We start from the raw sequence: 54,999 nt of genomic DNA, 5'->3' as shown, positions 1-54,999 counted from the left end.
GCGGTGCGTACCCGATCGTCGGGAGCCATGCGGTGAGGGTAGCGGCGCCGGCTCGCCGGCACCGCCCCGTCAGTCCGCCCGGTCCAGCAGCGCCGCGTACAGGGTGAGGCCCGGTCCGAAGGCGAGCATCACGATCCGCTCCGGTGGGCGCGCGGCCCGGCGCAGCCGGTCGAGGATCAACAGCACCGTCGGCGACGAGCAGTTGCCCTGCTCGTCCAGGGTGGCCCGGGAGGCCGCGAGCGCCTCCGGCGGCAGGGCCAGCTCGCGTTCCACCACGTTGAGGATGCGCGGGCCGCCCGGGTGCACCGCCCAGCCGTCCACCTCGGCCACCGTCCGCCCGTGCCGGGCCAGCAGGTCGTCGACCAGGCCCCGGACGTGGCGCGAGAGCACCTGCGGCACCTTCGGCGACAGTCCCATCCGGAAGCCGGTGTCGGTGACGTCCCAGGTCATGTGGTCCGCGGTCGAGGTGTCGGTGACCGAGGTGACCTCGCGCAGCGCGTACCCCCGGCCGCCGGGGACCAGCACGGCGGCGACCGCGGCGTCCGAGAAGAGCGCGTGCGAGACGATCTGCTGGGTGTCCACCCGGGCGCTCGCCGGCTGGATGTGCAGGCTGGTCAGCTCGGCGCAGAGCAGCAGCGCCGGACGGCCCCGGGCGGTGACGAAGTCGCTCGCCGCGCCCAGCCCGGGCAGCGCCGCGTAGCAGCCCATGTGGCCGACGAACATGCGCTGGGTGTCCGGGGCCATGCCGAGGTCCCGGGCGAGCAGGATGTCCAGCCCCGGCGTGGCGTAGCCGGTGCACGAGCAGACGACGAAGAGGCCGATGTCACCGGCGTCCAGGCCGGCGGCGGTGAGGGCCCGGCTCACCGCCTCCTTGCCGAGCGGCAGCGCCTCGACCTGGTAGCGCCGCATCCGGCGTTCCGTCGGCCACTCCGAGACGTCCTCGAGCAGCGGGTTCACCGCCGCGGCGCGACGGGACACCCCGGAGTTGGCGAAGATCCGCTCGGCCAGCGCCCGGGTGGTCCCGGAGAAGTGCTTGGCGAAGAACCCCGTCCAGAGTTCGTCCTGCGCGGCGGCCGGCGGCTGCGCCGTACCCAGGCCCGCGATCACCGGCACGCCCATCTCCCCCACTCTCTCGGTCCCGTTCCCCACGCCTCACCAACGAGGAGTGGCCGTGTCGCGGTCCGGGTCGCCGCCCAGCACCGCGACGCCCAGCCAGTCCGCGCAGACGTCCGAGGTGGCCGGGTGCAGCGAGCCGCACCGGGCGTCCCGGTAGAGCCGTTCCAGCGGATGGCCCCGGCGGGTGGCCGAGGTGCCGGCCGCCTCCAGCATGGACGCCGCCACCTCGGCGGCGGTGGTGCCCGCCAGCAGCTTCGCCCGCCACACCCAGCGGTTGGTCTCCGCGCCCCCAGGTGCCTCGTCCACCCGGCGGGCCGCCTCGGCGACCACCAGCTCGGCCGCCGCCACCGCCGCGTCCGCCCGACCGAGCCGGGCCCGTACTGCCGGGAGCCCGCCCAGGTCGCGGGCGTTCAGGTGCTCGGCGGCGGCCTCGATTGCGGCCCGGGCCACCCCCACGTAGACGGCGGCGTAGCTGGCCACCAGCCAGTGCGGCATGAGCTGGGCGACCACCAGGGCCAGCCCCTCCACCCCGCCGAGCAGCCGGTCGGCCGGGACGGTGACGTCCAGGTGCAGGTCGTGCGAGGAGGTGGCGCGCATGCCGAGCGAGTCCCAGGTGGGCTCGACCGTGATCCCCTCCCCGGCCGGCACGAGGAACTGGGAGACCACCGACGGGTCGGTGGCGCTGCGGGCCGCCACCAGGTAGCCGTCCGGGTGCCCGGCGCCGGAGCAGAAGGTCTTCGCCCCCTTGATGTGCCAGCCGCCCTCGACCGGCTCGTACACCGTGCTGAGCCGGGACAACCGGGCACCGGCGCCGCGCTCGCTCATCGCCACCGCGTACCAGGCGCCCTCGGCCGCCGCGCGGAGCAGCCGGTCCCGGGCGGCCAGCGCCTCGTCCGGGATGCCGAGCGCCTCGGCCAGTTCCTCGGTGACCGCGCCGAGCGCCCCGGTGACCGAGGCGTGCATGTTGAACACCAGGGCGGTCGCCCCGTTGCCCCGCGCCAGCTCGGTGGCGACGGCGGCGTACTCGGCGAAGGTCGCCCCCGCCCCGCCCAGCTCGCGGGGCACCATCAGCCCGAAGAGCCCGGCCTCCCGCAGGTCGGCGAAGTCGTCGACCGGGAAGGAGCCGTCCCGGTCGTGGTCCGCCGCGCGGGCGGCCAGTCGCGGCGCCAACCGACGGGCCGCCTCCAGCGCGTGCACAGACATCGAACCCCCTTCTCGGCGTCCCCTCTACCCCGGCCCGCCCCGGCTATCCGCTGCGTACCCCGTGCCCCTGGTAGAGCACGGCGGTGGACCAGGTCGGCACGATCCGCGGCTCCGCGCCCGCCGTCCTCCCCGGACGGCCGGCCGCCGGGACCCCGGGCGCGGTCGGCGTAGCGCCGCGCAGCCGGCGCAGCAGCCAGGCCAGCGTGCCGCCGAACGCCGGACGGATCCCGCGCACGCGCAGCTCGACACCGTGCCGGGCGCACTCGGTGACCAGCGCGCGGGCGTCCACGAACAACCGTGGGTCGTGGATGCCCCGGGGCACGGTGGGCAGTCGCTCGCCGATCTCCACCGCGATCAGGCGGGCCAGCAGGGTGTCGTTCAGGGTGTCCAGCACCAGCAGGCCGCCGGGCCGCAGCAGCCGGCACGCCTCGGCGACCGTGCGCCGCCAGTCCGGTACGTGTTCCAGCAGCTCACCGGCGGACACCACGTCCGCGCAGCGGTCCGCGAGCGGTACCGCGGTCGCGTCGGCGTGGAGCACGGTCACCCCGTGCGGGACGGCCTGGTCGAGGGCGGACCGGGTCAGGTCCACCCCGACGTGCCGGTAGCCCTTGCCGGCCAGGTGCGGGGCGAGCAGCCCGGCGCCACAGCCGAGGTCGACCAGCAGGGCGTCCCTCCTGGACGCCGGCGGCACCAGCGCGGCGCGGGCCCGGGCCAGCCAGTGCAGCATCGCGAACGCGCCGTCCGGGCGCCACCACTCGTCGACCAGGTCGTCGTACTGCCGGGGATCGTTGGGCGGCAGCGCCCGGGGCGATGTGGACACCGGGGCCGCAGCACACATGCACCGAGCGTGGCACGACTCCCGGGTAACGACCAGACTTCCCTTATGTCGTCGTCGGTGTTAGGGCTGGTCAGGGCGAGCCATCCGGAGCCGACCGCCGCGGTCACCGTGGTGGCCGGGCTGCTGGCCACCGGCGTCGGGCACCGTCCCACCGGGATCGCCGTGGTGGTGCTCACCGTGCTGGCCAGCCAACTCGCGGTCGGTTGGAGCAACGACCTGATCGACGCCGACCGGGACGCCACGGTGGGGCGTACCGACAAACCGGCGGCCACGGGCGCGGTCCGCCGGCGGACCCTCGCCCGCGCCACCGTCGCGGCGGCCGTCGCCACCCCGCTGGTCGCGCTGGCCGGCGGCGGCCCGGCGGCGCTCTGCGCCGCGCTGGGGCTGCTCTCGGCACTGCTCTACAACTGGCCGCTGAAGTCGACGCCGGTCTCGGTGCTGCCGTACGCGGTCTCCTTCGGCGCGCTGCCGGCCTTCGTGGTGCTGGCCCTGCCCGGCGCCCCCGCCCCGCCGGTCTGGCTGGTGGCCGCCGCCGCCTGCCTCGGCGCCGGGGCGCACTTCGCCAACGTCCTGCCCGACCTGGCCGACGACGCCCGCACCGGGGTGCGCGGGCTGCCGCACCGGCTCGGGCCGGCGGGCAGCCGGGTGGCGGCCGCCGCGCTGCTGCTCGCGGCCACCGTCACCCTGGTCGCCGGCCCGCCCGGGCCGCCGTCCTGGGCGGGCCGCTCGGCGGTCGCCGCCGCCGCCGTGGTGCCGCTCCTCGGGTGGTACGCGGGCCGGGCCACCGCCCGCACCGGAGGTCGGCCGGTGGCCGCGTTCCGGGCCGTCATGCTGGTGGCGCTGATCGATGTGGTGCTGCTGGTGGCGAACGGTCGGGTGGGGTGACCGGTCACCGGGAAGGTGGCATTACCGGGTCGGCGTGCGGGCCTCGATCAGCCCCAACTACCCTGGAGCGCGGTCTGCGCGGGTATGGCCACCCCGGACCTGGCGTACGGCCGGGCGGGGATCGTGACGAGGAGGACCGACGTGACGCGCTCGATCAGGGGTTCCGGGCGGGCGGCCCTGCTGCTGGCCGGTACGGCGGCGGCGGCGAGCCTGCTGCTGTCCGGGTGTGGCGCCGGCCAGGTGGCCGAGACCGCCAACAAGATCCCGTCGGTGCAGGGCATCAACGTCCAGACCTCCGACAACCTCTACAAGGTGCGCGGCCTGTACGTGCAGTACCCGGGCGGCGAGGGCTACCAGGCCGGCGCCAACGCGCAGCTCAACGTCGTGCTCTACAACGACAGCAAGTCCCCGGTGACGGTGACCGTCACCACCGACAGCGCGCGGGAGATCGTGCTCACCGGCGCGGGCGAGAGCGGCGGGCCGTCGGCCGCCCCGTCCGGCTCGCCCACCGAGCCGGCCTCCGCGTCGCCGACCGCGAGCGACCCGAGCGCCTCGCCGAGCCAGTCGGTCGGCACCTCCGAGTCGCCGTCGGCCAGCCCGTCGGCCTCGCCGAGCGAGTCGGCCCCGGCCGGCCGGCCGGCCCGGATCGAGATCCCGGCCAACGGCTACATCCAGCTGACCGGCGGCAAGGGGCAGTTCCTCCAGCTCGTCGGCCTGAACGAGAAGCTGCGCTCCGGCCAGCAGGTCAACCTGACCTTCGACTTCGGCAACGGCAAGGTCATCAAGACCGGCGCCCCGGTCGGCGTCCCGCTGACCCCGGCCCCGGCCCCGTCGCAGATCGTCCACCCGCGTGAGGAGGCGGGCGCGGAGAGCGGCGTCGAGGGTGGCGCTCACGGCTGATCCGCCGACCCTGCTTCGACGACACCGCCGGTGTGGCCAGCGCCACGCCGGCGGTGTCGCCGTTTCCGGGTGGGCTTTCGTCGTACCGCCCGGTTAGCGTCCTGGGGTGAGCACCTCCCGATCGACCTCCTCCCGCGCCTCCGCGGCCACCGGCCGGGGCCGGAGCGCCGGCCGCGAGCCGCGCCCGGCGTACGAGTGCGACGCCTGCGGCCACCAGCCCCCCAAGTGGGTCGGGCGCTGCCCGGAGTGCGGCGAGTGGGGTTCGGTGGTCGAGTGCACGCTCAGCGGCCCGCTGGTCTCCGGCCGGGTGGTCAGCTCGCGGATGCCCGCCGAGCCGGCCCGCCCGATCGCCACCATCAGCGCCGCGCCCGCCCGGGCCCGGCCCACCGGGGTCAGCGAGCTGGACCGGGTGCTCGGCGGCGGCCTGGTCCCCGGCGCGGTGGTGCTGCTCGCCGGCGAGCCGGGCGTCGGCAAGTCCACCCTGCTGCTCGACGTGGCCCAGCAGTGGGCGGCCAACGCGGGCAGCCCCTCCCTGGTGGTGAGCGGCGAGGAGTCGGTGAGCCAGGTGCGGCTGCGCGCCGAGCGGATGGGCACCCTGCACGACCAGCTCTACCTCGCCGCCGAGAGCGACCTGTCGGCGGTGCTCGGGCACCTCGACGCGGTCAAGCCGGGGCTGTTGGTGCTCGACTCGGTGCAGACCATCTCCACCACCGGCACCGAGGGCGTGCCCGGCGGGGTGACCCAGGTCCGGGCGGTCACCGCGGCGCTGGTCGCGGTCGCCAAGGAGCGCGGCGTCGCCACCGTGCTGGTCGGGCACGTGACGAAGGACGGCCAGGTCGCCGGCCCCCGGGTGCTGGAGCACCTGGTCGACGTGGTGCTGCACTTCGAGGGCGACAAGCACTCCTCGCTGCGGATGGTCCGGGGGGTGAAGAACCGGTTCGGCGCGGCCGACGAGGTGGGCTGCTTCGAGATGCACGAGGGGGGCATCAGCAGCCTGGCCGACCCGTCCGGGCTCTTCCTGACCCGCTACTCGGAGCCGGTGCCGGGCACCTGCGTCACGGTGGCCATGGAGGGGCGGCGGGCCCTGGTGACCGAGGTGCAGGCGCTGATCGGCGCCACGGTGGCCGGTTCGCCCCGGCGTACGGTCTCCGGGCTGGACGGGGCACGGCTGGCCATGGTGCTGGCGGTGCTCCAGCGGCGCACCGAGCGGCTGACCCTGCACGACCGGGAGGTCTTCGCCGCCACGGTGGGTGGCATCCGGGTGGTCGAGCCGGCCGCCGACCTGGCCGTCGCGCTGGCGGTCGCCTCCGGCGGCCTCAACCTGGCCCTCAATCCGCACCTGGTTGCGATCGGCGAGGTCGGCCTCACCGGTGAGGTACGCCGGGTCGGCGCGGTCCCGCGCCGGCTGGCCGAGGCTGCCCGCCTCGGCTTCCGGCTCGCCCTGGTGCCCCCCGGCTGCGGCCCGGGCAGCAGCGGCGTGGCGCCGGAGAACATGCGCGTGATCGAGGTCACTGACGTGCGCGGGGCACTCCAGGCCGCCGCCCGCGCGTCGGCGGAGTGACGGACGGTGAACGGCCGGCGGGATCGGCGGGGCGATTTCGGACAGCCGACGCAGCCGGTCGACGACCGGCGGAGCCGGACATCGTGACACATCACAGTAACCACGAGAGCACCCACCGCAGGGCAGTCCGTAGACTGTGCCCGTGCCGATCGACCGCGATGCCACCAAGCCCGCCGCGGCGACGCCGCATGCCCGCAGCGGCGCCGTGGGCTCCCCCGCCCGTCCGATCAGCGTGAGCGTCTCCGGGAGCGTGGGCGGGGCGGGTGGCGACCCGTTGCGGGCCAACCTCGCTCTGATGGCGCCGGGCACCGCGTTGCGCGACGGCCTGGAGCGCATCCTGCGCGGCCGCACCGGCGCGCTGATCGTCCTCGGCTACGACAAGGTGGTCGACTCGATCTGCACCGGCGGCTTCCCGATGGACGTGGAGTTCTCCGCGACCCGGGTCCGCGAGCTGTGCAAGATGGACGGCGCCGTGGTGCTCTCCAGCGACGGCACCCGGATCGTCCAGGCGGGCGTGCACCTGATGCCCGACCCGTCCATCCCCACCGAGGAGTCCGGCACCCGGCACCGCACCGCCGAGCGGGTGGCCCGGCAGACCGGCTACCCGGTCATCTCGGTCAGCCAGTCCATGCGGATCATCAGCCTCTACGTGAACGGCCAGCGGCACGTGCTGGACGACTCGGCGGCGATCCTGTCCCGGGCCAACCAGGCCCTGGCCACGCTGGAGCGCTACAAGCTCCGGCTGGACGAGGTCTCCGGCACCCTCTCCGCGCTGGAGATCGAGGACCTGGTCACCGTCCGCGACGCGGTCTCGGTGGTGCAGCGGCTGGAGATGGTCCGCCGGATCGCCGACGAGATCGCCGGGTACGTGGTGGAGCTGGGCACCGACGGCCGCCTGCTCGCCCTCCAACTCGACGAGCTGATGGCCGGCGTCGACGCCGACCGCACCCTGGTCATCCGGGACTACCTCCCGGTCGGCCGGAAGTCGCGCACCCTGGACGAGGCGCTGGTCGAGCTGGACCTGCTCAGCGCCACCGAGCTGATCGACCTGGTCGCGGTGGCCAAGGCGATCGGCTACCCGTCCGCCTCCGACGCGCTCGACGCGGCGGTCAGCCCCCGCGGCTTCCGCCTGCTGGCCAAGGTGCCCCGGCTTCCCACGGCCGTGGTCGACCGGCTGGTGGTGCACTTCGGCAGCCTCCAGCGGCTGCTCGGCGCGACCGTGGAGGACCTGCAGGCGGTCGAGGGGGTCGGCGACGCCCGGGCCCGGGGTGTCCGCGAGGGGCTCTCCCGGCTCGCCGAGGCGTCCATCCTGGAGCGCTACGTCTGACCCCGGGACGCCCGGCGCGTACCGGCCGGGCGCCGGTCAGTTGGTGATGGTCAGCTTCACCGGGTCACTGAGCTTGGTGCCCACCCGGGCGAAGACCTGGTACGTGCCGGCCGCCACGAACTCGCCGCTGGCCAGGCCGTTCGCGCACTTCGTGCTGTACCTGGTGTTCCAGCCCAGCTCGTAGGAGCGCTCGAAGTCCGGAGTGAACGACTGCACGTCCGAGCCCTTGCCGGTGCCGCAGGTGTCCGAGGACCAGACCTTCTCCGCGCCGGACTTCACGAACAGCTCCTGCAGGTCCGCCCCGACGTCCCGGCTGCAGGTACGGTCCGACACATTCTTGATCTTGAGGCGGAGGGTGACCACCGTGCCCCGCTGGGCGGTGGACGGCACGGCCACCGGGGTCACCTTGATCTCCGAGTCGGCGCAGGTCCCGTCGTCGGCCACCGGCGCGACCGGCGCGCCCCCGGTGTCGTTCGTCCCGGTGTCGCCGCCCGTCGCGCCACCGTCCGAGCCGCCGGAGTTCCCGCCGGAGTCATCCGCCCTGGCGGACGGGTTCCCGGACTGCGGGGTGAGCACCGACCCGGTCGGTTCCGGGGCCGCCGTGGCGGACGGCGTCGTGGCCGACCCAGCCCCGGACGTGCGGGTGTTCGGGTCCGCGCCGTTGCACGAGTAGAGCACGACAATCAGGAAGAGCAGCCCGGCTCCGAGTACGACGGCTCGACGCCGCCAGTACACGGCGGGGGGCAGGGGGCCGACCGTCATACGCATGATGCGTTCACCGTAGCCGCGTACCGCGCCGGCCGGGGCGCGACGCGCCGGTACGCCCCCATGACACCACCCAACTTCTCCACAGTGGACGGAACGCGCCCCCGGTCAGAGATAGACCTTGCGCTGGTAGACGGAGTGCGCCCCGGCGACCCGGTCGAGGAAGATCAGGCCAGCGCAGTGGTCGATCTCGTGCTGGAGCGCCCGCGCCTCGAAGCCGTCGGTGACCAGCCGGACCGGGTCCCCGGTGCCGGGCAGCACCCCCTCCACCACCAGGCGGCTGGCCCGCTTCACGTCACCGGTCAGGTCGGGCACCGACATGCAGCCCTCCCGACCGGCCTTCCAGCGGGTCGCCTCGACCACGTGCGCGTTGCAGAGCACGAACGTGCCGTGCACGGTCACCGCCTTCGGGTGGCCGGTCACGTCCACGGCAAAGACCTGGGCGCTCACCCCGACCTGCGGCGCCGCGAGGCCCACGCAGCCCGGCGACACGCGCATGGTGGCGACCAGGTCCGCCGCGAGCCGGACCACCTCGTCCGACTTCGGATCCACCTCCGGGCCGGGCCGGCTGAGCACCGGATCGGGGGCGGACACCACCGGGCGTACCTCGCCCGGCAGGCCCAGCGCCTCCGGGGTCCAGCCGCCGAGGCCCACGTACTCCGCCGTCACAGCAGATCCGTGTCCGCCGGCCGGAGGCTCACGCCCACGCCCAGCTCGGCAGCGGTACGGGCGAGCCGGCCGGCCACCTCGTCGGAGCTGCCCGGCGGGAGCTCCACCTCGGCGACCACCACGTAGAGCGAGCCGGTCAGCCGGGTGCTCAGGTCGGTGACGTTGCCGCCCGCGTCGGCCAGCACCCGGGTCATCGCGGCCACGATGCCCATCCGGTCCGCGCCGTGCACCGCCATCACGTACGGCTCGCCGGCCGGCTCGGTCCGCCCGTCCGGGGTGACCGCGCGTACGGTGGCCAGCAGCTGGCCGTCGGCGGCGAGCGGGGCCAGCGCGGCCTCGACGTCCGCGGCGGCCGGGCCCACGCAGATCAGGGTCATCGCGAAGTGTCCCCGCAACCGGGTCATCGTGGAGTCGGTGAGGTTCGCGCCCAGCCGGGCGAGGGCCTCGGCGACGTCGGCCACGATGCCCGGCCGGTCCCGGCCGATGACGGTGATCGCGAGCTCGTTCATCCGGACATTCTGCCCGGTCGCCGCCGGACGCCGGCGCGGGCCCGCCCGGCCCGCCCAACCTGCGGGAAAGCCGCCCGTGACATCATCGGCAGCGCCATGTCTGAGCCCACCTTCGCCACCCTGGTCAGCCGCTGGTACGAGCGGAACGCCCGCGACCTGCCGTGGCGCAAGCCGGGCGTCGGCGCCTGGGCGATCCTGGTCAGCGAGGTGATGCTCCAGCAGACCCCGGTGGTCCGGGTGCTGCCCGCCTGGGAGGCGTGGCTGGCCCGCTGGCCGGTGCCGCTCGCGCTCGCCGAGGACACCCCCGCCGAGGCGATCCGGATGTGGGGGCGGCTCGGCTACCCCCGCCGGGCCGTACGGCTGCGCGACTGCGCGGTGGCCATCGTGGAGCGGCACGGCGGCGAGGTGCCGGACCGGCTGGACCAGTTGCTGGCGCTGCCGGGGGTCGGCACGTACACGGCCCGGGCGGTGGCCGCCTTCGCGTACGGGCAGCGGCACCCGGTGGTGGACACCAACGTCCGCAGGGTGGTCTGCCGGGCGATCGCCGGCGAGCCGGACGCCGGCCCGGCCACCCGTCCCGCCGACCTGGCCGCCACCGAGGAGTTGCTGCCGGCGGAGCCGGCCGCCGCGGCCCTGGCCAGCGCCGCCTTCATGGAACTCGGCGCGGTGGTCTGCACCGCCCGCGCGCCGCGCTGCGCGGTGTGCCCGGTCGAATCCGTCTGCGCCTGGCGGGCCTCCGGCCAGGAGGCGCCGGCCGGCCCCACCCGCCGCCCCCAGCGGTACGCCGGCACCGATCGACAGGTGCGCGGCCTGCTGCTCGCGGTGCTCCGCGAGGCGACCGGCCCGGTGCCGCACCAGCGGCTGGACCAGGTGTGGCGCGACGACGTGCAGCGGGCCCGCGCCCTCGCCGGGCTGGTCACCGACGGCCTGGTCGAGCCCGTCAACGAGGAGTCGTTCCGCCTGGTCGGCGACGGCCCCCCGCAACCTCCCCTGGTGGGGCCTCTTTCGCCGAAATAGTGGCCATCCGGCGACGGATGGCCACTATTTCCGTGAATCTGCGCGGATCTTGATCCGGGGAGGTGCATGCGGCGCGGAGGCGGAAAGGCGACGGCCCCGACCGGCTTTCGCCGATCGGGGCCGTCGCCCTGTGTCAGTTTCGCCCGACGCTTACGCCGCGTCGTCCGCGCCCGTGGCGGCGGTGCCGCCGAGGTCGGCCGGGACCGCATCCGGCACGGCCACCGGCCGGTCGGCACCCCGGAAGACGAGCTTGGACTTGTCGATGTTGCTCGGGTCGCCCTCGCAGTCCACCACCACGATCTGACCCGGGGTCAGCTCGTTGAAGAGGATCCGCTCGGAGAGGTTGTCCTCGATGTCGCGCTGGATCGTGCGGCGCAGCGGCCGCGCGCCCAGCACCGGGTCGAAGCCCTTCTTCGCCAGGTACTTCTTGGCGTTGTCGGTCAGCTCCAGGCCCATGTCCTTGTTCCGCAGCTGGGTCTCGATGCGGGAGATCATGATGTCGACGATCGACAGGATCTCCTGCTCTCGCAGCTGGTGGAAGACGATGGTGTCGTCGATCCGGTTCAGGAACTCGGGCCGGAAGTGCTGCTTGAGCTCGTCGTTGACCTTCTGCTTCATCCGGTCGTAGTTCGACTCGGAGTCCTCAGAGGCCTGGAAGCCCAGCGACACCGCCTTGGCGACATCCCGCGTACCGAGGTTGGTGGTCAGGATGATGACCGTGTTCTTGAAGTCCACGATCCGACCCTGACCGTCGGTGAGCCGCCCGTCCTCCAGGATCTGGAGGAGCGTGTTGAACACGTCCGGGTGGGCCTTCTCGATCTCGTCGAAGAGGACCACCGAGAACGGCCGACGACGCACCTTCTCGGTCAGCTGCCCGCCCTCGTCGTAGCCGACGTAGCCGGGAGGGGCACCCACCAGGCGGGACACCGTGTACCGGTCGTGGAACTCGGACATGTCCAGCTGGATGAGGGCGTCCTCGCTGCCGAAAAGGAACTCGGCGAGCGCCTTGGACAGCTCGGTCTTACCGACACCGGACGGGCCGGCGAAGATGAACGAGCCGGACGGGCGCTTCGGGTCCTTCAGGCCGGCCCGGGTACGCCGGATCGCCTTCGAGACCGCCTTGACCGCGTCCTCCTGGCCGATGACGCGCTTGTGCAGCTCGTCCTCCATGCGCAGCAGGCGCGAGGTCTCCTCCTCGGTCAGCTTGTAGACCGGGATGCCGGTCCAGTTGCCGAGCACCTCGGCGATCTGCTCGTCGTCGACCTCGCTGACGACGTCCAGGTCACCGGCCTTCCACTCCTTCTCCCGCTGGGCCTTCTGGCCGAGCAGCTGCTTCTCCTTGTCACGGAGCTGGGCAGCCCGCTCGAAGTCCTGCGCGTCGATCGCGGACTCCTTGTCGCGGCGCACCTGGGCGATGCGCTCGTCGAAGTCACGCAGGTCTGGCGGCGCGGTCATCCGGCGAATCCGCATCCGGGCACCGGCCTCGTCGATCAGGTCGATCGCCTTGTCCGGCAGGAAGCGGTCGGAGATGTAGCGGTCGGCGAGCGTCGCGGCAGCCACCAGGGCGGCGTCCGTGATGCTCACGCGGTGGTGCGCCTCGTAGCGGTCCCGCAGGCCCTTGAGGATCTCGATGGTGTGGGCCAGCGAGGGCTCACCCACCTGGATCGGCTGGAAGCGGCGCTCGAGAGCGGCGTCCTTCTCCAGGTGCTTGCGGTATTCGTCCAGCGTGGTGGCGCCGATGGTCTGCAGCTCGCCACGGGCCAGCATCGGCTTGAGGATGCTGGCGGCGTCGATCGCGCCCTCGGCGGCACCCGCACCCACCAGGGTGTGGATCTCGTCGATGAACAGGATGATGTCGCCGCGGGTGCGGATCTCCTTGAGCACCTTCTTCAGGCGCTCCTCGAAGTCACCGCGGTAACGGGACCCGGCGACCAGGGCACCGAGGTCGAGCGTGTAGAGCTGCTTGTCCTTCAGCGTCTCGGGCACCTCGCCCTTGATGATCTTCTGGGACAGGCCCTCCACCACGGCGGTCTTACCGACGCCGGGCTCACCGATCAGGACCGGGTTGTTCTTGGTACGGCGGGAGAGCACCTGCATGACCCGCTCGATTTCCTTCTCGCGCCCGATGACCGGGTCGAGCTTGCCCTCGCGGGCGGCCTGGGTCAGGTTGCGGCCGAACTGGTCCAGCACCAGGCTGGTCGACGGCGCGGCCTCGCCCGGCGCGGCACCCGCCGCGGCCGGCTCCTTGCCCTGGTAGCCGGAGAGCAGCTGGATCACCTGCTGGCGGACCCGGTTGAGGTCGGCGCCGAGCTTCACCAGCACCTGGGCGGCGACGCCCTCACCCTCACGGATCAGACCGAGCAGGATGTGCTCCGTGCCGATGTAGTTGTGGCCGAGCTGCAGCGCCTCACGCAGCGACAGCTCCAGCACCTTCTTGGCCCGCGGCGTGAACGGGATGTGCCCGCTCGGCGCCTGCTGGCCCTGGCCGATGATCTCCTCGACCTGCTGACGGACGCCCTCGAGGGAGATGCCGAGGCTCTCCAGGGCCTTTGCCGCGACACCCTCACCCTCGTGGATCAGGCCCAGCAGGATGTGCTCCGTACCGATGTAGTTGTGGTTGAGCATCCGGGCCTCTTCCTGGGCCAGGACGACAACCCGTCGCGCTCGGTCGGTGAACCGCTCGAACATGCCCTCGTGCTCCTCACGTGCCGTGCGCCTTGATGGTCAAGATCTTGGCGGGGCCGGTGCGCGGACGTCCGGGACGGGCGTCCGTGCCTCCTTACTCTATCGCCGCGGACCGACTCCGCTGAGGTCGTGTGTCCCCGCGAATGGCCGTTCACGCGTCGTTTCTGACAACCGTCCGCGCTCAGGAGGTGTTCCGGTACCCCTGCCTGTACGCGCAGAGCGAAATTCGACCGTCGGTGGAAAAGGCCGGTCGTGGCCTCCCGGACGACTGCCGGGGCTCCGGGCGGGCGGCGTCCATGCCACCCACCGTCATCCACAGCCTGTGGATGAAATTTCCACCGCCTGTGGACAACTCCGCCCGGCCCCGGTTTCTTCCCGGCCCCGCCGAGGGTGTCGGGCGACCTCGGCCGACGCGCTCGGCGGCGGGGAAGCGGACAGACGACGTAGCGGGGCGGAAACGGCGAACGCCGGCCCGGAGTGGCACTCCGGTCCGGCGTCGGTGTCGCCCGGGGAAGGCTGGTCGGCTCAGTGACCCGCCTTCGAGTGGTACTCGTCGACGATCTCCTGCGGGATGCGGCCCCGGTCGGAGATGTCCTTGCCGGCCTTCTTGGCCCAGGCGCGGATGGCCTTGTTCTGCTCGCGGTCGGCGGTCGCGCCGCCCCGGCCGCGCGCGGCCCGGCCGCCGACGACCACCCCGCCCCGACCGACCTTGGACCCGTGCGCGATGTACGGAGCGAATACGTCGCGCAATTTTTCAGCGTTGGAAGCCGAGAGGTCGATCTCGTACTGCACACCGTCGAGCGCGAACTTGACGGTCTCGTCAGCGTCCCCGCCGTCCAGGTCATCGACCAGCTTGTGAATGATCTGCTTGGCCACGTCCCACATTCCTTTCGAGCAGGGTTGTGCTCCTGCAATACAGGAGCACAATAACCCGCCCGATGCTTGTTGCGTCAATAGGGTGCGGTAACGACCCGGAGACGGTGTCGCGCTACTCGGGCCGGACCAACGGGAACAGGATCGTTTCCCGAATTCCCAGCCCGGTCAGCGCCATCAGAAGACGGTCGATTCCCATTCCCATACCGCCGGCCGGCGGCATTCCGTACTCCATCGCCCGGAGAAAGTCCTCGTCCAGTCGCATGGCCTCGTCGTCGCCCCGGGCGGCCAGCTGCGCCTGGGCCACCAGCCGCTCCCGTTGCACCACCGGGTCCACCAGCTCGGAGTACGCGGTGCCCAGCTCGAAGCCGAGGACGTAGAGGTCCCACTTCTCGGCCAGCCCCGGCTCGCTGCGGTGCGCCCGGGTCAGCGGGCTGGTCTCCTCCGGGTAGTCCCGCACGAAGGTGGGCGCCTGCAGCGACGGGACGACCAGTTCCTCGAAGAGTTCCTCGGCCAGCTTGCCCGGGCCCCACTTCGGGTCGACGGAGAGCCCGACCTTGTCGGCGTACTCGACCAGGCGGGACCTTTCGGTGCGGACGGTGACCTCCTCGCCGAGCGCCTCGGAAAGAACGCCGAAGAGCGTCACCGAGCGCCACTCGCCGCCCAGATCGAACTCGCGGCCGTCGGCGTGGGTGACCACCGTCGAGCCGCTGACCGCGATCGCGGCCTGCTGCACCAGATTCCGGGTCAGCTCGGCCATGGTGTTGTAGTCGCCGTACGCCTGGTAGGCCTCCAGCATCGCGAACTCCGGCGAGTGCGAAGAGTCGATGCCCTCATTACGGAAGTTGCGGTTGATCTCGAAGACCCGGTCGACGCCACCGACCACGGCCCGCTTCAGAAACAGTTCCGGCGCGATTCGCAGATACAGATCGGTGTTGAGTGCATTGCTGTGGGTCACGAATGGGCGGGCGGCCGCGCCCCCGTGCAGCAACTGGAGCATCGGGGTCTCGACCTCGATGAAGTCCTGGGCGTGCAGGGTGTCCCGCAGGCTGCGCACGGTGGCGGCCCGGGTGCGGACCATCTGCCGCGCCTGCGGGCGGACCACCAGGTCCACGTACCGCTGGCGGACCCGGGCCTCCTCGCTCAGCGGCTTGTGCGCCACCGGCAGCGGGCGGAGCGCCTTGGCGGTGACCCCCCACTCCTCGACCAGCACCGACAGCTCGCCGCGCCGGCTGGTGATCACCTCGCCGGTCACGCCGACGTGGTCACCCAGGTCGACCAGGCGCTTCCAGTCGTCCAGCCGCTCCGCGCCGACCCGGTCCAGCGAGAGCATCGCCTGCAGCTCGGTACCGTCGCCGTCCCGCAGGGTGGCGAAGCAGAGCTTGCCGGTGTTGCGTACGAAGATCACCCGGCCGGTGACCGAGACGCGGTCGCCGGTGGCGGTGTCGGTGGGCAGGTCGGCGTACTGCTCGCGGATCCTGGCCAGGGTGCTGGTGCGGGGGTAGCCGATCGGGTACGGCTCGACGCCCTCGGCGAGCATCCGGTCCCGCTTCTCCCGGCGGACCTTCATCTGCTCGGGAAGGTCGTCGGCGGGGTCCACTGGCAGGGCGTTCTGCTCGGTCACGGCAGCTTCCTCAGGCTTGGAGAAATATCGGCGGGTCAGCCCATGAGCGTACTCAAGGGCCCTGCCGGCCGTTACGGGATAACCTGCCGCCCATGACGGACCCCACTCAGGCACTCTCCTTCGGTGCGGCCGCCGCCGAGTACGACCGGTTCCGCCCCCGTTATCCGGAGGCGGCGCTGCGCTGGGCGCTCGACGGGCTGATCGCGCCGGCCCGGGTGGTCGACCTCGGCGCGGGCACCGGCATCCTCAGCCGGGGCGTGCTCGCGCTCGGACACCAGGTCGTACCCGTGGAACCGGATCCGGGGATGCGGGCGCAACTGGCGGTCGCCACCCCGGGCACGACGGCGCTGGCCGGCAGCGCCGAGTCGGTGCCGCTGCCGGACGGGTCGGCGGACGCGGTGCTGGTCGGCCAGGCCTACCACTGGTTCGACCGGGAGCGGGCGCACGCTGAGATCGCCCGCGTGCTGCGCCCGGGCGGGACGTTCGCCCCGATCTGGAACGTCCGCGACGAGCGGGTGGCCTGGGTGGCGGAGCTGACCCGGATCGCCCACCTCGGCGACAACGCCGGCAACGTGGTCGACAAGTACGGCGACTTCGGCCCCGCCTTCGAGCCGGTCGAGCTGGGCGAATTCGCCCACGCGGCCACACTCACCCCCGACGAGGTGGTCGCCATGCTGCACACCCGCTCCTACTGGCTCACCGCGTCAACCGAGGAGCAGGAGAAGATCGACCGAGGGCTGAAGAGCCTCTTCGCCACCCACCCGGACCTGGCCGGGCGGGAAACCGTCGAACTCCCCTACCGCACGTTCGTCTTCCGCTCCCGGCGACGCTGAACCACCGAGGGTTCCCGGTCCACGATCACGTATTGCGCTCGTAAACCATGCGAAGGCCGATGAGAGTGATCATCGGCTCGTGATGCGTGATCGTCCGGCACTCGTTGAGCACGAGAGGCGCCAGGCCGCCGGTGGCGATCACCGCCTTCACCTCGCCCAACTCCTCGGTCATCCGCTCGACGATCCGGTCCACCTGGCCGGCGAAGCCGAAGTAGAGGCCGGCCTGGAGGCACTCCACGGTGTTCTTGCCGATCACCGAACGGGGCTTCGTCGCCTCCACCTTGCGGAGCTGGGCGGCCCGGGCGGCGAGCGCGTCGAAGGAGATCTCGATGCCCGGCGCGAACGCGCCGCCGAGGAACTCGCCCCGGCCGCTGATCACGTCGAAGTTGGTGGTGGTGCCGAAGTCCACCACGATCGACGGCCCGCCGTAGAGGGTGTACGCGGCCAGGGTGTTGACCACCCGGTCCGCGCCGACCTCCTTCGGGTTGTCGATGGCGAGCTGCACCCCGGTGCGTACCCCGGGCTCGACGATCACGCTGGGCAGGTCCGCGTAGTAGCGGGACAGCATGGTGCGCAGCGAGCGCAGCGCGGCCGGCACCGTCGAGCAGGCGGCCACCCCGGTGATCTCCACGGCGTCACCGGCCAGCAGCCCCCGGAACATCAGACCCAGCTCGTCCGCGGTGGAACGGGCGTCGGTCTTGATCCGCCAGGAGTGCACCAGCTTGTCGCCGTCGAAGGTCGCCAGCACGGTGTTGGTGTTTCCGATGTCGATGCAGAGCAGCACGACCGCAGCCTAGACCGCGCCTGTCGCGGGGTGAGCGCGAGGAGCGAGCCGGGTTTGCGAGCCCCGCAGTCGCGAACGAAGACCAGCTCAGCTCATTCCTCGCGCAGATCCAAGGCGATGTCCAGGATCGGCGAGGAGTGGGTCAGCGCGCCCACCGAGAGGAAGTCGACGCCGGTCGCCCCGTACTCGGCCACCACCGGCAGGGTCAGGCCGCCGGTCGCCTCCAGCTCGGCCCGGTCGCCCACCGCGGCGACCACCTCGCGCAGCTGGGCCGGGGTCATGTTGTCCAGCAGCAGGAAGTCCGCGCCGGCCTCGACCGCCTCCACCGCCTCGGCCAGGGTGTCCACCTCCACCTGCACCGGCACGTCCGGGAACGCCTCCCGGACCCGGCGGTAGGCGGCCCCGACGCCGCCCGCGGCCACCTTGTGGTTGTCCTTGATCATGGCGACGTCGTGCAGGCCCATCCGCTTGTTGGTGCCGCCGCCGGCCCGGACCGCGTACTTCTCCAGGGCGCGCAGGCCGGGGGTGGTCTTGCGGGTGTCGAGCACCGTCGCCTTCGTGCCGGCCAGGGCGTCGGCCCAGGCCCGGGTGTGGGTGGCCACCCCGGACATCCGGCAGAGCAGGTTGAGCGCGGTGCGCTCGGCGGTCAGCAGCAGCCGGGTCGGGCCGGTCACCGTGGCCAGCACGTCGCCGCGCGCCACCCGCTGCCCGTCGCGGGCCACCAGCGACACCTCGACCGTGCGGTCCGCGCCGGTCACCTCGCCGACCAGCTCGAACACGGCCGCGGCGACCGGCAGCCCGGCCACCACGCCGTCCTCCCGGGCGACCAGGTCCCCGGTGTCGTTCTGCGCGTCGGGGATGGTGGCGACGCTGGTGACGTCGAGGAAGTCGGGTCCCAGGTCCTCGGTGAGCGCGTCGACGATCACCTGCCGTACCCGCTCCGGGTCCAGGCCGCCGTCCCGCAGCGCCCGCTCCGTCGACTCCCTCACCGCTGTTCCTCCCAGCGCTCGGTCAACCGGCTCTCCGCCCCGATCCCGCCGACGAGGTGGCCCAGCCACCGGTCGTCGGCGACCGGGAAGTCCTCCCGCCAGTGGCAGCCCCGGGTCTCCTGCCGGGCGTACGCGGCGGCGACCAGCGTCGACGCCACGGTGATCAGGTTCGTCGCCTCCCATTCGGCGGTCCGCGGGACGCCCCGGCCCTGCCCCAGGTCGGTCAGCGTGCCGGCGGTGGCGGCCAGCGTCTCCGCCGACCGGAGCACGCCCGCGCCCCGGGTCATCGCCCGTTGCAGGGTCGCCGTGCCCCCGGCCGGCACCACCCAGCCCTGGCCGCCCACCCAGGCGCCGGTCTCCGCCGGCTTCGCCTGCTCGGGCAGGCCGGCGGCGATGTCCTCGGCGATCCGGCGGGAGAAGACCAGCCCCTCCAGCAGCGAGTTGCTGGCCAGCCGGTTCGCGCCGTGCACGCCGGTGCAGGCGACCTCGCCGCAGGCGTACAGCCCGGGGATGGAGGTGCGGCCGTGCAGGTCGGTACGGACGCCGCCGGAGGCGTAGTGGGCGGCCGGGGCGACCGGGATCAGGTCGGTGGCCGGGTCCACGCCGATGGCCAGGCAGGAGGCGACGATGGTCGGGAAGCGCCGGGCCAGGAAGTCGCCGCCGAGGTGGCGGGCGTCCAGCCAGACGTGGTCCGCGCCGGTGGCCAGCAGCACCCGGTGGATGCCCTTGGCGACCACGTCCCGGGGGGCCAGCTCGGCCAGCTCGTGCTGGCCGACCATGAACCGCTTGCCGTCGCCGTCGACCAGGTGGGCCCCCTCGCCACGCAGCGCCTCGGAGACCAGCGGCTGCTGGGCCAGCCCGGCACCCGGCGCGCCGGCCGGCACGATCAGCGCGGTCGGGTGGAACTGGACGAACTCCACGTCGGTCACCGCGGCGCCGGCCCGCATGGCGAGCGCCACCCCGTCTCCCGTGGAGACCGCCGGGTTCGTGGTGGCCGCGAAGATCTGGCCCATGCCGCCGGTGGCCAGCACCACCGCCCGGGCCAGGATCGCCCCGACGCCGTCCTCGCTGCCCTCGCCGAGCACGTGCAGGGTGATGCCGCAGGCCGGGCCGAGCCCGCCCGGGCCGTCGCCGGGAGCGCGCAGCAGGTCCAGCACCAGGGCGTGCTCGACCAGCCGGATCCACGGGTCGCGGTGGACCGCCGTGTGCAGGGCCCGCTGCACCTCGGCGCCGGTGGCGTCGCCGCCGGCGTGCACGATCCGGTCGGCCCGGTGGCCGCCCTCCCGGGTGAGCATCAGCGAGCCGTCCGGGTTGCGGTCGAACTCCGCCCCGAGCCGCATCAGCTCGCGGAGCCGGGTCGGGCCCTCCTCGACCAGCACCCGGACCGCCGCCGGGTCGCAGAGGCCGACGCCGGCCACCTCGGTGTCGTACGCGTGCGCGGCCGGGGTGTCGGTCGGGTCGAGCACCGCGGCGATGCCGCCCTGCGCCCAGCGGGTCGAGCCCTCGTCCATGTTGACCTTGGTGACCACGGTGACGTGCAGCCCCGCCTCGCGCAGGTGCAGCGCCGCGGTCAGCCCGGCGACCCCGGAGCCGACCACGATCACGTCGGTGGTCTCCACCCAGCCGGGGGCGGGCGCGGCGAGCAGCCGGGGCAGGGCCGGCAGGTCGACGGTGGGAAGGTCCATGAGCACAGTCAACCCGAACGGGTCTCATCCCGGGCGGCGGGGGCGGGACGAGTGGTATCGGCTACCTCGTCCGGACCGGCAGGCCGGCCGGGCCGGCACCCTTCAGCGAGGCGGTCACCGTCCGGTCGGTGAGCCACAGGTAGCAGCGGACACCCCGGTCGCCGACGGCCCACCGGCCGGTGCCCGGTGGGCGTACCACCACGCCGCTGCGGAAGCGCAGGATCGGGTCGTCGGGCACGCCGACGTACGTCGCCAGGACCGTGTTGCAGCCGGTGTAGAGCGGCGCCCACTCGGCGTCCTTCGTCGGGTACGGCCGGTCCGGCGCCGCCCAGACCCCGACGAACTCGGCGTCGTGGGGCGTGCGGCAGTCCACCGGCGTGAGGGTTCTCGCCCGGGCGTCCCCGCCGGTCCGCTGGCAGCCCAGCCGCAGCGCGGACGGCCCCTTGAGCGCGTCCCGCAGGCTGCCCGTCCGGGTCACCACCCGGGCGGCCGCCTCGACCGTGGTCAACTCGGTCAGGTCGCACCGGTACCAGCGGGAACCGGCCGCCCAGCCGGGCCCGGTGGGCAGCGCCACCGCCAGCCGGAGCCGCCCGGCCCGCCAGTTGTCGCCCACGTACCCGCTGGCCCGGCCGTCGCAGTCGGCGAACGCGGTGCGCAGCTCGGCGGAGCCGAGGGCCGGCGGAGCGGCCCGGTCGACGCTGAACGTGCCGACGTGCACCGTCTCCACCCGGTGCGGCAGGTCGCAGCCGACCGGCTCGTATCCGGCCGGGCTGACCGTCGGGGTGAAGTCCGCGACCTGGCAGACCCCGGCCGCGGGGGTGAACGCGCCGGCCGGCGGCAGGCCGCGCCAGTCGTCGGTGAGGTCCCCGTCCAGCCCATGGGTGGCGGCGCAGCCGGTCAGCACGACCCCCGCGACCAACGCGGCGACCAGGTTCGTCATCGCACGGCCCATCGCGGCCTCCCCCAGCCCACGACCGTCGGTACCCGACGGTCCGCCCAGGCTAGCCGAAAATGACCTTCCGGTGACAGACCGCGTTCGCCGCCCCACCCCGCTCCCCCGCGATCTTGCACTTGTGGTGCCCGCATGCCGGGCATACCGCCCATAAGGCCAACCCGAAGTGCAAGATCGGCGCGAGGTGCGGGTCAGTTGAGGGCGGCGGCGAGGGGGTTGGGGACGGGGTCGCCGGCGGTGCCGGGGGCGGCGGTGGTGGGGTCGGCCGACAGGTCGACGATCTTGTTGTCGGCGTCGACGTGCACCACCTTGGGCTGGTAGGCGCGGGCCTCGGCGTCGTCCATCTGCCCGTACGAGATGAGGATGACCAGGTCACCGGGGTGGACCAGGTGGGCGGCGGCGCCGTTGATGCCGATCACGCCGCTGCCCCGCCGCCCCGGGATCACGTACGTCTCCAGCCGGGCCCCGTTGGTGATGTCCACGATCGCCACCTGCTCGCCGGGGATCAGGTCGGCCGCGTCGAGCAGGTCCTCGTCCACGGTCACCGAGCCGACGTAGTGCAGGTCGGCCTGGGTCACCGTGGCCCGGTGGATCTTCGACTTCAGCATGGTCCGGAGCATCGGGGTGCCTCTCAGCGGGGTTGTGGTGGGTGTCAGGAACGCGGGGCGAGGTGGATCGGCGCGTTGTCGATCAGGCGGGTGGTGCCGACCCAGGCCGCGATCAGCAGCCGCGCCGGACCGGCGACCGGCCCCGGCTCCAGGTCGGCGTCGGTGAGCACCAGGTAGTCGAGGCGGGCCCCGGGCGTACCGGAGTCGAAGGCCCGGTGGGCGGCCGCCAGCACCGCGCCGGCGTCCGCGCCCCGGTCGGCGGCCTCCGCCCCGCCCCGCAGCGCGGCGGACAGGCTCAGCGCCGCCTGCCGCTCCTCGGCGGAGAGGTAGCGGTTACGGGAGGAGAGGGCCAGGCCGTCCGGCTCGCGTACGGTCGGCACGCCGACGACCTCCACCGGCACGTCCAGGTCGCGGGCCATCCGCCGGACCAGGGTCAGCTGCTGGTAGTCCTTCTCGCCGAAGAAGGCCAGGTCGGGACGGGTGAGCTGGAGCAGCTTCAGGACCACGGTGAGCACCCCGTGGAAGAAGCCGGGGCGGCTCAGCCCCTCCAGGTCCTCGCCCAGCGGGCCCGGGTTCACCCGGACCTTCGGCTGGCCGTCCGGGTACATGTCGGCCACCGCCGGGGCGAAGACCACGTCCGCGCCGGCCCGCCGGCAGATCTCCAGATCGGCGTCGAGGGTGCGCGGGTACCGGTCGAAGTCCTCGTTCGGGCCGAACTGGAGCGGGTTCACGAAGATCGTGACGATCACGTGGTCGGCCTGCTCCCGGGCGGCCCGCAGCAGCGTCTCGTGCCCGGCGTGCAGCGCACCCATGGTCATCACCACGCCGACGCGGCCGGTCAGGGCGTCCCGCGCCGCCGCCAGCTCCTTGCGCGTGTGCACCAGCTCGGTCATGCGGCCACCTCCCTGTGGTTGCCACTCAGCACGTCCAGCAGCGACTCCGCGTCCGCCGGGCGCAGCCGGCCGGCCGCGATGGCCCGGTCCGCGGTCCGTCTGGCCAACGCCAGGTAGGGGGTCACGGATTCCGGGGCGGTCGCCGCCAGTCGCTCCAGGTGCCGGCGTACGGTGCCGGCGTCACCCCGGGAGACCGGGCCGGTGAGCGCGTCGTCGCCGAGCCGCAGGGCGTTCTCCAGGGCGGCCCGCAGCAGCGGGGCCAGCACCTTCTCCGGCCGGTCCACGCCGGCGTCGCGCAGCCGGTCGGCCGCCTCGTTGACCAGGGTCACCAGGTGGTTCGCGCCGTGCGCCAGGGCCGCGTGGTAGAGCGGCCGGTCGTCCTCGGCCACCCACTCCGGCACCCCGCCCAGGTCGGCGACCAGCCGGGCGGCGAACGGGCGCAGCTCGGCCGGGGCGGTCACCCCGTACGAGATGCCGGCGAGACGGCTCAGGTCGTCCGGCGTACCGGTGAAGGTCATCGCCGGGTGCAGCGCGAGCGGCCGGGCGCCGACGGCGGCGGCCGGGGCGAGGATGCCCAGCCCGTGCGCCCCGGAGGTGTGTGCGACGACCTGGCCGGGGCGCAGCGCGCCGGTCCGGGCGAGCCCGGCGACCACGCCGGCGAGGGCGTCGTCGGGGACCGCCACGATCAGCAGGTCGGTGGCGGCGCGGGCGACGGCGGTCGCGGAGCGGTTCGGGGTCTGCGGCAGCAGCAGCGCCATCCGGGCCTTCGCGGCTCCGGAGGCGCCGGAGGCGGCGACCACCCGGTGGCCGGCGGCGGCGAGGGCCGCGCCGACCACGGCACCGACCCGGCCGGCGCCGATCACGCCGACGGTGAGGATGCGTGGGAAGACGAGCGGGGCGTCGGCGGGCCCGGGCGGGGCGGCCGGACGCGAACGCAGCGGTGCGCTCATGGCAATCGATCCAGTCCTCGAAGGGGGTACCGGTCGATCGCAAGTATGCGCCGGGGTTACAGAGCCAGAACAAGGATGTGTGAAAACCTTCACCGGCCGCCGCAGAGGGGTTTCAACGGTCGCTGCGGGTGTCGGCCCCGGGGGCCGTTCCGGGGCCCGTACGGTCGGCGGGTGACCTCCACCGAGCGGCTTCCCTGGCGGGTGGCGATGGATCGGGCGCTCTACGGGCCCGACGGCTTCTTCGTCTCCGGCGCGGGACCGGCCGCCCACTTCCGCACCAGCGTGCACGCCTCCCCGGTGTTCTCGTCCTGTCTGCTGCGCCTCCTTCTCAATCTCGATCATGCGCTCGGTCATCCCCCTCGCTTGGACGTGGTGGACGTGGGCGCGGGTCAAGGTGAGTTGCTGCGGGCGCTGCTCGTCGGGGTTTCCGGGGAGCCCGCCCGCTCCGGGCGGTCAGGCTTGATCCCTCCGCGGGCGGGCTCCCCGGAAACCCTGCCCACCACGGCCGCCGTCCCCCCGTCGCCGCCGGAGCCGGATTCCGCCGTCCGGCCGTCACCCGCCACGCCGGTTCCTCTCGCCGATCGGGTACGCCTCACCGCCGTCGAACGGGCACCCCGTCCACCGGACCTGCCTGAGGGGATCCACTGGACTTCGGAGATCCCGCCGGGGATCACCGGACTGCTGGTGGCCACCGAGTGGCTGGACAACGTGCCGTTGGACCTGGCTGTCTGGGCCGGCGACGGCTGGCGGTACCTGCTGGTGGACCCGGCGACGGGCGAGGAGTCGACCGGTGATCCGGTGAGCCCGGAGGATGCCGACTGGCTGGACCGCTGGTGGCCGGCGCGGGTGAGCGACGTGACCAGTCCGGCCACCGCTGGGTTCCGGGCGGCCCAGCCGGCGGAGGGATCAAGCCTGACCGCCCGGAGCCGGCTGGGCCGCCCGGAACCCCCCGCTGGCGCAAGAGCCGAGATCGGCCGGACCCGCGACGAAGCCTGGGCCGCCGCCGTCGAAAAGGTCGAAAGGGGCTGCGCGTTGGGGGTGGACTACGGGCATCTCAGAGATGACCGGCCGGTCGGCGGGACGTTGACCGGGTACCGGGGTGGGCGGCAGGTCACGCCGGTGCCGGACGGGTCGTGCGACGTCACCATGCACGTCGCCATGGACTCGGTCGCCTCCGCCGGTGAGCGAATTGCCCGGTGTGCGTACACCTTGCTCTCCCAGCGGGAGGCGCTGCGGGCGCTCGGGGCCGACGGCGGCCGACCGCCGCTGAGCCTGGCCTCCCGCGACCCGGCCGGCTACCTGCGGGCGCTGGCCGCCGCCTCGACGGCGGCCGAGCTGACCGACCCGGCCGGCCTCGGCGGGCACTGGTGGCTGCTACAACCGGTCGGCGTCGCCCTCGATCCCTTCATGGCACGATGACGGGCATGACCACGGATGCCGGGGACCTCCGCGAGCTGACCGTCGGCACCGGCGCCGGCGGCGAGCAGCTCGGCACCGACATGGTGTTGAACATCGGGCCGCAGCACCCGTCCACGCACGGCGTGCTGCGGCTGAAGCTGGTGCTCGACGGCGAGCGGGTGGTCTCCGCCGAGCCGATCATCGGCTACATGCACCGGGGCGCGGAGAAGCTGTTCGAGGTGCGCGACTACCGGCAGATCATCGTGCTGGCCAACCGGCACGACTGGCTCTCCGCCTTCTCGAACGAGCTGGGCGTGGTGCTCGCGGTGGAACGGCTGATGGGCATGGAGGTGCCTGAGCGGGCTGTCTGGCTACGGATGGCGCTCGCCGAGCTGAACCGGGTGCTCAACCACCTGATGTTCCTCGGCTCGTACCCGCTGGAGATCGGCGCGATCACGCCGATGTTCTACGCGTTCCGCGAGCGGGAGACCATCCAGGCGGTGATGGAGGAGGTCTCCGGCGGCCGGATCCACTACATGTTCAACCGGGTCGGCGGGCTCAAGGAGGAGGTGCCGGCCGGCTGGACCGGGCGGGCCCGGGCGGCCATCGGCGCGGTCCGCCGCCGGATGCCCGACCTGGACAACCTGATCCGGCGCAACGAGATCTTCCTGGCCCGCACCGTCGGGGTGGGCGTGCTGTCGGCGGCCGACGCCGCCGCCTTCGGGGCCTCCGGGCCGGTCGCCCGGGCCTCCGGGCTGGACCTGGACCTGCGCCGGGACGAGCCCTACCTGGCGTACGACCAGCTTGACGTGCCGGTGGTGACCCGGACCACCGGGGACTGCCACGCCCGCTTCGAGGTGCTGCTCGACCAGGTGTACGCCTCGCTGGACCTCGCCGAGCAGTGCCTGGACCGGGTCGACCGGCTCACCGGGCCGGTGAACACCCGGCTGCCGAAGGTGGTCAAGGCGCCCGAGGGGCACACCTACGCGTGGACCGAGAACCCGCTCGGGATCAACGGCTACTACCTGGTGTCCCGGGGGGAGAAGACCCCCTGGCGGCTCAAGCTGCGCACCGCCTCGTACGCGAACGTGCAGGCCCTGGCCACGCTGCTCCCGGGCTGCCTGGTGCCGGACCTGATCGCCATCCTCGGCTCGATGTTCTTCGTGGTCGGCGACATCGACAAGTGAGCCGTCCGGCCGGTCAGCGCCAGCGGTCGGCGCGGGTGCCGCCGGCACGGGGGGCGTCGTCGCGCGGCGGGTAGCCGTACCGCTCGTCGGCGTACCGGGCCGGCTCGGGGTCGGCCTGACGCCACTCGGGCTGGCCGCTGCGCTGCGTCGGGGGCCGCCACTCGTCGGGGACGGGCACCCCGCCGGCCGGCAGCGCGGGGCGGCTCTCCTCCGCCCAGCCGACCGCACCCGCCGAGCCGCCGTAGACGCCGCCCTGCTCACGCTGCGGCTCACGGACCGAGGCCCAGCGGTCCTCCAGCCGGTACTCGGTGCCACCGCCGTCGGCGTGCACCGCCGCCCGCCGCTCCCCGACCCGGATCTCCCGGCCGCGCTCGTCGTCCCGCACCGACGCCCACCGGTTGCCGGAGCGCAGCTCCGACCAGTAGGCGCCGTCCTGGTCGTCGGCGTCGTCGGCCGTTGCGGACGACTCCGACGGGGACCAGGCCCGGGCGTACGCCGACGCCCAGCCCTCGCCCTGCCCGGCCCGAGCGGACTCGTCCCGTCCCGCCGACCAGGAGCGGTCGTCGCCGGACCCGGCCTGGCCGGCCCAGGAACGCTCGTCGGCCGACCCGCTCGACGACCAGGAACGCTGCTCACCCCGCCCGGACGACCAGCCGGGCTCGTCCCGCGTCCCGGCCTGACCGGCCCGGCCCCACTCCTCGGATCCGCCCTGGCCGGCCCACGACCGGTCGTCGCCCTGGCCCGCCCACGAGCGGTCGCTCCGGCCGGCACCCTGCCCCGACCAGCCCCGGTCGGCCCCGGACCAGCCGCGGTCGTCGTCGGCCTCCCGGTGGCCGGACCGGGGGCGCTCCTCCGGCTCGGTGCCGCCGAAGCCGCGCTCTTCCGGGGACCACCGGCCGGCGTATCCGCCGTAGCGGCCGCCGGCGCCCGGGTCGGCGCCACCGTCCACGATGGTGTGCCGCGTGGTGACGTGCACGGTCTCGGTGTGGTGCACCAGCCCGACCTGGCGAGGCCCGGGCTCCGGCTCCGGGGTACGCGGGGCGCCGTAGACGCCGGCCTGCGGCCGGTCGGTGCCGCCCGACGGTACGGAGTGGTCGGTGCCGTAGCGGGTGCCGGACTGCGGACGGCGGGCGGCCTCGTCCTCGCTCCGCCGGTCGCCGGCCGGCTGCCCCCAGCTCGTCCCGCCCTGGTCCGGCTGGGCGTAGCGGTCCTCGTACGCGTCGGCCGTGGACGCCCGGGCGCGGGCGTTGGCCGGCTGCTCGGCCGGCGGGTTGGCGAGGCCCGCCGCGGCCGCGGCCGCGGCGTCCAGGCGGCGGCGCAGCGCGCTGACCGACTCCTGGGTCCGCTGCGCCTGGTCGAGCGCCTGGTTGCCGCGCTGCGCCGCGGCCACGATCTCTCCACGGAGTTCCCGGCGCAGCTGCTCGATCTCGTCCCGCAGTTCCTCGGCGGCGGCCGTCCCGCCACCGTCCGAGCGCAGCGCGATGCTCAGGCCGATCAGCACCACGGCGAGGATCGCCAGCACGGCGCCGAAGCGCAGCAGGCCGTTGCCGTCGGCGACGAGGAGGATCAGCGCGGCCAGCGGCGCGAGCGCCACCCCGATCCAGAACAGGACGGTCAGCAGCGGGCTGCGCTTGTCGGCGGGGGCGACCGAGGGCATGGCGGGCAGACTACCGAGAGATCCCCCGCGAGGGAACGGGTCGGGGGCATCGATGTAAACGGCGGTGACCAGCGTTTCCGGTCACGGGCTCCGGTGGCGTCCGGCCGCCGGCGGTCCGGTGCGGACCGCCGGCGCCGGACGACTGTTCCCCGGGTCGCGGCGCGGCCTCGGAGCCGGGATGGTCGCACGACCGCTCCGGGTCGCGGCACGGCCTCGGACGCGCCGTGACCCGGATGGTCGCTGGTCAGCTGCCGGCGAGCGCCGCGTCCGAGGAGAAGACCAGGCCGACGCTGGCCGCACCGGTCTTCAGCGCGTTCTTGGTCTGCGGGCCGCCCGCGTCCAGCGAGCTGAACGAGCCGGCCTTGAAGTCGTAGACCTGGACGAGGCCGGCCTGGCACTTCGGCCGCTGCGGGCACTCCGGCGGGCCGGCCAGCACGGTGGCCTGGCCGGAGCACTTGCTGGCCAGGTCGGAGAGCGTGGCGACCTGGTACTTGTCGGCGAAGGCCTTGGTGACCGCGAAGGCGTTCTGGTCCTGCGCCTGGGACGGCTGGCCGAAGGTGATGCCGGCCTTGTCCCCCGCGGTCTTCAACGCCTCGACCGTCTTCTCCAGCTCCGGCGAGGAGACCGGCTGGGCGTCCTTGCCGTTGGCCTTGGTGTTGAGGAACTCGGCCATGGTGGCCGCGTACTCCGGGACGACCTGGATCTGGCCCTTCTCCAGGGCCGGCTCGTAGAGCTCGCGGTTGCCGATGGTCTGCACCTTGACCTGGTAGCCGGCGGCGGTGAGCGAGATCTTGTAGAGCTCCGCGATGATCTGGCTCTCGCTGAAGTTGCCGGCGCCGACCGTGATCTGCCCGCCCGGCCCCTTCTCGACGCCCTGGGTGACGCCGTTCGCGTCGGCGAACTCCTTCGCCGCGACCTGCGGGGTCTTCCGGTCGACGTCGACCGAGCGGTTCAGCTCGATCAGCTTGGGGGTGTCGAGCGCGGCGGAGACCTTGTCCAGCGCGGCGACGAGCTGCGGCGTGGCCGCCTTGGTGTTGATCGCCGGAATGACGTTGTCGGTGTTCTGGAGCTTCTTGTCGTCGGTCAGGACGACCAGCTTGTCACCGGCGACCGGGGCGCAGCCGGCACCCGAGGCGCCCTGCTGCGGGGCGTCGGTGCCGGACGAGCCCGCGTCACCGCACCCGGTGAGGAGTCCCGCCGCGGCGAGGGCGCCGAGCGCGCCGACGGCCAGCCGTGAACGTGCAAGCATCAGTTGCCCGCCTTCCGTGTCCCGGCGCGGCCCACGTCGGGCCGGCCGCGTGTCCGACGGGCGATCCGGTCGGCCGCCCGCGAGTCCAGCCAATATCCTCCGGGCCGGACCGACAAATTCCGAGCGGGTTTCGTCACCGGATCGTCACCCGGCGCCGGCCGTCCGGTTCAGCCGCCCGCCATGGCGTCCGCCGCGCGCCGGTTCGCCGCCCGCCGTACGGGCCGCAGGGGACGCGGGGTCACCAGCCGCTCCACCAGCGCCAACGCGCCCTCGACCAGCAGTGCCAGCCCGGCCACCAGCACCCCGCCGGCGATGATCTGCCCGCCCCCGGCCGCGATGTCCAGCCCGAAGCCGGCCCGGATGATCTGCCCCAGCCCGCCGCCGTTCACGAACGACGCGAGCGCCGCGGTGGCGACCACCTGCACCGCGGCGGTACGGAAGCCGGCCGCCAGGTACGGCACCGCGAGCGGCAGCTCCACCCGGCGCAGCAGCTGCCCGCCGGAGAGCCCCATGCCCCGGGCCGCGTCCCGCGCCTCCGGGTCGGCCTGCCGCACCCCGGTGTACGCGTTGGCCAGCAGCGGCGGCACCGCGAACACCGCTAGCGCGACCACCACCGCCGGTCGCCCGAAGCCGATGAAGGTCAACGGCAGGATCGTCAGCAGCGCCAGCGTCGGGATGGCGAGGGTGACGTTCGAGATCAGCAGCACCGCGCCGCCACCCCGGCCGGTGTGCCCGAGCCAGAGCCCGATCGGCCAGGCCACCAGGCAGCCGAGCAGCACGGCCAGCGCGGAAATGGTCAGGTGCTCGCTCAGCCGGTCCAGGATCCCGCCGGGGTTGGTCCAGTTCAGCGGGTCGTTCAGCCAGATCACGGCGTCCCGGATGAGGTTCATGCGGGCCGCCCGCGCAGCCAGGGGGTGAGCAGCCGGCCCACCCCGGCGAGCACCAGGTCCAGCACCAGGGCCAGCAGCACGCAGAGCACCGTGCCGGTCATGATCTGGGCCTTGTAGAAGTTGTTCTGGAAGCCGGCGAAGATGATCTGGCCGAGACCACCCCGGCCGATCACCACGCCGACGGTGACCAGGGCCACCGTGGAGACCGTGGCCAGCCGGAGGCCGGTGAGGATGCCCGGCAGGGCGAGCGGCAGCTCGATCCGGAACAGCCGGGCCCACCGGCCGTACCCCATGCCCTCGGCGGCCTCCAGGACCTCGGGCGGCACCTGGTTCAGCCCGGCGAGCGCGTTGCGGACGATGACCAGCAGCGCGTACAGGACCACCACCGTGAGCACGGTCACGGCCCCGATGCCCAGGGTCGGCCCGAGGAACGCGAACAGCGCCAGCGACGGGATCGTGTACAGCACCCCGCTCACCGCGAGGACCGGCCCGGCCAGCGACCGGAACCAGTACGCGGCCACCGCGAGCGGCAGCGCCACCAGCGCGGCGATCAGCACGGCCCGCACGGTCAGCCAGGTGTGGTCGCGCAGCGCGGCGAGGATCGTGTCAGAGTTGTCCCGCACGTACTGCCAGGAGAACCACGGGTTACCGGGCGCGGCCCGGTAGCTCAGGTGGAGGGACACACGTGGACGTTACCCCGGGAGCCGCCGGCGGACACGGCGCCGCCTCGATCACCCTCGAGCGCCTCGGCAAGCGCTACCCGGACGGGACGGAGGCGGTACGCGAGCTGAGCCTGGAGGTCAAGGCCGGTGAGCTGGTGGTGCTGATCGGCCCGTCCGGCTGCGGCAAGTCCACCGTGCTCCGCATGATCAACCGGCTGATCGAGCCGACCCACGGCCGGATCCTGCTCGGCGACGACGACGTCACCCGGGTCGACCCGGTCGCGCTGCGCCGCCGCATCGGGTACGTCATCCAGAACGTCGGGCTCTTCCCGCACCAGACGGTGGCCGCCAACGTGGCGACCGTGCCCGGGCTGCTCGGCTGGCCCCGGGAGCGGACCCGGGACCGGGTGAACGAGCTGCTGGAGCTGGTCGGCCTGGACCCGGCCCAGTTCGGCCGCCGCTACCCCCACGAACTCTCCGGCGGCCAGCGGCAGCGGGTCGGGGTGGCCCGCGCGCTCGCCGCCGACCCGGTGGTGCTGCTGATGGACGAGCCGTTCTCCGCCGTCGACCCGATCGTCCGGACCCGACTCCAGGAGGAGTTCCTCCGGCTCCAGGCCGAGGTCCGCAAGACCATCGTGCTGGTCACCCACGACCTGGACGAGGCGGTCCGGCTGGGCGACCGGATCGCGGTGCTCTCCGAGGGCGGCCGGCTGGAGCAGTACGACACCCCGGCCGCCCTGCTCGGGTCGCCGGCCTCGCCGTTCGTCCGCGAGTTCGTCGGCGCCGACCGGGGCATCCGGCGGCTGGCGGTCACCCCGGTGACCCGGGACGTGCTCGACCCGCTCCCCGCCGACGGCGTGGCCGACCTGCCGGCGGTGGCGCTGGGCGGCTCGGCGTACGACGCGCTGGGCACGCTGCTCACCTCGGCCGCCGAGCACGCCGTGGTCACCGAGGACGGGCGGCCGGTCGGGGTGCTCAGCCGGGCCCGGGTGCTGAGCCTCGGCGTCGTGGACCGAGCCCGCTCCGGCCCGACGGCCGGGGCCGAGCCCGCTCAGGCCCGGCCGCCGAGGCTGGCCAGGCCGATGATCCAGCCGGCGAAGAAGCCGTAGGTGACCCCGGTGCCGGTGGCCTGGAAGGCGGCGAGCAGGGAGCCGCCCGGCCCGAGGAGCGCGGCCAGCAGCGCGCTGAACCCGCCGGCCAGGGCGTACGCCGCCCAGCCGGAGAGGAACTGGCTGGCGGTGCCCTGCACCCGGGCCGCCTGGCCGGCGGGCAGCAGGTAGAGCAGCGCGGCGGCCAGGATCAGCAGCAGGATGGCGCGCAGGTCGGTGGCGAGCACCCCCTGGGACGGGTCGTCCGCGTGCAGCCGCCAGGCCGGCCAGGCGAGCAGGCGCAGGAACCACCCGCCGGCCCCGTCCGGGTCGGTGTCCTGGACCCACCCCACGTACAGCGGGCTGCCGCAGACGCCGACGAGGAGGAGCGCGGCCAGGGCGCCGGTGCCGGTGGCGGTGCCGTACCGGCTGATGGTGCGGGGGCGGTTGGTGAGGGCCATGGGGCGGTCAGTTCCCGGCCCCCGTCGCCGGGCAAACCTGCGCGTACGCGCGACCACCGGTTTGCGGACGGCCATCGCGGCGGGTCAGTGCTTCATCAGGTAGTCGATGAAGGCGGCCCGCAGCACCGGGGCGTTCTCCTCGTAGCCGTGCCCGGTCAGCTCGCGCCAGAGCGCGTTCCACTCGTCGATGGTCGGCCCCACCGAGTTGAGGGCGCCGTCCAGCGCCGCCGCCTCGTCCGCGTTCGGCAGGTGCCGCAGCACCGACCAGAAGAACCCCAGGTCGCGGCGCTCCCAAGCCAGGTGTAACGCCTGCTCGCGCAGCTCCTCGGTGGAGAGCTTGTCGAGCTCGTCGAAGGTACGGCCGCCGGGGGCGGGAGTTTCGCTCATGCCGCCGAGCCTAACCGGCGAGATCAGCTCCGGCCCGCCGGAACGCGACGCGCCGGGTGTCACCGGTCGTCGGCATCCCAGCGGCGCGGCTCGCTCTCCCAGCGGGGCGCCTCCCAGGCGTCCACGGTGGTCTCGGTCCGTACCGGCAGCACCGAGGGCCAGGCGTCGGCCGGCTCCGGCGACGGGGTCAGCGCCCAGCCGGCGCTGATCGTGCCGTCGCCGGGCGGACCGACCCCGATCTCCGCGCCGGTGGTCCCGCGCGGCCGGCCGAGCGCCTCGACCAGGCGGGTGACCAGCAGTCCGACCCCGAGCGTGGCCCCGCCGACGGCCCAGCGGCTGATCGTCCAGCCCCGGGCGTCCGCCCAGGCCAGGAAGACCCCGACCAGGGCGACCGCGAAGAGGGTGCCGAAGATCCCGCCCCGCCGGCCGTACGCGCTGGTGCCGGCGAGCATCACGGTGCCGACCGCGAGCACGGTCCAGTCCAGCCCGGTGTCCGGGACGACCGGTTCGGACCCGTTGGCGGCGATCAGCACCCCGCTCAGCAGGGCCAGCACGGTCGAGGCGACCAGGGCCAGCGCGGTCACCATGGCGGCGACGGCGCCCCGGCGGCGGGCCGGGTCGGCCACCGGCCGGAACCGGCCGACCAGCCTGCGGACCGGCTTGATGGCACCGAGCAGCCCGCCGAGGACAGCCACCGCGGCGAAGCCCAGGAAGAGGTAGATGGCGGTGCGTCGGGGGTCGTACCCGCCCTGGATGACGACCGGGGAGGTGCGCCGCTCGATGTACACGATCACCCCGGCCGCGCCGGCCAGGCTCGCCGCCCAGCCGGGCACGTGCAGCACCACCACCGTCAGGCCGAGGGCCAGCCCGCCGAGGGCCGCCACCACCAGCGCCGGCAGCAGCGCCTCCCGGACGCCCCGGTCACCCTGCTCGGCGAAGTGCAGGGCGGCGGCCACCGCGACCGGGCCGATCGCCAGGTTCACCGCGGCGGCGCGCAGGCTCAGCCCGGCGGCGAGGGCGAGCATCCCGAGCCCGGCCACGTCGACCAGCAGCGACTTGAGGCCGCCGCCGCGCAGCGCGTCCGGGTTCTCCCGCCAGAGCAGCCAGCCGGCCACGGCCAGCCCGGCCAGCAGCAGGATTTCCCAAACCACGTGGACGGCGATCCGGTCCCGGCCCGGCTCACCGTGGGACGGGTCGTCGAAGACGTTCTCCAGCACGGTGGCGGGCACACCGGACGTGTCCACCGGCACGCTCCGGCCCGTCTCGTCGTACCCCATGGACGCGCCTCCCACGTCGGCGGCCGTCCAGGTCCGACGCGCGGCGGACCGGCGGCGGCCGTTGCTCTCCGGTCGCCAGGGACGGTACCTGCGGGCGCGGGTGGTGGGAACCCCTGATCAGAGGCGGCCGCGCGGCGTCTCCCGGTCGCCGGGCTCCCGGTCCTCGTCGTCCTCCTGCTCCGGGACCCGGCAGGACCGCTCCAGCCAGAGCGCCGCGGCGACCAGCGCCAGCGAGGCGAGCAGCCCGGCGCCACCGGCCGGCCGGTCGCCGACGGCGGCGTTGGTCCGCTCGACGAAGAGCCAGCCGGTCAGCCCGGCGTAGAAGCCGGCGAAGATGGCCCCGGCCAGCGCGGACGCCTTGGCCAGCACCACGAACCGGGCGACCAGCAGCGGGTTGACCGGGTCCCGGCCGGGCCGGCGCTCGATCCGGCCGCGGGTGTTGATCGCCGCGTACCCCTCCAGCACCGCGAGGGCGGCCAGCGTGACCACCGGCAGCCAGGGCAGCCTGGGCGCCACGTCGTAGTAGAAGCTGCTGATCAGCAGCCACGCCACCGCGGCGGCGGCCAGGCCGGCCACCACCAGCGTGGAGATCCGGGTGGGACCCATCCGCCACCGTTCGGGATCGCGGGGGAACTGCGCCTGGCTCATGCGGTCGCCTCGCTGCGGTCGCTCATGCCGTCCGGCTCCACTGGGTCATGATTCCGACTCTAACGCCAGATCCGGTCGGGGGCTGAGTTCCAGGGCGTCCCCGGCCAGCGGCTCGGCGTTGAGCAGATCGGTCAGCCAGCCGTGCCCGGGCAGGCGGCCGTGCGGCTCGATGTCGATCCACGGCCGCAGCACGAAGGCCCGCAGGTGCGCGCGGGGGTGCGGCAGGGTCAGCTCCTCCTCGTCGCTGAGCACCGGCGCGCCGGCCTCGTCCCAGACCGCGATGACGTCGACGTCGAGGGTGCGTGGCCCGTACCGCCGCTCCGGGTCGCGGGTCCGGCCCGCCGCCGCCTCGGCGGCCCGTGCCCGGGCCAACCAGTCGTGCGGGCCGGCCGCCGGGTCCGCGACCAGCACCGCCGCGTTCAGGTACGCGGGCTGGTCGGCGTCCCCCCACGGTGGAGTCTCGTATACGCCGGAGACCACCAGCACCGCGTCGCCGAACGAGGCCACCGCCGCGCGGAGGTGGGCGAGCCGGTCGCCGAGGTTGCTGCCGATCGACAGCACGGCGCGGCTCACCGGGTACGCCGCATGGTCACGGCCACGTCCCGGAAGGTGTGCGGGATCGGGGCCTCGGGCTTGTGCACGGTGACCGTGGCGGCGGCGACCAGCGGTTCGGCGAGGCAGACCGCGAGCAGCCGGTCGGCGAGCGTCTCGATCAGGTTGACCGGCTCGCCGGTGACCACCGCGACCAGCTTCTCGGCCAGCTCGCCGTAGTGCACGGTGTCGGTCACCTCGTCGGAGCGGGCGGCCGGGGCGAGGTCGAGTTCGAGCACCGCGTCGACGACGAACTCCTGCCCCTGGGCGCGCTCGAAGTCGTAGACGCCGTGCCGGCCGTGCGCGCGCAGGCCGGTCAGCTCGATCCGGTCGGTCATCGCTCCCCTTCGTTCCCGGTACGCGCCCCTCCGGCCGGAGCCGCGGTCGCCGGGCCCGGCGCCAGGCGCGGGCTGCCGGTGGCCCGCCAGACGGCGAGCGCGTCGACGGTGCCCCGGACGTCGTGCACGCGTACCCCCCAGGCCCCGGCGGCCACGGCGAGCAGGCTGGTGGCGACGGTGGCCGCCTCTCGACCGGAGGTGGGGCGGGGGTTGCCGTCGGCGTCGGCGAGCAGCCGGCCCAGGTACGACTTGCGGCTGGCTCCGAAGAGCAGCGGGAAGCCCAGGTCGAGCAGCTCGGGCAGGCGGGCGCTGAGCTCCCAGTTGTGCGCGGCGGTCTTCGCGAAGCCGAGCCCGGGGTCGATGACGATCCGCTCGGCGGCGACCCCGGCGGCGAGCGCCGCATCGACCCGCTGGCTCAGCTCGGCCCGGACGTCCGCCACCACGTCGGCGTAGCTGGCCAGGTCCCGCATCTGCCGGGAGTGACCCCGCCAGTGCATGAGCACCCAGGGGCAGCCGGCGTCCCGGACCACCCGCGCCATGTCCGGGTCGGCGAGCCCGCCGGAGACGTCGTTGACCACGTCGGCGCCGGCGCCGAGGGCGGCCTCGGCCACCCGGGCCCGGCTGGTGTCGATGCTGATCGGGATGCCGGCGGCGCTCAGCTCGCGGATGACCGGCAGCACCCGGGCGATCTCGGTCTCCGCGTCGACCCGGTCGGCGCCGGGACGGGTGGACTCCCCGCCCACGTCGACCAGGTCGGCGCCGTCCGCCCGCAGTCGCACTCCGTGTCCGACGGCAGCGTCGAGATCGGCGTACCTGCCGCCGTCGGAGAAGGAGTCGGGCGTGACGTTGAGGACGCCCATCACCACCGGGACCCGCGCCCGTACCAGATCGGTCACGACCCGACACTACCGTTCGCCAGCAGGGCTTCCGGCGGCCCGGCCGGCAGCCGTCGACAACGTCCCTGACATGCGCATTGGAACAGGTGTACGATCGGTCGTCCGGGTCGGTTCGGGTCGACTCTTCGCGGGTTGTCGCAAAGGTGGCCGGCCCGTACGCTTTGGAATTGCCCAGCATCGAGATGGCGAAGCCTGGAGGGAGGGCCGAAGCGGGAAAAATCCCCCCAAAGCTCACCACTCTCCGTGGTGGGTGACGGACGCAGCGTCGCCGGCGCTGCGTCAAGTGAGCACCATCCCGCCAGGCTTTACTACTGCACCACCGCGGCGCCGCCGGCCGCGACATGGGGAGGTTTCAGTGATCGCCATCGAGCTCCTGGCGACGGCGAAGTCCGCCGTCGACCACGCGCTCCACACCCTGGCGTCGACTCCACTCGCCGAGCCGGCCCCCAAGGGCATCGACACCAGCAGTGTCGTCAGCTTCTTCGCCAGCAAGATCGCCCCGATCCTGCTCGCCGTCCTCGGTGTCATCTTCATCGGGCGCGCCAGCCGGGGCGAGATCTCCAAGGTGCTGACCAGCTCGGCCATCGCCATCATCGGCCTGGCCTTCATCGCCGGGGCCGCCACACTCTTCTTCGTCGGCGACTACCTGATCGACCTGATCTTCGAATAGGCCCGGGCGACCATGCGGCTGCGCACCGACGACGACATCTACCGGGCTCGTCTCGTCTACCTCGGGCCGCCCGGGTACACCCTTCCCGTCCACCTGCCGTACGCCCAGTACGGCCTGTTCATGCTGCTCGTACCCCTCTACATGTTCATCCACTGGTTGTTCACGCTGCAGGTCGAGCTCTTCCCCGCCTGGGAGATCTCGCTCGCCATCGTGACCACCTCGTTCATCTTCCGGTACGTCGACCCGGACCGGCCGGCGCGCATGGTCATCCGGACCGCGCTGACGGACTGGCGACGCACCCGGGAGCCGGCCGCCGAGCTGCGCGACCCGCGCCTGGTGGCGAGCCGGATCAGGATCCGGGAGGAACTGGCATGACCGGGCGTACGCCGACGGCGCAGACGAACGACGCGGGTGAGGCGGTCGCATGAGTCGCTCTTCCACGCCGGGTTCCCCGGCCGGACGTCCGGCCGGCCCGTACGGTAACCGAGCGCGATCGTTCGATTACCCGCAGGACGAGGAGCTGGACGAGGTCGTCCTCGACCCGGCCCTGGCCACCAGCCCCGGGCACGGTCGTGTCGGCGTCTTCCAGCCGCCCCGGCCGGCGGTACCCCGGCCGTCCGGGCCCGAGCAGCGGGTGCCGACCGCCGCCGACAGCGCGGACATCGACTCGCCCTTCCTCGACCTGTTCGGCGGGGCGCAGCCCGGCCCGCGACGGCCGGCCGCCCGGCCGGCCGACCCGCCCGCGGCCCGGCCCGGCACGCCGGCTCCGGCCGAGCCGACCCCCGTGGTGGCGCCACCGCGCCGCGGCGTCGGGCGGGACGCCCTGCCGATCCCGCACCAGCACGCCGCCCCGGCCGATCCGGTCGTACCGTCCTCGGCTGAGCACCGGCCCGGCGAAACCCCCGGAGGTGAGCCGCCGGCGGCCCGGTTCCGCGAGGCCGCGGCCGGTGTCCGGCAGGTGTCCCGCGCCCGGGGCGTCCCCGAGATCGAGGCGGTTCCGTCCCGCGCCGCCACCCCGCCCGAGGCCACCCGCGCGCCGTCCCGGCCGGTCGGGCCGCCGGACCAGCCGCCGGCGCTCGACGCGGGACCGGTCGCCCGCACCAGGGTGCCGCACCAGCCCGGCGACCGGCTGCCCGTGGTCCGACCCACCACCGAGCCGGAGCAAGCCGACCCGGACCTTCCCGCCGAGCGACCCGGACGCCGTGGCGACCGGCGGGCGGCAAACGCGGCCCGGGCGGAGGGCCGGGCGGTGGCCACCGCGCCCGGACGCGAGGTGGTCCCGCCCCGGCAGCGGTCCGCGGCGCGGAGCGGGCGGCCCGCCAAGCCAGTCCGCCCCCCGAAGATCAAGTTCGGCGACCGCGACCCGTCCGTGGAGCTGGCGATCACCGAGATCGCTGGCCACCTGACCTTCACCCCCAACACGGTCACCGCCTGGTACTGGCTGCCCGAGGTGCGCTGGGCGTTCCGCCCCGACGCCGAGCGGGAGGCGCTGCTCTCCGCGATCTCCGAGCAGTACGCCGGCCTGGCCGGCTTCCGGCTGCACCTGCGCCGGACCACCCGGCCGTTCCCGGCCGACGAGTGGGCCCGCACCGTCGACGCGCACACCGCGTCACCGCTGCCCGACGTGCCCGGCACGCCCGGCTGGGCCGACCATCTGGTGGCCGCCCAGCGCCACCTGATGGCGGTCAACCACGCCGAGGGCCAGACCTACCTCGGGGTCACCTTCGCCCGCCGCTCACTCGGCGACTCGCTCACCGAGCGGCTGCTGCGCACCTTCGGGCGGGGCACCGCCGACGGCGAGCGCCGCAAGCTGGGCCGCACCGTCGAGCAGTTCGACGAGGTGCTCGGCGCGTTCGGCATGCGCGGCCGCCGGGTCACCGCCCAGGAACTGGAGTGGCTGCTCTACCGCTCGGTCGCGCTCTGCATGGCGCCACCGGGCGCCCTCTCGCCGGTCACCAACGGCCGCTGGGAACGCGGCGACCTGCTCGCCCTCACCGAGCAGGTCGAGCGCTACCGCACCCCGTACGGCTCGACGGTGAAGCTGGTCAACCGGATGACCGGCGAGGAACGGCACGTGGCCGTGCTCGCGGTGGGCCGGATGGAGCCGCTGGAGATCCCCGAGCGGCACGAGCCCTGGCTGCACTTCCACGAGCGGCTGCCGTGGCCGATGGAGCTCTCCACCCGGGTGGACATCCTCGGCCCCGGCGACTCCTTCCGGAACCTGGAGCACCGGCTCCGGATGATCCGGTCCCAGCAGCTCGACTACGCCGAGCACGGCATCGACGCCCCGCCGGAGCTGGAACGGCTCGCCAAGCGGGCGCTGGTCATCGGCGACGAGATGACCACCGGCCTGCCGGTCGACTCGGCGCGCGCGCACGGCTGGCACCGGATCGCGGTGGGCGGCCGGACCCGCGAGGAGTGCCTGGAGCGGGCCCGCCGGCTCATCCAGCTCTACTCCCGCGAGCTGCGGATCTCGCTCCAGCACCCGAAGAACCAGGACTGGCTGGCCCGCGAGTTCATCCCCGGCGAGCCGATCGCCAACACCGGTTACGTCCGGCGGATGCCGGTCAACCTGCTCGCCGCGGCGCTGCCCCAGGCCGCCTCCACGGTCGGCGACCGGCGCGGCGACCTGATCGGCCGGACCGCCGGCACCTGCCGCCGGCCGGTCTTCCTCGACCTGCACTTCCCCATGGAGGTACGCGAGCGCTCCGGCCTCGCGGTCTTCGTCGCCGAGCCGGGCGGGGGCAAGTCCACCCTGCTCGGCGCGCTCGGCTACCTCGCCGCCCGGCGCGGCGTGCAGGTGACCCTGCTCGACCCGTCCGGCCCGCTGGCCCGGCTCTGCGCCATGCCCGAGCTGGCCCCGTATTCGCGCGTGCTCAACCTGACCGGTTCCGACCAGGGCACCCTGGCGCCGTACGCGCTGATCCCGACGCCGCTGCGCAGCGAGTTCAGCGCCGGCGCGGCCGGCGACCGGGAGTTCGAGATCGCGGTCTCCAACGCCCGCGCCGAGCGGCGCATGCTGGTGCAGGACATCTGCATGATGCTGGTGCCGCCGCAGGTGGCCCGGGAAGCGTCCACCGCCACCCTGTTCCGGCACGCCGTACGCCAGGTGCCGGCGGAGGAGACGTCCACCCTGGACGACGTGGTCGCCTGCCTCCAGGGGATGGACGACGACGCCGGCCGGGAGCTGGCGAACCTGCTGCTGGACACCGCCGAGATGCCGCTGGCCATGCTCTTCTTCGGCCGGCCGCCGGAGGGGCTGCTCGGCGCCGACGCGGCGCTCACCGTGATCACCATGGCCGGGCTCCGCCTCCCCGACCTCAAGATCGAGCGCGAGTACTGGTCGGCCGAGGAAGCCCTGGCCCTGCCGATGCTGCACACCGCCCACCGGCTCGCCGTCCGGCGCTGCTACGGCGGCTCGATGGCCTCACGGAAACTGGTCGGCCTGGACGAGGCCCACTTCATGGAGGGCTGGCGCTCGGGGCGGTCCTTCCTGGTCCGGCTCGCCCGCGACTCCCGCAAGTGGAACCTCGCCGCCCTGGTCGCCTCGCAGAACCCGAAGGACATCCTCGGCCTCGACGTGCAGAACCTGGTCTCCACCGTCTTCGTCGGCCGGATCGCCGAGGACACCGAGATCGCCTCCGAGGCGCTGCGGCTGCTCCGGGTGCCGGTCAACGACGGCTACGAGGCCACGCTGGCCTCGCTGTCGCAGGCCGACAGCGGCTCGGCCGCCCGGCTCGGCTTCCGCGAGTTCGTCATGCGCGACGTCGACGGGCGCGTGCAGAAGGTCCGGGTCGACGTGTCGTACGTCGACGGGCTGCTGGAGCACCTGGACACCACCCCCGCCGCGGTCGCCCAGGCGGCCGGGCAGCTGCCGACCCTGGCTGATCTGGAGGCGTGACATGGCGCGGGCCCGGGCACGGATCGCGGCGCTCCTCCTCGCGCTCGGCGTACTCGCCGGGGCCACCATCGCCTGGCCGCTGGTCGGGGCGACACCCGCGTACGCCGGCACACCGGTCGCCCAGGCCCGGGCCGAGCTGTGCAGCACCGAGCAGTGGCAGGCCGACTTCCGCGCCTGCGTCGCCAAGCTCAAGGAGGTCAGCCAGGACCAGGTCGAGTGCCGTAACGCGCCGGTGCCGGGGGCGCCGGACTCGGGCCTCGCCGGCTGGTTCGCCGCCCGCCCCGACTCCGCCAAGCTCCCCGGCCCCAAGGGGCTCTACAGCGACTACGGCTACGCCGGCTACAGCTACACCACGTACGACGTCGACGGCGGCTGCGCGTCGTCCGTCCTACACCCGGACTACCGCTTCACCACCATGGTCGCCAACGGCGAGTTCATGTTCGCCAACGCGGTGATCGGGGCGTCGAACGCGTTGCGCGAACGGGCCTGGGATCCGCGGTCGATGTGGGCCTGGGCGGACCCGCTGGTCGAGCAGGCGACGAAGGCCGTCTACCAGAAGGTGTTCAGCGTCTTCGGGATCATCACGCTCTGCGTTGTCGGCCTCTATCTGCTCTGGCGGTCGCGCCAGTCCGACATGAGCAACGCCATGACCACGGCCGGCTGGGCGGTGCTGGTGATGGTGGCGGTGACCGCGCTGGCCGCCTGGCCGGTGAAGTCGGCCAACGTCGCCGACAACACCCTGATCACCACGCTGGGCGTCGTGCACGACGCCGTCGGCCCGGCGTCCAAGGACATACCGTCGGACAAGTGCGTCTTGCCGAACCCGGACGCCTGCGTGGACAAGCGGCCCCCTGCGGTTCGGGCGAGTGACACCGCCACCGAGACCATGCTCTACCGGAACTGGCTGCGCGGCGTACTCGGCTCGGCCGACAGCGAGACCGCCAAGAAGTACGGCCCCGCGCTCTACGACGCCAAGTCGCTCTCGTGGGAGGAGGCGGAGAAGCTCCGCCAGAACCCGAAGACGCGCGAGGCCACCATCAAGGCCAAGCAGCAGCAGTGGGCCCGGGTCGCCGAGCAGATCAAGTCGGAGGACCCGGAGGCGTACGAGTACCTCCAGGGCACCCGCGACATGGACCGGATCGGGGCGGGTTTCATCGCGGTGCTCGCCTCGCTGCTCTTCGCCATGTTCGACCTGACGGCGTCGCTGCTGGTGCTGCTCGGCTTCCTGATCTTCCGGTGGGCGGTGATCGCCGCGCCGATCCTCGGCACGGTCGGCCTGATGCGGCCGGCGAGCGCCGGCCTCCGCCGGCTGGCGAACGCGGTGGTCGCGGCCGTCTTCAACATCGCCATCTTCGGCACGGGGGCGGCCATCTACCTCTTCGCGGTCGACCTCATCATGAACACCCCCACCCTGCCCGGCTGGCTCCAGGTGGTCCTGGTCTGGCTCTGCGGCGTGGTGGGCTGGCTGCTGCTCCGGCCGTACCGGCGGATCACCCAGCTCGGCGGCAAGGACAGCAGCGAGGCGATCAGCTCGGCCGGGTCGTGGCACCGCCGGTTCTTCCGGGACATGCGGGTGGCCGCCCGGCTGGACGTGGTCGAGCCGGGCGGGACCGCCGAACCGGCGGTCGGCCGCCGCCGCGGCGTGACGCTCGAGCAGAGCAGCCTCCGGCCCGAGGCCCGGCACGAGGACCCGTCGCACGCCGCCACCGAACGCCAACGGCCGGACGGGCGGGAACGGGCCGACGAGGTCCCGACGCCCGGGCCGGCGGGCGGGCCCCGCACCACCGCGCCCAGGCCGCGCCGCGAGCCCACCTGGACCGAGCCGGACGTCCCCGAGGAGGCCCCGTCCTTCGCCGTCTACCGGCCGGACTCCGCCGACCGCGCGCCGGCCCGACCGGCTCCCCGCGTACGGTCCGAGGCCCGGTGAGTCCCGATGCGTCGCGCGCTGGAATTCCTGGTCACCCGGGTACTGCGGTCCCGGCTCGGCGTCGCGCTCGTGATCGCCGCCCTGGTCTTCGGCGTGATCGGCGCGGCCCGGCTGGTCTCCGGTCCGGTCGACCCGACCGCCGGGCTCAGCAACCGGCCACGCGAACCGATCAGCACCGTCGATCCGGAGGCCGGTGACGACGGTCTGCTGTCGAGTCCGACGTCGGTGCCCTCGCCGAAGACCCGCCCCGGCGAGCCGACCCCGGAGCAGATGGCCACCCGCTTCACCACCGCCTGGCTGAGCGGCCCGGGCAGCAGCGGCGACGACTGGCTCGCCCGCCTGAAGCCAATGTCCACCCCGGCGCTCACCGACAAGCTGACCGGGGCGGACCCCGAACGGGTGCCCGCCCAGCGGGTGACCGGTCAGGTGACGCTGCGACCCCGGACGGAGTCCTTCGTGCAGGCGTTGATCCCCCTCGACAACGGTCAGCTCCGGCTCGACCTGGTGGCCCCGGACGGCCGGTGGCTGGTGGACGCGGTCGACTGGGAGCGGCAATGAGCAGCGCGCCACCGCCCGCCCGGCGGAAGCTGCGGGTCGGCGTGCTGGCCACCGCGCTCACGGCGGTGCTCGCGCTGCTCTGCTGCGTCGGCGGCGCGGCCGCCTTCTTCCTCACCGAGCTGGGGAACGAGGAGAAGGACGGGCCCGCCGTCGGCCAGGGCTGCAACCTCGGGCGGCGGGTGAACATCACCGGGGAGATGCCCCGCTTCGCCGAGTACGGCGAGGGTCAGCTGCGCAATGCCGCCGTCATCATCAAGGTCGGCCAGGACATGAAGGTCCCCGCGCGGGGCTGGGTCATCGCGCTGGCCACCGCGATGCAGGAGTCCGCGCTGCGCAACCTCGCCAACAGCACCGTGCCGGCCTCGCTCGGGCTGCCGCACGAGGGGGTCGGTTCGGACCACGACTCGCTGGGCCTCTTCCAGCAGCGACCCGGCTGGGGCAGCGTCGAGCAGCGGATGACGCCCTCGTACGCGGCCGGGAAGTTCTACGACAAGATGATCAAGGTGCCGAACTGGGAGCAGCGGCCGCTGACCGTGGTGGCGCAGCGGGTCCAGGTCAGCGCCTTCCCCGACGCGTACGCCAAGCACGAGGAACTGGCCGGGCGGATCGTCGACGAACTCGCCGGCGGCGCCGCCCGCACCGTCCAGATCGCCGGTCGGGCGGTCTGCGACGCCGCCCGCGGGACGCGCATCGCCGCCTCCGGCTGGACCGCTCCGCTGCCCGGCGGGATCGTCTCCGGCTTCCGCACCGCGGAACGCCCCAGCCACAACGGCGTCGACCTCGCCGCGGGCAAGCGCACCCCGATCCATGCCGCCTCGGCGGGCCGGGTGCTGGTGGCCCGCTGCGACCCGGACCATTCCGGGCGGCGCGACTGCGACCGGGACGGCTGGCCGGGCAAGGGCGGCTGCGGCTGGTTCGTGGACATCCTGCACGCCGGTGGCTACGTCACCCGCTACTGCCACATGATCGAGCGGCCCCAGGTGGTGCCCGGACAGATGGTGGAGGCGGGCCAGGTGATCGGCCTCTCCGGCACCAGCGGGAACTCCTCCGGACCGCACCTGCACTTCGAGGTGCACGTGGACAGTGACCGGTCCAGCCGGGGCGCGATCAACCCGGTGCAGTTCATGCGCGAGCGCGGCGCGCCCCTGTCCGGAGCCGAGTGAGGCCCGCCGGCGCATGAGCAACCCAGTGCCCGACCCCTTCGCGGACCAGCCGGACTGGGCCCCGCTGCCGCCCCGCCCCATCGAGATCGTCCCCGCCACCGACCGGATCGAACTGCGCGGCCGACGGGTGCTGGTCGGCCTGCCCGGCCTCGGCTGGCGCGGCGACCTGCGCGCCGACGAGCGGGTGGTGCAGGGCAGCCGCACGTACGTGCCGGTCATTCCGGAGCACGAGTGGTACCGGGCCGAGTCCGAGCAGGTCGAGGTCTTCGCACCGCTGGTGCCGGTGGAGCGGGTCTGGGTGGAGACGGTCGGTGAGCGCCGGCCGCCCGGCCGGCCACCCGAATCGGGCATCCGGCTGGTCTCCCTCGACGCGCCCACCCGGCGCCCGCCCACCCCCGTCTTCGAGGCGGACTCGGTCACCGGCCGGCGCGTGGTGCACGTGACCGGGCCGACCGAGCATCGCGACCTGCGTGCGGTGACCGAGACCTACTCTGGCGCGGACGGCGACATCTGCGTCCGGGTCGCCCCGGAGCTGGAGTGGTACCGCTGGGCGTGGCGAGGACAGGCACCCACCACCTTGGAGGTTCCGGTTCACCTGCTCTGGCTCGAGTAGCCCCTAGGCAGGCCGCGCCGAGCAGACCCGCCAGCCGTCGACGCGGCGCGTCTCGAACCGCCAACTCTGCCGGTCGCTCTGCGAGGTCCCGTCGACCAGAGCCGAAATGATGAGGTCGACCTCGACCACGGCGTTGTCGCCCGTGCGCTGAGCCTTCAAGGCACCCCAGCTCACTGAGATGGTGGCATCGAACTTCTTCTCTCGTGCCGACAGGTCGTCGCGAAGCGCGCGCAGACCATCTAGTCCGGCCTGACCGTCACAGGCGAACTCCTTGGCCTTGGTGTCGTCGCGATCCACCAGGAACGCACGGAGGTAGTTGTCCACCGCGACGTCGGGGGCGCTGCGGTCGGGTGCGGTCGCGCGGTCGTACAGCACGAAACCGACCACCGCGCCACTACCGCAGACCAGCGCCAACACCCCGGCGACGACCGTGAGGACGGTCCGCAGCCGCCGACGCGGACGTTCGGGCGCCGGAGCCGGCGCCGGGGCCGCCACCTGCTCGGGCGGTGTCCGCTGCGCCGGTACGCGGGAGACCTGGGAACCGGCGGGGGGCTGCACTGATTCCACCTCCTGAGGCTATCGGCTGCGCGGCGCGTACCCAATGCCTCGGATCTGGCGGATCTGCGGTCATGTTCGGCCTCCGCGCGCTGGCCGGCGCTCCGTCCGAATGAAGGCCCAGGAGAACCGCCGGGGCGGACGCCGCCCGGCTCCCGGGTGGATCGGCTGAGCGCCGGGGTAAAGACCGGCGCAGCGCCGACCGACATCCCGGAGGACGGGCCTCTGCTGGGATACCGTCACAGCTCGGGGAGGGAAGGTCGGCCTCGGGAAGAGAGGTGGACGCGATGGCGAGTCCGAAGGCGCGAGCCGGTCGGGCCGCCGTCCTGCACCGGCGGGCGGAGGCGGCCGCGACGGCCGCCGCCGGCATCCTCGACGAGATCCGGCCCGCCCCCGCCGATCACCACCGGCAGTACGAGCTGGCCGAGCGGCTGCGTACGGCGGCGGCGCTCGCCGCGCCCGGCTGGGCCGGCGCCGCGCTGGAGAGCCTGGCCGTGACGACCCCACCCGGCGACGGTCCGCCGGCCCTGGTCCGGGTGGGCACCGCCGCGCCGCTGGACGACGCCCGGTTTCCCGCGCTGGTGCCGTTGCTCGGCAGTGGACACCTGGCCGTGGACACCGACGCCGGCGACCCCCGGGTGGCCGGGCTGCTCCGGGCGCTCCTGCTGCGGCTCTTCGCCGCCACCCCGGCCGGCGCGCTGCTGGCCCGCGCGGTGGACGGCAACGGCTCGGCGGGCACCTTCGCCGGCTTCGCGGCGCTGGCCGACGCGGGCCTGCTGCCGCCACCCGCTACCGATCTGGCCGGACTGCGGGCGGTGCTCGCCGAGGCCGAGCAGTGGGTGGCCGCCGGCACGGCCCGGCAGCGCGGGCACGACCGTACGCTGCTGCTGGTGGTGGCCGCGCTGCCGGACGGCACGGCACCGTCCGACCTGGGCCGGATCGAGGAGTTGGCCGCCCGGGGGCACCGGGCGGGCCTGCATCTGGTGGTGGCCGGCTGGCCGGGCAGCACGCCGCTGCCCCAGGCCACCACGCTCGCCGTACGCACCGCGTACGCGCTGCTCGGCGATCCGCCCGGCGCCGCGCTGAGCAGCCCGGGGGCGGAGCCACCGGGCGGGTTGAACTCGCCGGTCTTCGTCGAGGAGGACCCGCCCGAGGAACTGGTCGCCGGCGTCTGCCGGCGACTGGCCCGGCAGATCGAGGACGGTAGCCGGCTCGCCCTGACCGACCTGCTGCCGGCGGGTGAACTCTGGGCGGAGGGCTCCGCCGACGGGCTCGCCACCATGGTCGGCGACGCCGCCGGCCGGCCGGTCAGCCTGGGCTTCACCGAGCTGACCCCGCACTGGCTGGTCAGCGGCCGCTCCGGCGCGGGCCGGTCGGCGTTCCTCACCAACGTGCTGTTCGGGTTGACCGCCCGGTACGGCCCCGACGAGCTGGTCGTCTACCTGGCCGACCTCGGCGAGGGCGAGTCCTTCGTGGAGTTCCTCCAGACCGAGCGGGACCGCTCCTGGGTGCCGCAGGTCCGGGCCGCCGGGATGGCCGCCGACCGGGAGTACGTGGCGGACCTGCTCGGCGAGCTGGAGGCGGAGCTGCACCGCCGCGAGGAGGCCGGCCGGCGGGCCGGCGGTCAGCGGTACGCGGAACTGCGCCAGCACCAGGCGCTGCCCCGGATCGTCTGCGTCATCGACAACTTCCCGCTGCTGCTCCGCGAGCGGGACCGCCTCGCCGCCGACCTGCTGTCCCGGCTGGACGGGCTGGCCCGCGCCGCCCGGGCGTACGGGATCCACCTGGTCCTGGCCGGCGAGGGTGACCTCGGCATCGGTGGCCCGCGCGATCCGCTGCTCGGCCAGTTCCCGGTCCGGGTGGCGCTGCCCGGCGGCGCGGCGGTGCTGGAGCCGACGAACGACGCGGCGGCCGGGCTGCCGGTGGGCAGCGCGGTGGTGAACACCGCCGGCGGGCTGGGCGGGCCGCGCGGCGCGACCCGGGGCCACGAGCGGATGATCCGGTTCCCGGATCCGCACGACGAGCCCGCCGTCCTCGCCGACCTGCGGCACCGGCTCTGGTCGGCCCGGCCGGAGGGGGTGACCCCGCCGGTGGTCTTCGCCGGGTACGCGCGCCCGCTGCTGGCCAACGACCCGCGGCACCGGGCCGCGCTGGCCGGCCGGGCACACGCGCCGGCCGCCCTGCTCGGCCGGGCGGTGGACGTGCACCGCTCCACGGTGGCCGTACCGCTCGGGCCGGCGGCCGGCCGGAACCTGGCCGTGCTGGGCCGGGACGAGGAGGCGGAGCGGCTGCTGGTCACGGCGGCCCGGAGCGCGGCGGTGCAGCAGGGCCGGACCCGGTTCGTGCTGGCGCCGCTGGCGAACGGCTCGGCCGAGCCGGCTGCGGCGCTCGCCGCCGAGCTGGCCGAGCGGCACGAGGTGGAGACGGTGGACGTGGCCGGGCTGCGGGCCGCCGTGGCGGCGGACGGCCCGGGCTACCTGGTGGTGTTCGGGCTGGACGTGCCGGACGCCAACGAGCTGCCGCCCGAGCTGCTGCGTTCGCTACTGCTGGAGGGTCCGCCGGCCGGGCGCCACCTGCTCGGCTGGTGGCGGTCGGTGGGGCCGCTGGCCGGGCTGCTCGGCCCGGAGGGCGAGGTGGACAAGCTGACCGCCGTGGTGGTGACCGACCTGCCGGGCGGCCGGTTGGAGCAGCTCTTCGACCGCCCCGTGTCGTGGCGGCCCCGCCCGGAACGGGCGGTGCTCTGGGACGGCCCCGGCGAGCGGGGGACGGTCCTGGTGCCGTTCGGCGAGGAGCGGTCGTGACCGAAGCCGCGGTGCCCGCGCCCCGCACGCCGACCGGCGAGGCCGACACGGTCGAGGCGGCCTGGGCCGACTACGTCGCCGCCGCCCGGCAGCTCGACGGGGTACGCCGGTCCGCGGCGACCGCCGCGACCGAGCAGGCCCGGTCGGTGGCGGCGGCCCGGGAGGAGCTGACCGCGGTGCGGGAGCGGCTCGCCCCGCAGCAGTCGCGGCTACGGGAGCTGGGCGTACCGGCCATCTCGCTGCTGCCGACGCCGCCCGAGGTGACCGAGTCGGCCCGGGCGATGGCGGGCGGGCCCGCGGCCGTGCTGGCCGCCCTGCGCAGCGCCCGCGACTGGGCGGAGACGGCGGACGACACGCTCGCCGCCCGGGGCCTGCCCCGGCTGGCCCGCTGGCCGGCGCGCCCCCGCAACCTGCTGGTGTACGGGCCGCTGGCGCTGCTGGTGCCGCTGGTCCAGCTGCTGCTCTTCGCGTCCGCCGGCACCGGCCCGGTGAGCATCGCGGCGCTGGTGGTCGGGCTACCGATGCCGGCGGTCGCGTTCATGGCGGGCTGGCTGGCGGTGGGGCGGCTGTTCCGGCCCCGCCCGCAGGACCGGGTGGACCGGACGCCCCGCTTCGGCGCGCTGGTCTGCCTCGTCCCGGCGGTCCTGACCACGGCCGGGCTGGTCCTGGCGATGCTCCCCGGCTGAGTGCTGACACGGAACGGCCCCCTCTCGTCGAGAGGGGGCCGTCGCCGGTACGGGTCAGCGCGGGATGATCAGCGACATCGCCTCGGCGCGCGACTTGGCGTCGCGCTGGAAGGTGCCCCGGACCGCCGAGGTGATGGTCTTCGCGCCGGACTTCTGGATGCCGCGCATCGCCATGCACATGTGCTCGCAATCGAGCACCACCACGACGCCGCGCGGCTCCAGCTTGCTCATCAGCAGGTCGGCGATCTGCGAGGTGAGCCGCTCCTGCACCTGCGGCCGGCGGGCGAAGACCTCGACCAGCCGGGCCAGCTTGGACAGCCCGGTGATCCGGCCGTCCGGTCCCGGGATGTAGCCGATGTGCGCGCTGCCCCGGAACGGCAGCAGGTGGTGCTCGCAGAGGCTCGTCACGTCGATGTCCCGGACGAGCACCAGCTCCTCGTGGTTGGCCTCGAAGGTGGTGCTGAGCACCTGCGCCGGGTCCACCCGCAGGCCGGCGAAGAGCTCGGCGTACGCGCGGGCGACCCGGGCCGGGGTCTGCTGGAGGCCGTCCCGGTCCGGGTCCTCGCCGACGGCGATGAGGATCTCCCGCACCGCCTTCTCGATCCGGGCGAGGTCGACCGTCTCCTCCACCGGGCGCCCGGTCAGCTTGCCGCTGATCAGGCGCGCGGCGACGAAGTCCAGCCCGTCCTCGCCGTCGGGCTCGGTCGCGGAGACGGCCAGCTCCCGGTTGGGGGAGCTGGCCGTCGGGTCGGTGCTCAGTGGTTACCGTCCGAGTTGTTCGAGGAGGCCGCGCCGCCGACCGAGGCACCGTCGGCCTGGGCCTGCGCCTTCAGGGCCTCCTTCTCGGCGGGGGTGAGCACGGGCGGCTCGGTGGAGGGCTGGCGCTTGCCGAAGCCGTGGTACGGGGCCATCGGCGGGCGCTTCGCCACCCGGGCGCAGATCCGGGCCATGTCGGCGGTGGAGAGGGTCTCCTTCTCCATCAGCTCGAGCACGATGTTGTCCAGGACGTCCCGGTACTCCACCAGGATCTCCCAGGCCTCGTCGTGGGCCAGCTCGATCAACGCCCGCATCTCGCCGTCGATCTCGGCGGCCACCGCGTCCGAGTAGTCCCGCTCGTGGCCCATGCTGCGGCCGAGGAACGGCTCGTCGCCGCTGGTGCCGTACTTGATCGCACCGAGCTTGGAGCTCATGCCGTACTGGGTGATCATCGCGCGGGCCAGCTGGGTGGCCTTCTCGATGTCGTTGCCGGCGCCGGTGGTCGGCTCGTGGAAGACGAGCTCCTCGGCGGCCCGGCCACCCAGCGCGTACGCCAGGGTGTCGACCATCTCGGCCCGGGTCTGGGTGTACTTGTCCTCGGTCGGCAGGACCAGGGTGTGGCCCAGCGACCGACCCCGGGACAGGATCGTCACCTTGTGCACCGGCGCGGCGTGCGGCAGCGCCCAGGCGACCAACGCGTGCCCACCCTCGTGGTACGCGGTGATCTTCTTCTCCTGGTCGCTCATCACCCGGGTCCGGCGCTGCGGACCGGCGATCACCCGGTCGATCGACTCCTCCAGGGAGTCGTTGGTGATCGCCCGCTGGTCCTTGCGGGCGGTGAGCAGCGCGGACTCGTTGATCACGTTGGCCAGGTCGGCGCCGCTGAAGCCGGGGGTACGCCGGGCGACCGAGTCGAGGTCGACGTCGGGCGTGAACGGCTTGCCCTTGGCGTGCACCCGCAGGATGGCCTTGCGGCCCTCCATGTCGGGGGCGTCGACCGGGATCTGCCGGTCGAAGCGGCCCGGGCGCAGCAGCGCCGGGTCGAGGATGTCCGGCCGGTTGGTGGCGGCGATCAGGATGACGCCGCCCTTGGTGTCGAAGCCGTCCATCTCGACGAGGAGCTGGTTGAGGGTCTGCTCCCGCTCGTCGTGGCCGCCGCCCATGCCGGCGCCACGGTGCCGGCCGACGGCGTCGATCTCGTCGACGAAGACGATCGCCGGCGCGTTCGACTTGGCCTGCTCGAAGAGGTCGCGGACCCGGCTGGCGCCGACGCCGACGAACATCTCGACGAAGTCGGAGCCGGAGATGGAGTAGAACGGCACCCCGGCCTCGCCGGCCACCGCGCGGGCGAGCAGGGTCTTACCGGTACCGGGCGGGCCGAAGAGCAGCACGCCCTTCGGGATCTTGGCGCCCAGGGCCTGGTACTTCGCGGGGTTCTGCAGGAAGTCCTTGATCTCGTGGAGTTCCTCGACGGCCTCGTCCGCCCCGGCCACGTCCGCGAAGGTGGTCTTCGGCGTGTCCTTGGTGATCATCTTGGCCTTGGACTTGCCGAAGTTGAGCACCCGGGAGCCGCCGCCCTGCATCTGCGACATGAAGAACAGCAGCAGCAGCACGAGCAGCGCGATGGGGAGGAGGTTGACCAGCAGGCTCACCCAGATGCTGTCCGACGACACCTTGGTGTCGGCCGGACCGGTGATCCTGTTCTCGGCCTTGGCCTTGGCCACGTCGTTCCAGACCTGGCCGCCGACCTCGTAGGGGAACTGCGCCTCGATCTTGTCGGTGGTGGTGTCGTCGAACTTGGCCTTGTCCTTCAGGTCGAGCTGGAGCGTCTGCTCCTTGTCCTGGAAGACGGCCTTCTCGATGCCACCCTTGGTGTTGAGCTGTTCGAGCGCAACGGAAGTGTCCACCCGGTGGTAGCTGGGACCAGCGGTGAACAGCTGACTGAGCACAACGGCGCCGAGGATGACCAGGATGATCCAGACCACCGGTCGGCGGAAGAAACGCGTACGTTCCATGCTGTCGTCGGGCGCCGAGACGCCCGCATCCTCCTGATCGACGTCCTGACCGTCTGAATGGTGTCGCCGCCTCGGGCGGCGGCCGCAGCCGCCGTGCGGGCCGGCCCCGACCCCGGGGCGCGAATTGCCGCGCCGCGGTCATTCGACGGTACACCGTTCATGCCAGATGTGAGCTTGCGAGCCTGGCACTTACGCGTACGGCGAACCGAGGTTTGAGCCGGCGTGACGGGAGCTCCCCACCCGACCTCCCGACCGCCCGGTCACGCGGACGAGGGGTCGGACGCGGAGGGTGCCTCCACGCCACCGGCCTCTACCGTAGTCCGAAAGGCTGAGAGCCCGCTGAACGTCCGCTTGACGGACGGGCGGTCGTTCCGGCGCGGCCCGGGGCGGGCCCGCGCGTCGCGGGGCCGGGCTCAGGCGCGGGCGTAGACCTCGGGCTTGAGCACGCCGACGTAGGGCAGCTCGCGGTAGCGCTCGCCGAAGTCGAGGCCGTACCCGACGACGAACTCGGTCGGGATGTCGAAGCCGACGTACTTCACCGGGACCTGCACCTTCACCGCGTCCGGCTTGCGGAACAGGGCGACCACCTCGACGCTGGCCGCGGACCGCGACTCCAGGTAGCGCAGCAGCCAGGAGAGGGTGAGGCCGGAGTCGACGATGTCCTCGACGACCACCACGTGCCGGCCGGCGATGTCCCGGTCCAGGTCCTTGAGGATCCGGACCACGCCCGAGGAGGTGGTGCCCTGGCCGTACGACGAGACGGCCATGAACTCCAGCTCGGCGGGCGGGCCCTGCCGGCCCAGCGCCCGGGCGAAGTCGGCCATGAACATGACCGCGCCCTTGAGCACGCAGACGAGCAGGAGACCGTCCTCGACGTGCGCGTAGTCCGCCGAGACCTGCTTGGCCAGTTCCGCCGTCTTCTCGCGGATCTGCGCCTCGGAAATGATCACGTGGTCGATGTCGGCGTCGTACCAGGAGCCGTCAGCCATGCTCCTAGCCTGCCGTACGCCTGATGGCCTCCGTCGGCGGGGCCGCCCCTTTTGGCGCGGTCCCGCCGGGGATTTTCGGTATGGAAGGTGTAAATCACCTCAGCAGGTACGGGAGCGCCAGCGGCGTCCGTCGTCGGTCGGCTTCCAGTCGGCCGAGTCCCGGCTGTCGGCGGTCAGCCCAAGGGCGCTGGCGCCGACGAGGAGGAGCAGGAAGAGCAGGAGAAGCAGGACGGTCATGGCGGCGCTCGCTTTCACGTGGTTGGTGTCGGTTTCGCCGCCGGTGCGCACCGGACTGGAACCAGTCTGCGCCCCTCCGCCCCGCCCGGACAGTGGCAGGAATGCCGGTGCCCATCGATTTTCTGCCACCCTTCGGGTTACCCTCGTCACATGCTCCGCACTGTCGCCGTCGTCGCGCTCGACGACGTCGCCGCGTTCGAACTCGGCGTGCTCGCCGAGGTCTTCGGCACCGACCGCACCGCCGACGGCTTCCCCGGCTACCGCTTCGACGTCTGCACCTGGGACGGCCAGCCGGTCCGCAGCCGTTCCGGCTTCCTGCTCACCCCCACCGCCGACCTGACCCCGCTGGCGGACGCCGACCTGGTCGCCGTGCCGGCGCACGACGACGGCTCGGCCGTGCCGGCACCGGTCCTGGCGGCGCTGCGCCGGGCCGCCGACCGGGGCGCCTGGCTGCTCAGCGTCTGCGCCGGCGCGTTCGTGCTGGGCGAGGCCGGGCTGCTCGACGGGCGCGACTGCACCACCCACTGGCGGCACGTCGACGAGCTGCAACAGCGGTTCCCGGCGGCCCGGGTGCGGTGCAACTCGCTGTACGTCCAGGACGGGCGGCTGCTGACCAGCGCCGGCACCGCCGCCGGGATCGACGCCTGCCTGCACCTGGTCCGCCAGGAGCACGGCTCGGCCGTCGCCACCCGGCTGGCCCGGCGGATGGTCGTCCCACCGCACCGGGACGGCGGGCAGTCCCAGTACGTCGAGGCGCCGATCCCCAAGGCGCCCGAGGCGCCCACCCTGGAGCCGGTGCTGGAGTGGCTGATGGGCCACCTGGACCGGGCGGTGACCGTGGACGAACTGGCCGCCCGGGCCGGCATGGCCCCCCGTACCTTCGCCCGCCGGTTCCGCGCCGAGACCGGCACCACCCCGCACGACTGGCTGACCAACCAGCGGGTGCTGCTGGCCCGGCGGCTGCTGGAGGAGACCCGGCTGAGCGTGGAGAGCGTCGCCGACCAGGCCGGCTTCGGCGACGCCGCCGCGCTGCGGCACCACTTCAGCCGCCGGGTGGGCACCACCCCGCAGGCGTACCGGACGACCTTCCGGGAACGCGTCGAGGCCTGATCACCAGCCCAACATCGCCCCGTCGACCCGGGACTCCGACCCGACGACGTACCCGCCGGCGGGGTGGCGCCAGATCGCCTGCCCGTACCCGAAGACGGCCGGCTGGTCGGCGACGACGACCTCGTGCCCGCGGGCCCGGAGGCCGGCGACCACGGCCGGGTCCAGCTCGGGCTCGACCAGCACGACCCGGCCGGCGTGCCAGTACCAGCGCGGGGTGTCCAGCGCGGCCTGCGGGTCGCGGCCGGCATCGACGGTCGCCGACACGAGCTGCACGTGCCCCTGCGGCTGCATGTGCCCGCCCATCACGCCGAACGGCCCGACCGGCGCGCCGTCCCGGGTCAGGAAGCCCGGGATGATCGTGTGGTACGGCCGCTTCGCCGGCCCCACCACGTTCGGGTGGACCGGGTCGAGCCGGAAGCCGAGGCCCCGGTTCTGCAGCGCGAAGCCGTGGCCGGGCAGCACCACGTGCGAGCCGAAGGCCATGTACGTGGACTGGATCAGGCTGACCATCATGCCGCCGGCGTCGGCCGTGCAGAGGTAGACGGTGCCGCCGCGTTCCGGCTCACCGGCCATCGGCTCGCCCGCCGTGTCGGTGACCAGCGCCCGGCGGGCCGCCGCGTACG

53 protein-coding genes (2 of these 53 only partly in view) are annotated in these 54,999 nt (G+C 73.9%); 19 read left to right on the top strand and 34 right to left on the bottom strand.

Annotation, left to right across the window (positions count from 1 at the left end):
• The 4 genes in view from ACGFI9_RS15445 to ACGFI9_RS15430 are tightly spaced (at most 43 nt apart) and all read right to left on the bottom strand, a layout consistent with a single transcriptional unit that may run on beyond the window.
• Positions 1 to 29 carry the 5' portion of a hypothetical protein gene (locus tag ACGFI9_RS15445; protein WP_393178614.1) on the bottom strand. 526 nt of this gene lie to the left of the window's left edge, so only the first 29 of its 555 coding nucleotides appear in the window; the start codon lies at positions 27 to 29; the stop codon falls past the left edge of the window.
• Between the two features lie 40 nt (positions 30 to 69).
• The gene (locus ACGFI9_RS15440) at positions 70 to 1,119 is read right to left on the bottom strand and encodes a type III polyketide synthase (RefSeq protein WP_393178613.1); all 1,050 of its coding nucleotides are present in this window, start codon (positions 1,117 to 1,119) and stop codon (positions 70 to 72) included.
• Between the two features lie 33 nt (positions 1,120 to 1,152).
• Positions 1,153 to 2,319, bottom strand: a complete 1,167-nt coding sequence (locus ACGFI9_RS15435; protein ID WP_393178612.1) for an acyl-CoA dehydrogenase family protein — start codon at positions 2,317 to 2,319, stop codon at positions 1,153 to 1,155.
• Between the two features lie 43 nt (positions 2,320 to 2,362).
• Positions 2,363 to 3,157 (bottom strand): methyltransferase domain-containing protein, encoded by a 795-nt coding sequence (locus tag ACGFI9_RS15430; protein ID WP_393178611.1) that lies wholly within the window; start codon positions 3,155 to 3,157, stop codon positions 2,363 to 2,365.
• A gap of 45 nt (positions 3,158 to 3,202) precedes the next feature.
• Between ACGFI9_RS15430 and ACGFI9_RS15425 the strand changes: the two genes are divergently transcribed.
• From ACGFI9_RS15425 to disA, 4 genes are all read left to right on the top strand, one after another.
• The gene (locus ACGFI9_RS15425) at positions 3,203 to 4,042 is read left to right on the top strand and encodes a UbiA family prenyltransferase (RefSeq protein WP_393178610.1); all 840 of its coding nucleotides are present in this window, start codon (positions 3,203 to 3,205) and stop codon (positions 4,040 to 4,042) included.
• A 141-nt stretch (positions 4,043 to 4,183) separates the two neighbouring features.
• Positions 4,184 to 4,942 carry a hypothetical protein gene (locus ACGFI9_RS15420; RefSeq protein ID WP_393178609.1) on the top strand — a complete coding sequence of 253 codons (759 nt, stop codon included), beginning with the start codon at positions 4,184 to 4,186 and terminating at the stop codon, positions 4,940 to 4,942.
• Between the two features lie 106 nt (positions 4,943 to 5,048).
• Positions 5,049 to 6,503 (top strand): DNA repair protein RadA, encoded by a 1,455-nt coding sequence (gene radA / locus ACGFI9_RS15415; protein ID WP_393178608.1) that lies wholly within the window; start codon positions 5,049 to 5,051, stop codon positions 6,501 to 6,503.
• A gap of 142 nt (positions 6,504 to 6,645) precedes the next feature.
• Positions 6,646 to 7,830 carry a DNA integrity scanning diadenylate cyclase DisA gene (disA, locus tag ACGFI9_RS15410; RefSeq protein ID WP_393178607.1) on the top strand — a complete coding sequence of 395 codons (1,185 nt, stop codon included), beginning with the start codon at positions 6,646 to 6,648 and terminating at the stop codon, positions 7,828 to 7,830.
• 36 nt (positions 7,831 to 7,866) lie between these two features.
• Here the strand turns inward: disA and ACGFI9_RS15405 are convergent, their stop codons facing one another.
• From ACGFI9_RS15405 to ACGFI9_RS15395, 3 genes are all read right to left on the bottom strand, one after another.
• Entirely contained in the window at positions 7,867 to 8,598 is a 732-nt protein-coding gene (locus ACGFI9_RS15405) for a hypothetical protein (protein WP_393178606.1), read from the bottom strand.
• 105 nt (positions 8,599 to 8,703) lie between these two features.
• The gene (locus ACGFI9_RS15400; RefSeq protein WP_393178605.1) at positions 8,704 to 9,264 is read right to left on the bottom strand and encodes a peptide deformylase; all 561 of its coding nucleotides are present in this window, start codon (positions 9,262 to 9,264) and stop codon (positions 8,704 to 8,706) included.
• A complete protein-coding gene (locus tag ACGFI9_RS15395) occupies positions 9,261 to 9,773 on the bottom strand; it encodes a glycine cleavage system protein R (RefSeq protein ID WP_393178604.1) in 513 nt (170 codons plus the stop codon). The genes ACGFI9_RS15400 and ACGFI9_RS15395 overlap by 4 nt, the downstream gene beginning before the upstream one ends.
• 96 nt (positions 9,774 to 9,869) lie before the next feature.
• Between ACGFI9_RS15395 and ACGFI9_RS15390 the strand changes: the two genes are divergently transcribed.
• Positions 9,870 to 10,790, top strand: a complete 921-nt coding sequence (locus ACGFI9_RS15390; protein WP_393178603.1) for an A/G-specific adenine glycosylase — start codon at positions 9,870 to 9,872, stop codon at positions 10,788 to 10,790.
• 150 nt (positions 10,791 to 10,940) lie between these two features.
• Here the strand turns inward: ACGFI9_RS15390 and ACGFI9_RS15385 are convergent, their stop codons facing one another.
• From ACGFI9_RS15385 to lysS, 3 genes are all read right to left on the bottom strand, one after another.
• Positions 10,941 to 13,478: an ATP-dependent Clp protease ATP-binding subunit gene (locus ACGFI9_RS15385; protein ID WP_393178602.1), complete on the bottom strand. Its 2,538-nt coding sequence runs from the start codon at positions 13,476 to 13,478 to the stop codon at positions 10,941 to 10,943.
• Between the two features lie 522 nt (positions 13,479 to 14,000).
• Positions 14,001 to 14,351 (bottom strand): Lsr2 family protein, encoded by a 351-nt coding sequence (locus ACGFI9_RS15380; protein WP_393178601.1) that lies wholly within the window; start codon positions 14,349 to 14,351, stop codon positions 14,001 to 14,003.
• A gap of 112 nt (positions 14,352 to 14,463) precedes the next feature.
• Positions 14,464 to 15,972, bottom strand: coding sequence for a lysine--tRNA ligase (lysS, locus tag ACGFI9_RS15375; protein ID WP_393178600.1), 1,509 nt, complete (start codon positions 15,970 to 15,972; stop codon positions 14,464 to 14,466).
• A gap of 92 nt (positions 15,973 to 16,064) precedes the next feature.
• On the opposite strand from lysS, the gene ACGFI9_RS15370 reads away from it, so the two are divergent.
• Complete coding sequence (locus ACGFI9_RS15370) at positions 16,065 to 16,805, top strand: class I SAM-dependent methyltransferase (RefSeq protein WP_393178599.1); 741 nt, start codon at positions 16,065 to 16,067, stop codon at positions 16,803 to 16,805.
• A 25-nt stretch (positions 16,806 to 16,830) separates the two neighbouring features.
• Here ACGFI9_RS15370 and ACGFI9_RS15365 read toward each other — a convergent pair whose 3' ends face one another.
• From ACGFI9_RS15365 to ACGFI9_RS15335, 7 genes are all read right to left on the bottom strand, one after another.
• Positions 16,831 to 17,589: a type III pantothenate kinase gene (locus ACGFI9_RS15365; RefSeq protein ID WP_393178598.1), complete on the bottom strand. Its 759-nt coding sequence runs from the start codon at positions 17,587 to 17,589 to the stop codon at positions 16,831 to 16,833.
• A 92-nt stretch (positions 17,590 to 17,681) separates the two neighbouring features.
• Positions 17,682 to 18,578 (bottom strand): carboxylating nicotinate-nucleotide diphosphorylase, encoded by an 897-nt coding sequence (gene nadC / locus ACGFI9_RS15360; protein ID WP_393178597.1) that lies wholly within the window; start codon positions 18,576 to 18,578, stop codon positions 17,682 to 17,684.
• Positions 18,575 to 20,263: an L-aspartate oxidase gene (locus ACGFI9_RS15355; RefSeq protein ID WP_393178596.1), complete on the bottom strand. Its 1,689-nt coding sequence runs from the start codon at positions 20,261 to 20,263 to the stop codon at positions 18,575 to 18,577. Before ACGFI9_RS15355 ends, nadC begins: the two co-directional genes overlap by 4 nt.
• 61 nt (positions 20,264 to 20,324) lie before the next feature.
• Positions 20,325 to 21,215: a septum formation family protein gene (locus ACGFI9_RS15350; protein ID WP_393178595.1), complete on the bottom strand. Its 891-nt coding sequence runs from the start codon at positions 21,213 to 21,215 to the stop codon at positions 20,325 to 20,327.
• A 191-nt stretch (positions 21,216 to 21,406) separates the two neighbouring features.
• Positions 21,407 to 21,835, bottom strand: a complete 429-nt coding sequence (panD, locus tag ACGFI9_RS15345; RefSeq protein ID WP_393178594.1) for an aspartate 1-decarboxylase — start codon at positions 21,833 to 21,835, stop codon at positions 21,407 to 21,409.
• 32 nt (positions 21,836 to 21,867) lie between these two features.
• Positions 21,868 to 22,716: a pantoate--beta-alanine ligase gene (gene panC / locus ACGFI9_RS15340; RefSeq protein ID WP_393178593.1), complete on the bottom strand. Its 849-nt coding sequence runs from the start codon at positions 22,714 to 22,716 to the stop codon at positions 21,868 to 21,870.
• Positions 22,713 to 23,666, bottom strand: coding sequence for a Rossmann-like and DUF2520 domain-containing protein (locus tag ACGFI9_RS15335; protein WP_393178592.1), 954 nt, complete (start codon positions 23,664 to 23,666; stop codon positions 22,713 to 22,715). The genes panC and ACGFI9_RS15335 overlap by 4 nt, the downstream gene beginning before the upstream one ends.
• Before the next feature lie 207 nt (positions 23,667 to 23,873).
• Between ACGFI9_RS15335 and ACGFI9_RS15330 the strand changes: the two genes are divergently transcribed.
• Positions 23,874 to 25,085 (top strand): SAM-dependent methyltransferase, encoded by a 1,212-nt coding sequence (locus ACGFI9_RS15330; RefSeq protein WP_393178897.1) that lies wholly within the window; start codon positions 23,874 to 23,876, stop codon positions 25,083 to 25,085.
• Positions 25,082 to 26,251: an NADH-quinone oxidoreductase subunit D gene (locus ACGFI9_RS15325; RefSeq protein WP_393178591.1), complete on the top strand. Its 1,170-nt coding sequence runs from the start codon at positions 25,082 to 25,084 to the stop codon at positions 26,249 to 26,251. Before ACGFI9_RS15330 ends, ACGFI9_RS15325 begins: the two co-directional genes overlap by 4 nt.
• 13 nt (positions 26,252 to 26,264) lie before the next feature.
• Here the strand turns inward: ACGFI9_RS15325 and ACGFI9_RS15320 are convergent, their stop codons facing one another.
• The 4 genes from ACGFI9_RS15320 to ACGFI9_RS15305 form a co-directional block, all read right to left on the bottom strand.
• The gene (locus ACGFI9_RS15320) at positions 26,265 to 27,908 is read right to left on the bottom strand and encodes a hypothetical protein (RefSeq protein ID WP_393178590.1); all 1,644 of its coding nucleotides are present in this window, start codon (positions 27,906 to 27,908) and stop codon (positions 26,265 to 26,267) included.
• A gap of 244 nt (positions 27,909 to 28,152) precedes the next feature.
• Complete coding sequence (locus ACGFI9_RS15315) at positions 28,153 to 29,157, bottom strand: glycine betaine ABC transporter substrate-binding protein (protein ID WP_393178589.1); 1,005 nt, start codon at positions 29,155 to 29,157, stop codon at positions 28,153 to 28,155.
• A 167-nt stretch (positions 29,158 to 29,324) separates the two neighbouring features.
• Positions 29,325 to 30,047, bottom strand: coding sequence for an ABC transporter permease (locus ACGFI9_RS15310; RefSeq protein WP_393178588.1), 723 nt, complete (start codon positions 30,045 to 30,047; stop codon positions 29,325 to 29,327).
• Positions 30,044 to 30,730 (bottom strand): ABC transporter permease, encoded by a 687-nt coding sequence (locus tag ACGFI9_RS15305; protein WP_393178587.1) that lies wholly within the window; start codon positions 30,728 to 30,730, stop codon positions 30,044 to 30,046. Before ACGFI9_RS15305 ends, ACGFI9_RS15310 begins: the two co-directional genes overlap by 4 nt.
• A gap of 2 nt (positions 30,731 to 30,732) precedes the next feature.
• Between ACGFI9_RS15305 and ACGFI9_RS15300 the strand changes: the two genes are divergently transcribed.
• Positions 30,733 to 31,818 carry an ABC transporter ATP-binding protein gene (locus ACGFI9_RS15300; protein WP_393178586.1) on the top strand — a complete coding sequence of 362 codons (1,086 nt, stop codon included), beginning with the start codon at positions 30,733 to 30,735 and terminating at the stop codon, positions 31,816 to 31,818.
• Here ACGFI9_RS15300 and ACGFI9_RS15295 read toward each other — a convergent pair.
• The 7 genes from ACGFI9_RS15295 to folP all read right to left on the bottom strand — a co-directional run bounded on the left by ACGFI9_RS15295 (position 31,761) and on the right by folP (position 36,395).
• Positions 31,761 to 32,258: a hypothetical protein gene (locus tag ACGFI9_RS15295; RefSeq protein WP_393178585.1), complete on the bottom strand. Its 498-nt coding sequence runs from the start codon at positions 32,256 to 32,258 to the stop codon at positions 31,761 to 31,763. The genes ACGFI9_RS15300 and ACGFI9_RS15295 overlap by 58 nt on opposite strands.
• A gap of 84 nt (positions 32,259 to 32,342) precedes the next feature.
• A complete protein-coding gene (locus tag ACGFI9_RS15290; RefSeq protein WP_393178584.1) occupies positions 32,343 to 32,645 on the bottom strand; it encodes a hypothetical protein in 303 nt (100 codons plus the stop codon).
• Between the two features lie 59 nt (positions 32,646 to 32,704).
• Positions 32,705 to 33,922, bottom strand: a complete 1,218-nt coding sequence (locus ACGFI9_RS15285) for an ABC transporter permease (protein ID WP_393178583.1) — start codon at positions 33,920 to 33,922, stop codon at positions 32,705 to 32,707.
• A gap of 117 nt (positions 33,923 to 34,039) precedes the next feature.
• On the bottom strand, positions 34,040 to 34,528 hold the full coding sequence (locus ACGFI9_RS15280) for a DUF3180 domain-containing protein (protein ID WP_393178896.1): 489 nt from the start codon (positions 34,526 to 34,528) through the stop codon (positions 34,040 to 34,042).
• A gap of 87 nt (positions 34,529 to 34,615) precedes the next feature.
• The gene (gene folK, locus ACGFI9_RS15275; RefSeq protein WP_393178582.1) at positions 34,616 to 35,143 is read right to left on the bottom strand and encodes a 2-amino-4-hydroxy-6-hydroxymethyldihydropteridine diphosphokinase; all 528 of its coding nucleotides are present in this window, start codon (positions 35,141 to 35,143) and stop codon (positions 34,616 to 34,618) included.
• A complete protein-coding gene (gene folB, locus ACGFI9_RS15270; protein ID WP_148430943.1) occupies positions 35,140 to 35,499 on the bottom strand; it encodes a dihydroneopterin aldolase in 360 nt (119 codons plus the stop codon). Before folB ends, folK begins: the two co-directional genes overlap by 4 nt.
• On the bottom strand, positions 35,496 to 36,395 hold the full coding sequence (gene folP / locus ACGFI9_RS15265; RefSeq protein ID WP_393178581.1) for a dihydropteroate synthase: 900 nt from the start codon (positions 36,393 to 36,395) through the stop codon (positions 35,496 to 35,498). The genes folB and folP overlap by 4 nt, the downstream gene beginning before the upstream one ends.
• A 355-nt stretch (positions 36,396 to 36,750) precedes the next feature.
• On the opposite strand from folP, the gene ACGFI9_RS15260 reads away from it, so the two are divergent.
• The 7 genes from ACGFI9_RS15260 to ACGFI9_RS15230 are packed head-to-tail and all read left to right on the top strand — an operon-like array spanning position 36,751 to position 45,227.
• Positions 36,751 to 37,065 (top strand): hypothetical protein, encoded by a 315-nt coding sequence (locus tag ACGFI9_RS15260; protein ID WP_393178580.1) that lies wholly within the window; start codon positions 36,751 to 36,753, stop codon positions 37,063 to 37,065.
• A gap of 12 nt (positions 37,066 to 37,077) precedes the next feature.
• A complete protein-coding gene (locus ACGFI9_RS15255; protein ID WP_091317037.1) occupies positions 37,078 to 37,440 on the top strand; it encodes a hypothetical protein in 363 nt (120 codons plus the stop codon).
• Between the two features lie 49 nt (positions 37,441 to 37,489).
• Positions 37,490 to 40,966 (top strand): ATP-binding protein, encoded by a 3,477-nt coding sequence (locus tag ACGFI9_RS15250; protein ID WP_393178579.1) that lies wholly within the window; start codon positions 37,490 to 37,492, stop codon positions 40,964 to 40,966.
• 1 nt (position 40,967) lies between these two features.
• Positions 40,968 to 42,893 carry an MFS transporter gene (locus ACGFI9_RS15245; protein ID WP_393178578.1) on the top strand — a complete coding sequence of 642 codons (1,926 nt, stop codon included), beginning with the start codon at positions 40,968 to 40,970 and terminating at the stop codon, positions 42,891 to 42,893.
• Between the two features lie 6 nt (positions 42,894 to 42,899).
• Complete coding sequence (locus ACGFI9_RS15240; RefSeq protein ID WP_393178577.1) at positions 42,900 to 43,451, top strand: hypothetical protein; 552 nt, start codon at positions 42,900 to 42,902, stop codon at positions 43,449 to 43,451.
• Positions 43,448 to 44,614 (top strand): M23 family metallopeptidase, encoded by a 1,167-nt coding sequence (locus tag ACGFI9_RS15235; RefSeq protein ID WP_393178576.1) that lies wholly within the window; start codon positions 43,448 to 43,450, stop codon positions 44,612 to 44,614. The genes ACGFI9_RS15240 and ACGFI9_RS15235 overlap by 4 nt, the downstream gene beginning before the upstream one ends.
• A 13-nt stretch (positions 44,615 to 44,627) precedes the next feature.
• On the top strand, positions 44,628 to 45,227 hold the full coding sequence (locus ACGFI9_RS15230) for a hypothetical protein (RefSeq protein WP_393178575.1): 600 nt from the start codon (positions 44,628 to 44,630) through the stop codon (positions 45,225 to 45,227).
• Positions 45,228 to 45,230: 3 nt separating this feature from the next.
• Here ACGFI9_RS15230 and ACGFI9_RS15225 read toward each other — a convergent pair whose 3' ends face one another.
• Positions 45,231 to 45,785 (bottom strand): hypothetical protein, encoded by a 555-nt coding sequence (locus tag ACGFI9_RS15225; protein ID WP_393178895.1) that lies wholly within the window; start codon positions 45,783 to 45,785, stop codon positions 45,231 to 45,233.
• A 275-nt stretch (positions 45,786 to 46,060) separates the two neighbouring features.
• Between ACGFI9_RS15225 and ACGFI9_RS15220 the strand changes: the two genes are divergently transcribed.
• A complete protein-coding gene (locus ACGFI9_RS15220; RefSeq protein ID WP_393178574.1) occupies positions 46,061 to 48,583 on the top strand; it encodes an FtsK/SpoIIIE domain-containing protein in 2,523 nt (840 codons plus the stop codon).
• Positions 48,580 to 49,269, top strand: coding sequence for a hypothetical protein (locus ACGFI9_RS15215; protein WP_393178573.1), 690 nt, complete (start codon positions 48,580 to 48,582; stop codon positions 49,267 to 49,269). Before ACGFI9_RS15220 ends, ACGFI9_RS15215 begins: the two co-directional genes overlap by 4 nt.
• A gap of 54 nt (positions 49,270 to 49,323) precedes the next feature.
• Here the strand turns inward: ACGFI9_RS15215 and folE are convergent, their stop codons facing one another.
• The 4 genes from folE to ACGFI9_RS15195 form a co-directional block, all read right to left on the bottom strand.
• Complete coding sequence (gene folE, locus ACGFI9_RS15210; RefSeq protein ID WP_393178894.1) at positions 49,324 to 49,989, bottom strand: GTP cyclohydrolase I FolE; 666 nt, start codon at positions 49,987 to 49,989, stop codon at positions 49,324 to 49,326.
• Between the two features lie 35 nt (positions 49,990 to 50,024).
• Entirely contained in the window at positions 50,025 to 52,040 is a 2,016-nt protein-coding gene (gene ftsH / locus ACGFI9_RS15205; RefSeq protein ID WP_393178572.1) for an ATP-dependent zinc metalloprotease FtsH, read from the bottom strand.
• 413 nt (positions 52,041 to 52,453) lie between these two features.
• The gene (gene hpt / locus ACGFI9_RS15200; RefSeq protein WP_091070183.1) at positions 52,454 to 53,029 is read right to left on the bottom strand and encodes a hypoxanthine phosphoribosyltransferase; all 576 of its coding nucleotides are present in this window, start codon (positions 53,027 to 53,029) and stop codon (positions 52,454 to 52,456) included.
• A 99-nt stretch (positions 53,030 to 53,128) separates the two neighbouring features.
• Positions 53,129 to 53,266, bottom strand: a complete 138-nt coding sequence (locus ACGFI9_RS15195) for a hypothetical protein (protein WP_393178571.1) — start codon at positions 53,264 to 53,266, stop codon at positions 53,129 to 53,131.
• Positions 53,267 to 53,416: 150 nt separating this feature from the next.
• Here ACGFI9_RS15195 and ACGFI9_RS15190 point away from each other — a divergent pair, with 150 nt between their 5' ends.
• Entirely contained in the window at positions 53,417 to 54,376 is a 960-nt protein-coding gene (locus ACGFI9_RS15190) for a GlxA family transcriptional regulator (RefSeq protein ID WP_393178570.1), read from the top strand.
• On the opposite strand, the gene ACGFI9_RS15185 is transcribed toward ACGFI9_RS15190, so the two are convergent.
• On the bottom strand, positions 54,377 to 54,999 hold the 3' portion of the coding sequence (locus ACGFI9_RS15185) for a gamma-glutamyltransferase family protein (protein ID WP_393178569.1). It continues 1,006 nt past the right edge of the window; 623 of the gene's 1,629 nt are visible here — the last part of the coding sequence; its start codon lies beyond the right edge, outside the window; the stop codon is at positions 54,377 to 54,379.

Source organism: Micromonospora sp. NPDC048930 (genome assembly GCF_043197935.1).
Classification (GTDB): Bacteria; Actinomycetota; Actinomycetes; order Mycobacteriales; family Micromonosporaceae; genus Micromonospora.
This window is presented reverse-complemented; position numbering and strand designations above follow the sequence as displayed.

Excerpts from the sequence above, each read along its gene's own strand:
- folB (WP_148430943.1), bottom strand. The coding sequence starts at position 35,499 with ATGACCGACCGGATCGAGCTGACCGGCCTGCGCGCGCACGGCCGGCAC.
- ftsH (WP_393178572.1), bottom strand. The coding sequence starts at position 52,040 with ATGGAACGTACGCGTTTCTTCCGCCGACCGGTGGTCTGGATCATCCTG.
- hpt (WP_091070183.1), bottom strand. The coding sequence starts at position 53,029 with ATGGCTGACGGCTCCTGGTACGACGCCGACATCGACCACGTGATCATT.
- ACGFI9_RS15385 (WP_393178602.1), bottom strand. The coding sequence starts at position 13,478 with ATGTTCGAGCGGTTCACCGACCGAGCGCGACGGGTTGTCGTCCTGGCC.
- ACGFI9_RS15250 (WP_393178579.1), top strand. The coding sequence starts at position 37,490 with ATGAGTCGCTCTTCCACGCCGGGTTCCCCGGCCGGACGTCCGGCCGGC.
- ACGFI9_RS15395 (WP_393178604.1), bottom strand. The coding sequence starts at position 9,773 with ATGAACGAGCTCGCGATCACCGTCATCGGCCGGGACCGGCCGGGCATC.
- ACGFI9_RS15310 (WP_393178588.1), bottom strand. The coding sequence starts at position 30,047 with ATGAACCTCATCCGGGACGCCGTGATCTGGCTGAACGACCCGCTGAAC.
- ACGFI9_RS15195 (WP_393178571.1), bottom strand. The coding sequence starts at position 53,266 with ATGACCGTCCTGCTTCTCCTGCTCTTCCTGCTCCTCCTCGTCGGCGCC.
- ACGFI9_RS15320 (WP_393178590.1), bottom strand. The coding sequence starts at position 27,908 with ATGCCCTCGGTCGCCCCCGCCGACAAGCGCAGCCCGCTGCTGACCGTC.
- ACGFI9_RS15425 (WP_393178610.1), top strand. The coding sequence starts at position 3,203 with ATGTCGTCGTCGGTGTTAGGGCTGGTCAGGGCGAGCCATCCGGAGCCG.
- ACGFI9_RS15295 (WP_393178585.1), bottom strand. The coding sequence starts at position 32,258 with ATGGCCCTCACCAACCGCCCCCGCACCATCAGCCGGTACGGCACCGCC.
- ACGFI9_RS15315 (WP_393178589.1), bottom strand. The coding sequence starts at position 29,157 with ATGCTTGCACGTTCACGGCTGGCCGTCGGCGCGCTCGGCGCCCTCGCC.
- ACGFI9_RS15355 (WP_393178596.1), bottom strand. The coding sequence starts at position 20,263 with ATGGACCTTCCCACCGTCGACCTGCCGGCCCTGCCCCGGCTGCTCGCC.
- ACGFI9_RS15335 (WP_393178592.1), bottom strand. The coding sequence starts at position 23,666 with ATGAGCGCACCGCTGCGTTCGCGTCCGGCCGCCCCGCCCGGGCCCGCC.
- panC (WP_393178593.1), bottom strand. The coding sequence starts at position 22,716 with ATGACCGAGCTGGTGCACACGCGCAAGGAGCTGGCGGCGGCGCGGGAC.
- ACGFI9_RS15280 (WP_393178896.1), bottom strand. The coding sequence starts at position 34,528 with ATGGGTCCCACCCGGATCTCCACGCTGGTGGTGGCCGGCCTGGCCGCC.
- ACGFI9_RS15290 (WP_393178584.1), bottom strand. The coding sequence starts at position 32,645 with ATGAGCGAAACTCCCGCCCCCGGCGGCCGTACCTTCGACGAGCTCGAC.
- ACGFI9_RS15245 (WP_393178578.1), top strand. The coding sequence starts at position 40,968 with ATGGCGCGGGCCCGGGCACGGATCGCGGCGCTCCTCCTCGCGCTCGGC.
- ACGFI9_RS15330 (WP_393178897.1), top strand. The coding sequence starts at position 23,874 with ATGGATCGGGCGCTCTACGGGCCCGACGGCTTCTTCGTCTCCGGCGCG.
- ACGFI9_RS15235 (WP_393178576.1), top strand. The coding sequence starts at position 43,448 with ATGAGCAGCGCGCCACCGCCCGCCCGGCGGAAGCTGCGGGTCGGCGTG.
- ACGFI9_RS15435 (WP_393178612.1), bottom strand. The coding sequence starts at position 2,319 with ATGTCTGTGCACGCGCTGGAGGCGGCCCGTCGGTTGGCGCCGCGACTG.
- ACGFI9_RS15370 (WP_393178599.1), top strand. The coding sequence starts at position 16,065 with ATGACGGACCCCACTCAGGCACTCTCCTTCGGTGCGGCCGCCGCCGAG.
- ACGFI9_RS15325 (WP_393178591.1), top strand. The coding sequence starts at position 25,082 with ATGACGGGCATGACCACGGATGCCGGGGACCTCCGCGAGCTGACCGTC.
- ACGFI9_RS15405 (WP_393178606.1), bottom strand. The coding sequence starts at position 8,598 with ATGCGTATGACGGTCGGCCCCCTGCCCCCCGCCGTGTACTGGCGGCGT.
- ACGFI9_RS15230 (WP_393178575.1), top strand. The coding sequence starts at position 44,628 with ATGAGCAACCCAGTGCCCGACCCCTTCGCGGACCAGCCGGACTGGGCC.
- ACGFI9_RS15285 (WP_393178583.1), bottom strand. The coding sequence starts at position 33,922 with ATGGGGTACGACGAGACGGGCCGGAGCGTGCCGGTGGACACGTCCGGT.
- ACGFI9_RS15255 (WP_091317037.1), top strand. The coding sequence starts at position 37,078 with ATGCGGCTGCGCACCGACGACGACATCTACCGGGCTCGTCTCGTCTAC.
- ACGFI9_RS15190 (WP_393178570.1), top strand. The coding sequence starts at position 53,417 with ATGCTCCGCACTGTCGCCGTCGTCGCGCTCGACGACGTCGCCGCGTTC.
- ACGFI9_RS15350 (WP_393178595.1), bottom strand. The coding sequence starts at position 21,215 with ATGGGCCGTGCGATGACGAACCTGGTCGCCGCGTTGGTCGCGGGGGTC.
- panD (WP_393178594.1), bottom strand. The coding sequence starts at position 21,835 with ATGCTCCGGACCATGCTGAAGTCGAAGATCCACCGGGCCACGGTGACC.
- ACGFI9_RS15240 (WP_393178577.1), top strand. The coding sequence starts at position 42,900 with ATGCGTCGCGCGCTGGAATTCCTGGTCACCCGGGTACTGCGGTCCCGG.
- ACGFI9_RS15390 (WP_393178603.1), top strand. The coding sequence starts at position 9,870 with ATGTCTGAGCCCACCTTCGCCACCCTGGTCAGCCGCTGGTACGAGCGG.
- ACGFI9_RS15440 (WP_393178613.1), bottom strand. The coding sequence starts at position 1,119 with ATGGGCGTGCCGGTGATCGCGGGCCTGGGTACGGCGCAGCCGCCGGCC.
- ACGFI9_RS15430 (WP_393178611.1), bottom strand. The coding sequence starts at position 3,157 with ATGTGTGCTGCGGCCCCGGTGTCCACATCGCCCCGGGCGCTGCCGCCC.